This window comes from Streptomyces sp. NPDC029296 (assembly GCF_055569255.1).
On the sequence record NZ_JBVHXT010000039.1, the window covers coordinates 1 to 57,671 of the forward strand.

Below are 57,671 nucleotides of genomic sequence, written 5' to 3' on the forward strand. Positions count from 1 at the left end.
CCCACCCGCACGATTACCCGGCCCGAGAGGCTCTTCCCGCTTGTCCGGGCGACGGGCTCCTCGCGCTGCAGGGCCCCTTCGCGGGCCTGCCGCCGCGAGATCCGGCTCGTCGCCGGCCGCGCCGTGTCGCCGACGACGCAGGACCGTGTCAGCCTGGGGAGGAGGGCACCTTCTGCTGCGCCCCGACCGCAGAGGGCAGGAGCGGCGTCATGACGAAGTTGGCCGATGACCTGCGGACTCTGAGCCGTGAAGCCTCCGCCCTCCGCGTCCCGCGTCCGGGCGGCCTCCCGGCTCCAGACGGAGCTCCCGGCCCTGCCACCGGCGTCGCAGCCAGCGGTCGTGGCTGGCGACGACGATGGCACCGGGGCCGGAGCCCAGGGCCTCCTCCAGTTCGTCGCACAGCCTCGGGGAGAGATGGTTGGTGGGCTCGTCGAGCAACAGCAGCTGGGGCGGGCGGGCCACCAGCAGTGCCAGCGCGAGCCGCCGCCGCTGCCCGACGGACAGCCGTCCGACGGGCTTGTCCATGTCCGCCTCGTGCAGCAGCCCGAGCGTGGCGAGCGGCACCTGCTCGGCCCGCGCCGGGCCCAGTGACGTCTCGTAGGTGTCGCGGACCGTGCGTTCGGGCCGGTCGAAGACGGTGTCCTGGGTGAGCAGTCCCACCGTCAGCCCGGGCCGCCTGCGCACCTCGCCCCCGGCCGCCGTCCGTCCGGCGAGCACGGCGAGCAGCGTGGACTTGCCGGCCCCGTTGCCGCCGGTGACCAGCAGCCGGTCGCCGGCCGGGATCTCCAGCGTGTCCAGCGCGAGCCGGCCGGGCACCCGGACGTCCCGCAGGGCCACCAGCGGCTGCGGCCCCTCCTCGACCCGTGTGGCCAGTTCCCCGGCCGCGAACCGCAGCGGGCGCGGCGGCTCGGCGACCTGGGCGCGCTCCAGCTCCTCCAGCCGCCGGGTGGCGTCGCGCACCCGGCGGGAGATCTGGTTCTGCACCCGGCCCGCCCGGTGGCCGTATCCCATCTTCTCGTTGTCGGTGCGGCCCCGGTCCGGGGCGACCCGGTGCGCGGTCACGCCCGCCGCCTTGCGCAGCTCCGCCAGTTCCTGCTGCTCCTCGGCGTACCGCCGCTCCCAGCGCTCCCGCTCGGCGCGCTTCTCGCGCAGGTAGGCGGAGTAGTTGCCGCCGTAGCGGACCGGGCCGTCCACCGCCGGGTCGAGGTCGACGAGGTCCGTGCAGACGGCGTCGAGGAACGCCCGGTCGTGACTGGCGACCACGACCGCTCCGGGCAGGGTGCGGATCTGCTCCTCCAGGAAGGCGGCGGCGCCGTCGTCGAGGTGGTTGGTCGGCTCGTCGAGCAGCAGCGTGGACGGGCGTCGTACGAGCAGCGCGGCCAGGGCGAGCCGGCCGCGCTGCCCGCCGGACAGTGAGCCCAGCGCGCGGTCGCGGCCGACCGTGCCGAGGCCCAGCCCGTCCAGCACCAGGGCGGCGCGGCGGTCGGCGTCCCACGACTCCCGGTCCTGGGTCTGCTCCAGCCGCCTGCCGTAGGCGTCGAGGAGTTCCTGGTGGCCGGGGTCTTCCTGCGGGGCGCGGGCGAGTTCCTCGCCGAGCCGTTCCAGTTCGGCGAGGTCCTCGCGGGCCTCGCGCAGCGCCTCGTCCAGCACCGCGGCGACGGTGGTGTCGGCGTCGTAGGGCATCTCCTGGTGGAGGAAGCCCGGCTCGGCGGGGCGGGAGACGCTTCCCGCGTCGGGTGCGTCGACGCCGGCGAGCACCCGCAGCAGGGTGGACTTGCCGACGCCGTTCTCTCCGATCAGGCCGACGCGGTGGCCGGGGGAGGCGGTCAGGGAGATGCCGTCGAGGACGCGCCGGCCGTCCAGGGTGCGGACGAGGTCGCGGGCGAGCAGAGCGGGCTGGGGCATGGGGAACCGTCCAACGTGTTCGGTGGTCGGCCCGCCGGGCGCGGAGCCTCGGACGCGGGCCACGTGACACGCCGGGGTTCACCCCACGGGGGCTCCCGTCTCCCTCAGCGTGCCGTCGGCCAGCCGCAGCCAGCGGTTCACGCCGATCTCGGCGAGGAACCGCTCGTCGTGGCTGACCACCACGAAGGCACCCTGGTAGGAGTTGAGCGCGCTCTCCAGCTGGCCCGCGCTGACCAGGTCGAGGTTGTTGGTCGGCTCGTCGAGGAGCAGCAGATGGGGTGCCGGTTCGGCGCACAGGACGCAGGCCAGGGTGGCGCGCAGCCGTTCGCCGCCGGAGAGGACGCCGACGGGCAGGTGGGCGCGGGCCCCCCGGAAGAGGAAACGGGCGAGCAGGTTCATCCGCTCCGCCTCGGGCCGCTCGGGGGCGTACGCGGCGAAGTTCTCCGCCACGGTGCGGTCCAGGTCGAGCAGGTCCAGGCGCTGCGAGAGATAGGCGATCCGGCCGTCGCTGCGCCTGATCTCCCCGCTGTCCGGCGCGAGTTCCCCGGTGATCAGCCGCAGCAGAGTGGACTTGCCGGCGCCGTTGGGCCCGGTGAGCGCGATGCGCTCGGGGCCGCGGACGGTCAGGTCGATGCCGCCGTCGGCGAAGACGGCGCGGCCGGCGTGGTGGACCTGCATGCCCTCGCCGAGGAAGAGGTTGCGGCCGGCGGGCACGTTGGTTTCGGGCAGTTCCAGGGTGAGGCGCAGTTCATCGCGCAGCGCGCGTCCGGCCTCGTCGAGGCGGGCCTTGGCCTCGCTGACGCGGGAGGCGTGCGTCTGACCGGACTTGCCGGCTGCCTCCTGGGCGCCGCGCTTCATGGTGCCGGCGAAGATCTTGGGCAGGCCGGCGTTCTTGAGGTTCTTGGAGGCGTTGCTCATGCGGCGCTCGGCGCGTTCGCGGGCCTGCTGCATCTCCCGCTTCTCCCGCTTGAGTTCCTGCTCGGCGTTGCGGACGTTCTTCTCCGCGACCTCCTGCTCCGCGCGTACGGCTTCCTCGTAGTCGGTGAAGTTGCCGCCGTAGAAGCGTAGTTCGCCGCTGCCGAGTTCGGCGATGCGATCCATGCGGTCGAGCAGGGCGCGGTCGTGACTGACCAGCAGCAGGCAGCCGGCGAAGTCCGAGAGGACGTCGTAGAGCTTGTGGCGGGCCTCGGCGTCGAGGTTGTTGGTCGGCTCGTCGAGAAGGAGGACGTCGGGGCGCTTGAGCAGCTGGGCGGCGAGGCCGAGGGAGACGACCTGGCCGCCGCTGAGGGTGCTCAGACTGCGGTCGAGGGCGAGACCGGCCAGTCCGAGGCGGTCGAGCTGGGCGCGGGTTCGCTCCTCGATGTCCCAGTCGTCGCCGATGGTGCTGAAGTGCTCCTCGCCGACGTCGCCGGACTCGACGGCGTCCAGGGCGCGGATCACCTCGGCCACCCCGAGGACCTCGGCGACGGTGAGGTCGCCGGTCAGGGGAAGGGTCTGCGGGAGGTAGCCGAGGGTGCCGCCGACGGACACCGAGCCGGTGGCCGGCTGGAGTTCACCGGCGATCAGCTTGAGCAGGGTGCTCTTGCCGGCTCCGTTGGGGGCGACCAGTCCGGCGCGGCCGGTGGTCACGGTGAAGGACAGGTCGTGGAAGACGGGGGTGTCGTCGGGCCAGGCGAAGGAGAGGCCAGAGCAGATGATGGCGGCGTCGGACATGAAAGGACCTCGAAGGCACGGAGGGCAGAACAGAGACCTCTGCCCTGGGCAGACATGGGGAAAGGGGTACGACGAGTCGGGCCACGTCGGCGTCGGCGCTCCTGCGCGCCGGCCGGTGGCCGTCAGATCCGGGTCTCACCCGGAGATGTCGTCTTCACCCACCATGTCTGCGTCTCCTCGATCACTCGGTTCAGGTCAGTGACAGTTTACCAGGTGTCGTTCCCGCGCCTGTCCGGCCGGTCCGCCGTTCACACGTGTGCGGGCGTTCGGCGTTCGGTGTCTTGCCCCCTCGCGTTGACGCTTCGGTAATCCCATGTCTCCGGCATCGCCGACTGACTGAAGGAGGCCGCCCTGAAGGCGGGTGATCCGCAGGCGGCGCCCGACCTCTGTCGGCGGGGGCGGACCCACCACCTCCCCGTGCCTGCCGGACCCACTGCCCCGGGTGCCGCGCGGGCGGGGACCGGCGCATCCGGCCCGGGGCGACCGGGCCGGGGCGGCTCGCAGAAGCCGTCAGCAGGCGCCAGGCCGCACTGAACTGATCTTGTCGTTCCAGTAGGGGTTCGGGACCCTCATGTCGACGATCGAGGTGTGGGCGTAGACCGTGAACTTGTCGCCCGAGTAGTTGTTGTCGACGTACAGGCAGAAGGCCGAGTCGGTGAGGTTCTGTACCGACGAGGTCTTGTCCTGCATGCTGCCGCTGGGAAGCGCCGAGACCTTGCCCAGGTCGCTCTCCGATTCCCAGTAACCGAAGCAGATGTGGGTGCCGTTGTAGTTGACGTTGTCCCAGAGCACGAGGGCGCCGTCGCAGCTCGCGGCCGGCGCCGCCGAGGCGGGGGAGACACCGAGAGCCAAGGTCGCGACAGCGCCGCAGGCCAGAGCCGTGAGGGAACGAACGAGCATGGCAGTCCTTCCGGTCAGAGGTGTGACACGACGGCCCGCCGCGAACGAGGAGGACCTTCCGTGTCACCGGGCCAGTCAGTACACGGCTGCGGCAGGGCTCCGGGTTCACGCGAACACGTCACACGTGTGTCGGACCGTAACACGTGGCGCGAGGCGGCGCGGGAACAACCGGGCGTACCCGGGTAACCGGGCGTACCCGCGTGCCGCGGCCCTCGGCTCCGTCCACCGCGGTGCCCTGGCCGGACGGGGCGGCCCCCGCCGGTTCAGCCTGGATGTCCTCCTCGGCGCGACGCCCGCACGAACACCCGGAACGCGCCGCCTGCACCGATCCGCGCCGACCCCGGAGCGGCATCACCACACATCCCGCCCGCTCACCGGGCCGTCACCAGGCAGCGAGTCGTTCGCCGGGGACGTGCGTCACTGGCAGGCAGGCAGGCAGGCAGGCTCAGGCGCAAGCGGCGCGGCAGGGCCCGGACGGCTCAGGGCGCCTCGGACCGCAAGGCGGCCCGCAGCTTGCGCAGGGCGTTGTGCTGACGGCTCTTGACGGTGCCGACCGGGACTCCGAGGATGCCGGCGGTCTCCTGGAGGGTGCGGTCGCACAGGTAGATGTGCACCAGCACGGCGCGGTGTTCGGCGGACAGCTTGCGCAGGAGCGGTCGGACCACCAGACGGTCGTGCACCGCCTCCGCGCCGTCGCCACCCGGCACCGGGTCGTTGTAGGCGTCCCCGACGACCTCCCTCCGGGCCTGGGGTTTGCGCACCCAGTCGACGACCAGGCGCCGGGTCACGGTGAAGAGCCAGCCCCGCACGGACCCCTCCGTCCCGAGCAGGCGGTCGATGTTCCGCCAGGCGCGGATGAGGGCCTCCTGCGCGATGTCCTCGGCGAGTCCGCGGTCACCCAGCATCTTCTCCGCGTACGAGACGAGACCCTCGCGGTGTTCCGTCATGATGACGGCGAGCAGATCGGATCGGGAGACGGCGGTGAGGGAGATAACCATGGCGTTCCGAACCATCCTGGTTCCGAGTCGTGCGGCGAGCCGGAGGCCGGATGCGGCCTCCGCGACTGCACTGTAGGCCGGGGCGAGTGCCGGAGAACTGACACGTGTGTGGTCGCCGTGTCGCGCCAGGCCATCGAGAGGCAGGTGTGCATGGGCGATCCTCCGTGCACCCGGGGAAGTGAAAATCCCTGCCACCAGGTGGTTTTCCCGATTCCCGCAGGCGTTTGTCTATCTCTACCCTCTTCAAACGTGTGCGTCTGTGAGGCATATCTCACGTACGGCGTGCTCCCTTGACCGGCGTGACGGGCCGCTCCACGTAGTCGACGATGCCGGGCGTGCCGCTGTACCCCTACAGGAAGTCGGAAGCCGTCGGGCCGTATCCCGACAGCGCCGCGCCCGCCGACCAGGCCCACAGCTGCACGGCACCCGGCCACGTGGGTTCCTGCGGCACTCGCGCAGTCGCCGTTCGTCGTTCGCCGGAGCCGGCAGCGGCCCGGTCACGGACGCCGTCTGCCCTGTCGCGAACGGCGGTCGCCCGGGCAGCCGGTGGCCGATCGACGCTCTTGGTCACCCCTTCGGGAAGTGATGTCGAGTGCACGGGGGCGGAGCGGCGGTGTCCGGTCCTCAGGACGAATGAGTGTGTATGGGAGGCCATGTCCTGCCCTCGCTCTTCGGTCGGCGGTGCGGGTGCGGCGGGAGGAGAAGGGAGCGGGCCCCGTGCCGGGGGAAGTGGCACGGGACCCGCCGTCAAGGGGGGTCAGGCGGCAGTCGTGGCGTTGAGGGCGACGGGAATGTTGCCGCGCATGGCCTTGGAGTAGGGGCAGATCTGGTGGGCGGCCCGGGCCAGTTCCCCGGCCGTGGCCTGGTCGACGCCGCCGAGGACCGGGCTGAGGACCGCGGAGAGCGAGAACTCGCCGTCGTCACCGTGGGTGAGGGTGATCTCGGCGGTGATGCTGGTACTGGTCAGCCGTATCTTGCGGGTCGTGGCGGCCCGGCGCAGGGCGCCCAGGAAGCAGGCGGCCCAGCCGGCGGCCAGAAGCTGTTCGGGGTTGGTCGCGGTGCCGGTGCCACCCAGCTCTTCGGGGAGGGCGAGTCCCGTCTCCAGGAGGCCGTCGGAGGAGCGGACGTGACCGCCGTCGCGGCCCTCCCCTTCGACGATGACGGCGGCTGTGTAGCTGACTGCCATGACTGGGCTCCCCATCTGTGCGAACAGGCCTGCGTCCACCTCTCTCCGAGGACACTACATACGTCACCGGTTGAAGTGGTGACGTTATCGTGGCAGTTTCCTTCATCACCCGTCAAGGCGGTGACTCGTATGTGCTTCCAGCCGCCGGCGATCTGATCTCCACGCGCTGCCCGGCCTCGCCGTCTGCGCGTCGCCCCCCGACGCACACCCGGTCGGCGGACGGTGGTGCCGCCATTTGCGGCGCCCGCACCACCTGCCTCCTTGTGTCAGCGCTGTCGTGCCGTCGGCGGTGCCGCGCCGTTCCGCCACGGCCGGTCCCCACGACGGTCACGGGCAGAAGTGGCCGTTGGGTTCGACGAGGCGGCCCACCTGCCGGTCGGACCACGTACCGTTGGTGTAGCGAGCCCGGAACCATGTGTTCCCGTCCGCTCCGAGGACCGAGATGAAGATGAGGGAGTCGCTGGTTTCTTGCCGAGGGTCGGCCTCGACGCGGCTCTGGACCAGCCGCCCACGGAGACCCATCCGTTCCAGGCGCCGTCTGGGTAGGTCCAGTTCGTCCACACCGCGTGATCGCTGCCGACGACGCGTGCTCCTTCGTCAACTGATCGGTCCTGACGGCGAAGGGAGGGATCCGGCACTCCCCGGCGCCTCCGGTCAGTCGATCATGGGCGGACGAGGGCAGACCATGGGAACCACCCGCAGAAGTAGTGCCCCAACGGCGCAGGCGGCGGTGGTCGTGGCGGCAGTCCTCGCCAGGGCATCGCATCCGTGGGTGGCGCTTCGGCTCGCGGGGGCGCGGGCCCTCTCGTGCGGTGTCCGGTGGCCGCGGTGGGAGAAGGCCCCGCCACCGGGGACGGCCGCCGGTCAGGTGCCTGGCGGGGTGGGACGCAGGGCCAGGAGGGCGATGTCGTCGGTGCTGCCGGCGCCAAGACTGAGGATCAGTTCATCGCAGAAGATGTCGAGAGTGGCCTGGGCGAGGGCGGCGGTGTGCCGGCGCAGGCGGTCCAAGGCGTCGCTGAGGGATTCCCCCGGGCGTTCGATCAGGCCGTCGGTGAACATGAGCAGGGTGGAGTGGGCCGGCAGCAGGTCGCGTGCGGTGGTCCTGGGCAGGGTGCTGTCCACACCGATGAGGAGGCCGGAGGCGGAGTCCAGGTAGTGGGTGTCGCCGTTGGGACAAGTCAGCAGCAGAGGGAGGTGTCCGGCGGACGAGTGGTGCACTTCCCATGGGCCGTTGTGAGGGTCTTTGACGACGGCGTAGGCGCAGGTCGCGGTGGAGTGCGGATACAGCGTGAGGGTCGCTAGGTCGAGACGGCGCAATACCTCCGAAGGCCGGTCCTGGCAGTCGACGGCGATGCCGCGGAGCATGTTGCGCAGTTGGCTCATTGTTACGGCGGCGTTCAGGTCGTGCCCGGCCACGTCTCCGATGACCAATGCCGTGTCCCCGTCGGGCAGGGTGAAGGCGTCGAACCAGTCGCCGCCGACCTGGGCGGTGGTACTGGACGGGGCGTAGCGGGCGGCGATCTCCATGGACGGGATGTGCGGGAGGCGGGGGAGCAGGGAGCGCTGAAGGCGCTCGGCCGCGGTACGGGTGTGCTGGTGCAGACGGGCGTTGTCGACGCTCAGCGAAATGCCTTGCACGAGGTCGGCGACGAGGAGCGCGTCCTGTTCGGTGAAGGGGGCGTCGTGTCCGGTGCGTACGACGATGAGGGCGCCCAGCACCTCGCGTCGGGCCCGCAGCGGGGCCATGATCGTGCTGGTGGCGCCCAACCGCTCGAACAGCCTCAGCTGCCGGGCGTCCAGGGCGCTTTCCGCCTGGTCCGGTGAGGGGATGTCGGTGATCAGCAGGGGTCCCGCGCCATTCAGTACCCGGGCCAGTGGTCCTCGCGCGTTCTCGGACACCGGGGGCAGTCTGCCGAGGTCCACCCCGACGCTCAGTGCCCGAGGCTCGCGGTGGACGACGCAGACCCGTTCGGCGTCCCCGTGCTCGTCGAGCAGGTCGACCACGCACCAGGCGGCCATCTGCCGGGTGAGCACTTGGCACACTCGGCGCAGTCCCTCGCGCAAGTCGAGCGTGCTCGACAGCGCACTGGTGGTGTCGGCCAGCAGGGTCAAGCGTTCCCAAGCCCGTGCCGCCGTCTCATCGCCGGCCCGCGGCGCCGCGGCCGCGCCGGTGTGCGGCCGCACCGAGGGCCCGGGATCGGGACGTGATACCGGCCGGTCCTCGCCCGGAGCCGTCGCTCTGGGCATGAAGTGACCGACCCGTACCGTGCGGCCGTCCACCGCCTCCTGACTACGGACGTGCAGACGTACATGGACCAGGCTGCCGTCCCGGTGCAACGCCGGCAGGGGAATGGACCGGCCCATGATGCGGGACCGGCCGGTCAGCCGGAGCGCGGTGAACCCGGCCCGATGCCGCTCGCGCAGATGCCCGGGAATCAGCACGGTCAACGGTCGGCCGATCAACTCGTCGGTCTGCCATCCCAGCAGGTCGGCCAAGGCCGCGTTGGCCGCGATGATCCGGCCGTCGTCGTCGGCCGCGACCGTCGGGACACCGCTGTCCTCCACGTCGCCGGCGTCCCAGGGGGCCAGCTCGACGGAGGTCGCGTCCGGCACGCCGGGCAGCAGCGTCCACGCGGTGGGCGGACCCCCGGAGAGTTGAGTGACCAGCTGGTCGAGCACCCACTGGTAGTGGTTCCGCACGTGCGGCGGGGCCGGCAGGGTGAGCAGGGTTCCCAGCTGCGCCGCCGCGTCGCCTTGTTCGCACACGTGCCGCAACGTGTCGACGGCGGGCGCGGCGTCCAGCGGAAACGCGATCTCCAGGGTCACCGTGGCGCCGCTGGTGACCGTCTCCTCCAGCGCGGATGTCATACACGCGTTGATCACGTTGGCTACATCGCCGGCGACGAGCAGCTCCGAGTCCGACACTCCGGTGCGCTCCTCGACGCGTGTGGTCAGCATCAGCTCCCGCAGCAACTCGTCACCGTGCTGCTGCGCCGCGCGGAACACGATGTAAGGCATGTCGATCAGCGTCACGGTCGCGGTTCGCCCGCACAGCGCCACGGACTCCCACCCGGACGTCGGCGGCACCGGGGCCTTGGGCCATAGCTCGAACCAGACCGTCTTGCGCCCCTCCCCGGCGTGGGCTCCATGACTGGAAGCCAGTTCCTCGACCACGGCAAGGCCCCGTCCGGCACCGGCATACGGCCTGGTCTCCCGCGGCACGAGCGGGCGGTCCGGCCGGCCGTCGCCGACTCGCACGCGCACTTGCCCTTCGCGGGACCAGACCCTCACCTCCACCTCGGTACGCGCGTGCAGCACCGCGTTGGTCACCAGCTCACTGGTCAGCAGCTCGGCGATGTCCACCACCTCCGGCGCGACACCACGCAACGCCGACCGCACGAACCGCCGGGCCAGCGGCACACTGCGCGTCTCCGGAGGAAAGAGCCGGAAGAGGGCTCCGGACGGATGAGAGCTGTCCATAGCACTATCAATCCCTATAAGGACTGAAGTCTAACTTGCCCGTGCGACGTGATCCACGGTGCGGGGGAGGCTTCCCGCCCTGCCACCGCAACGCTGCTGCCGTGCAGGGCGGCCTCACCTTCCACGGCGGGACGAACGGCTTCGCGATCTCCCACAGCGCAAAGGACGAAGTCACCCGTCCGGGCGTCCCGCCAGCCGGCCGGGGCCCGGCGGAGGACCCGCACACCGACTCTTTCGGCCAGCGACCGTAACCGCTCGTTCCTGCCGCCGGACATCGGCGCGGCATCTCGGCCACCCGTACCGGGGTGTGCTTCCACGCCCGTGCGGCCGGCTCCTCGAAGCCGACCGCACGGACCGCCGGCGCCGGGCCTCAGCGCCAGATGTCGTTGAGCGTCACACTGCCGGTCGACGTGGTGAAGACGGTGCGGTTGTCGCCGTTCTCCCAGGTGACGGTGCCGTCCGGGTTCTTCTTCAGGTACTTGTACTGGATGGTGGTGCTGGGCGGCAGCTGGTGGCCGCCGGACCACAGCGGATAGGTGGCGGAGTCGGTGGTCAGGGGGAGGGCCTTGGCCGGGTCCCAGGCGCCGAGGTCGGCGACGTTGCCGGAGACGTAGAGGTTCTGGCCCCAGGCGGTGGTGGCGCTGGCCTGGAACGTGGCCGTCACGGGGGTCACGTTCCAACGGTCGTCGTTGCCCGGCCCGTCCTGGGAGACGGTCAGGGTGCGGTTGGGAATGCTTTCCCAGGTCAGGGTGCCGGTGGGCGAGCGTTTGATGTACTTGTACTGCACCGTGAGGCCCGGGGGTAGCCGGACGTCGGCTGACCAGTGCGGGTATGCGCTCGCCGTGGTGCCCAGAGGAACGGCCCTGGCCGGGTCCCAGGCACCCAGCTGCGGGGCGCTGCCGGACACCAGGAGGGTCTCGCCGTCGGTGGTGGCCTGCACGCCGAAGGAGACGGAGACGTCCTGTGCCGTGACTGCCCGGGCGCGGGGAGCCGTGACGGTGAGCAAGCAGGCGAGGAACAAGCCGAACGTGAGCACTGACCGTCGGGTGGACGGAACCCGATTACGTATCAACAACACGTCACCCCTTGTGTGGTGGAAGCGGTCGCGGACGGGACCGCGTCGGCGCACATCTCAACACAAGTTGAAGTCGTCCAGTGACCGAGAGTGTTACTCATGGTCGACAGGCCCGGTGATCCGGCCACACTGTGTGGATTAATCCAGGCAGTTCATTAAAAGGTTGAACGGAAGGACGAACGTCCGGGAGAGGGAGTTCTTCCTGCTGGTCGTCCGCGTACGGGCGCTTTCGAGAGTCTCTTCGGGTTCGCGGCCCAGGCCCCTCCCGGCTGTGACCCCGCTCCCCGGGGCGTCATCCGCCTCTTGCGCAAGTTGACGCAAAATCCTTCAGCCGTCGCTCCGCGATGGCGGCGCACGGCAGCCGGCTCATCACATAGGTAGGCACCGCGCCGGGCGCCACCGAACACGGCGAACGCGAGCACCGGCACCAGTGCCGGGACGTAGCCGAGCCGTCCGGCGATGCGTGCCGTGAGCGAAGAGGCGTACGGGAGCCGCCTTGCGGCTGGCCGGGCGTCTACACGGTAGCGGGCAGTACGTGGCCGCCGGCCTTGTCCGTGCTGAGGCACAGGGAGCAGATCACGGCGTCGTGGGCGGCACAGGCGGCCAGGTCCGGGCGCTCGTAGGGCTGGTGGCAGACGTGGCAGTCGAGGGTGAGGGCGCTGGGGTTGCCGTCCCGGTCGAGCATGGGCGCGTCGATGCCGTCGTCCGTGCGGCGTAGGTAGTACTTGCCCTTGGTGGCGATCGCCATGAGCGGGGTGAGGACGAAGGCGATGACGGCGGCGGCGACGGGGGAGTAGGGCTGGAGGGTGTCGCCGAGGGCGTGGAAGTACATGGCGATGGACAGGCCGGACGCGGCGACGAAGGCCGTGACACCGACCGGGTTGACGGCATAGAGCATGCCTCGGCGGAACTCGGGGGCGTGGGGGGAGAGTTTGAGCAGGTACTTGTTGATGCCGATGTCGGTGGCCACGGTGACGACCCAGGCGATGGCGCAGTTGGAGTAGAAGCCCAGGATGCTGTTGAGGAAGCTGAACATGTCGGCCTCCATCAGGGCGAGCGCGAAACCGAGGTTGACCAGGACGAAGACCATGCGGCCGGGGTAGTGCTTGGTGAGGCGGGTGAAGGAGTTGGTCCAGGCGAGGGAGCCCGAGTAGGCGTTGGTCACGTTGATTTTGATCTGGCTGATGACGACCAGGACCACGGCCAGCGGGAGCACCAGCCAGGACGGCATCATCGCGTCGAAGGCGCCTTTGAACTGCTGGATCGGCTCGGGGGCGACGTCCGGCCCGACCTCGGCGAGGATGTACACCGCGAGGAAGACGCCGATGGCCTGTTTGAGCGCGCCGAGCACCACCCAGCCGGGACCGGCCATGATGACCGCGGTCCACCAGGTGCGCTTGTTCGCCTCGGTCTTGGGAGGCATGAAGCGCAGATAGTCGATCTGCTCGCCGATCTGTGCGATGAGGGACAGGCACACGCCCGCGCCGAGCAGCACGGAGGCGGTATCGACGCCGCCGTCGCCGTCGGTGCCGGCGTAGGCGAGGAAGCGGTCGACCGTGCCCGGGTCGGTGGCGATCAGGTAGACCAGCGGGCCGACCATCAGCAGCAGCCAGATCGGGGTCGTCCACACCTGGAGCTTGCTGAGCGCCTTCATGCCGTAGACCACCAGGGGGATGACCATCAGGGTGGAGACCAGATAGCCGAGCCAGAGCGGGAGTCCGAGGCCGAGCTTCAGACCCTGCGCCATGATCGAGCCTTCGAGGGCGAAGAAGATGAAGGTGAAGCTGGCGAAGATGACGCTGGTGAGGACCGAGCCGTAGTAGCCGAAGCCGGAGCCACGGGTGATCAGGTCCAGGTCGATGTTGTAACGCGCGCCGTAGTACGCCAGGGGGAAGCCGGTGACGAAGATGACGACGGCGGCGACCGCGATCGCCATGAGCGCGTTGCCGGTGCCGTGCGCCAGGCCGATACCGGCGCCGATGGAGAAGTCGGCCATGTAGGCGATGCCGCCCAGCGCCGTCGTGGCGACGACCATCGGGGTCCAGCGGCGGTAACTGCGAGGCGCGAAACGGAGGGTGTAGTCCTCCAGTGTCTCGTTGGCCGCCTGGTCGGCGGCGCTCTTCGCCGGTTCCGGCGTCGTCTGTCGTGACTCGGTTGTACTCATGCCACGTCTCCCGGTGGGGCTGGGTGCGGGTGCGGTGAAGCGGTGGAGAGCCCCGAGCGGCGTCATCGGCGAAACGGGGGAGCCGTGCGGGCCGTCGTGAGTCGTTCCGGCGGCCCTGTATACGACTCTGATCCCACGGCCGGTCACACTAGAAAGCGGGTGTTACCGGCGATTCCTCTTGACGTGAACACGATGTTTCCGCGGGTTCGGAAGGCCGGACGCGGCAGGCGGGCAGGGTGATCGTCCCGACGATGGCCTTCTTCGACGGCCTGGGCGACCCGCTCGCCACCGCGGCAACGGCGCGACGAGCGGCGCATGCGTTTCACCAACGGCCAGTGGGAATACCGCACCGACGCCCCGCCGGCCCTCGAGTGGCCCTTCCCCGAACCGGTCGATCTCCCGGCCCGTGATCCGGGAGTCCGCCACGGCCGACGTGGTCACCGCGCCCAGCCGCCGGTCCATCCCGGACGTGACCACCCACATCAGGGCGAAGCCGTCCGTGGCCTCGCGTCCCCCGGCACCCCGGCCCGGACCGCGGCCGACGCGACCGGACGGTCCGACCAGCCCCTTCCTCATCGACGCGGTCGGACGATCGGGGGACACCGAACGCCGCGCGGTGGCCGGGGTTCGGACGTGGCCTCACCGAGCGGAGCGCACCCGCGCTCGCCGGTGAGGCCGCTTTCGTCGGTCCGGGCCCGGCAGGGTCGCCGATCAGCGCAGCAGGGTGTCGAGGAACGGGCTGGACATCACATGGTGGGGGTCGAGCCGGTCCAGGACCGCGACGGCCGTGTCCCAACCCGGCCCGCCTCCGGCACGCAGGCCGGCGGGGACGGCGCGGGAGAGGACGTCCGGGTCGGACCACGCGGCGGTGTCGGTGTAAGCCCAGCCCTTGGACCACTCCGCCCGGACCGTCGCCCTGTCCCCGTCCAGGGCGAACAGGAACTGCTCGACTTCCCGGTAGAAGCGGTGGAGGGCGGGTGTGGTCGGCAGGGAGAGGATGTCGATCCACACCGCGGTGTCGGCGTCCGGCCGGTCGGGGCGCGGTCGCAGCGCGGACAGCAGGGGAGGCCGCGCGCCGGGTACGCCGCAGACGGACGGGTCCTCCAGGCCGGTCACGCGGATCTCCACCTGGCCGTTGACCGGGTACTCGCCGCGTGCCGCGTATGCGGCGAGCAGCGTGCGGTAGAAGTCGGCGAACCGGCTGACCACCCATTGCAGATCGGCGCGACGGACGAGGACGGCATAGCCGTTGGCCGTCTCGCGCAGTGTGGTGGGCCGGATGTACTCCAACAGGTTGCGGGAGGCGCCCCACAGGTCCGACCGCAATCCGCCCGCCAGCAGCTGGGTCAGGATGTCACCGGTCAGCACCTCCCGCACGAGGTCGTCGGAGAGCAGGACGTCGGTGATGTCGTTGGTCAACGCCACCTTGGCCAGCAGGTACTGCACCCTGCCGAAGAGTGGCGCGCTCGCCCAGGCCCCCGAGACCAGGGATCCGGCCAGCCGGGCCACGGGCTCGGGGAGGGAGTCGGAGAACGGATAGTTGTACGGCTCGTCGACCGCGCGGGAGCCCAGCGGGCGTCGCGGAGTGACGCTCCAGACCTTCAGCCACGGCTTGTCGGTGAAGGCGAACCAGATCGCCTCCACGCGGCCGGTCCGGTCCACGAAGTCGGCCAGGGTCCGCTTCCCGGCCGCGGTGCCCGGGGCGGCGAACAGTTCGGTGGCCGGGATGTCCAGGATGGACTGGCAGCGCAGGTTCTGGTCGGCGCCCACACGCAGGACGGCCTCGGTGACGAGTGAACGGCCCAGGTGGGTGAGGAGCGCGTCGCAGTCGGGTTCCGCCCGGCCGACGGTCCGCAGGACGTAGCGGCCGGCGCCCTCGTCCCAGACGACGGCGGTCAGTTCGGTGACCAGGTTGCTCAGCGAGCCGTAGCCGTGGCCGGGCGGTGGGTTCTCGCCGACGGCGGGGACGGCCGTACCGTGCGCGCCGATGGCGAGCGCGCCGCCGACCGACAGCTGTCCGGGTGCCGGAGCGGCGGTGACGCCGTGACCGGCGGCGCCGGCGAACGCGAGCAGGTCCTCCAGGGTGGCCCCGGTCTGGACCCGGACCTCGGCCGAGCCGTCGGCGGACCGCCGCTCCATCGACATGGCGGTGAGGTGTGCGGTGGTGTCCAGCAGGACGACCTGGGTCGCGGCGGGTGTGCCGTCGGCCACCGTGAGCGGGGCCCAGCCGTGCCGTTTGCCTTGCGCACGCACCGTCCAGCCCGCGCCGTGCGCCCAGTTGACGATGTCGAGCACATCTTGGGGGTGGCGCGGAGCGCACGTCCACAGCTGGTCGGTGTGGATTTCACCGGCCCAGTTCTCGTAGACGCGTCGGTAGATGTCGGGTCCGGCCGGGAAACCCGGCGGTGCCGGGGCCGCGTCGGCGGCGTGCGCGCCGTCCGGGCGGACCAGCCCGCGCAACAGCCACATCGCGCCACCCGCGGCGGCCGACGACGCGAGCAGTTCGCGTCGCGACAGCCCACCGCCGTGAACCGAAGAGTCGCCCGCCATCCGTGAGACCTCCCCTGTCCCGCCTAACTCAGCCGTGCCGAGCCGGTCACGTGCACACGCTACCCGGTAACAGGCTTTCGACTCCCGGGTGTTCGGCGGTTTCCCCACGTGGAACCGCTGCCTCCGGTGAGGCGGCGGTCACCGGCGTCGCGTGCCCAGAGGCAGCGCCATCTCCTCGTCGGCACAACGGGATGGCCGAGGGCCGCCAGGGCCGTGGGGAGGACACGGTGGCTACGGCAACGCCGCCAGCTCGTCGGCCCCGTCCAGAAGGGCACCGAACGCGTTGAGCCATGTCTCGCGTGCGGCAAGAACTCGCTGGGCTCGGTCGTACCCGCGTCGGAGGGCCGCGTGCGAAGGTTCACGCCTGGCACGTGCATGGGCTCGCCATGACTCCGGATCGAGATCGAGGGGACTCGTGATGGTCCCGCTCCGCAGCCCCACCCACAGCCTGCGCATCTCCACCGTGCGGGCGGGAGTGAGCCATGCTTGGTCCGCCTCGGCCATTTGAAACCTCAGTCCCTGGTCGAGCTCCTCCCAGTGGGCCTGGAGATCGTCCAGCCAGAGCGCCTGCGGACCAACGGTCTGGGAAGTCATGCCGGTAAGCACCCGCTGGTACGCCGCTTCGAGCGGCCGAATCCGATCAAGCCAGGTGTCGACTGCCTGACCTGTCTCATAAGACCCCTGCGCCGAGGCGATCGAGGTCGGCCGGACTCGGCGGAGCGCTGTCAGCGCTCCGTCCAGGCTGGTCTTCTGAGCCCGCAAGGATCGCAGGTCCGCGGCGGAGAAGGGACGCAGCAGCACCTGCTGGAAGGCATCGATGTCCCGCCGGGCGCGGCGTCGGATCTGCTGCTTCTGCAGGGCTTCCGCTTGGGCATTGCCGAGGTACCCGAGGACGAGCAGCGCGGTGGGAATGCCGAACATGACGCTGGTGAGGCTGGAGATCAGATTGGTCAGGAAACTTCGGTGCTCCCACCAGCCGTGGCCGTCACCGTAGACGCCGGCGACTATGCCGAGAACGCCCAGCGGTACACACATGTACACCACGAAACGGATCGCCCTCGGTCGTGAAGACCAACCCCGCCGCGCTCGCGCCAGCCAGTTCCTCGGCACGTCCCCCACCCCCAGCAAGTCCCGAGATCACAGCCGAGAGTAGCGGTTGGCGGCCACGACCTCGAACGTACGCGTCGCGGCCGGAGCATCGCCGCACCGGACCGCATCCGAGCCGGTCGCGGCGGCCCACGAGAAGGTGCGCGGGAACCCGCCGGCCGTTGCGGCGCCGCCGCACCCGGGCGGGGACCGTTCGTGGAAGAACGCGGCGGCCAGGGGCATCGCGTCCTTTCCGGGGTAGACGGCGATCACAACCGGGGAACCGATCGCGGAAGGAGACGAGCCATGCGGAAGGGCGAACAGATCACCGGGGTGGCCCGTGAGGAGCTCGCGCGGGAGATGAAGGAGCAGTACGAGGGCGGCAGGTCCATACGGGCCATCGCCGAGGCATACGGCCGGTCGTACGGGTTCGTGCACCGCGTCCTGACCGAGACGGACGTCTCCCTGCGGGGCCGGGGTGGGGATCAGCCGCGGCGGCGCCTCGGCACGCCCGCCCACTCGGGCCGGTAGCCGTCCTCCGCCGGGCTGCGGCGAGTCGTCCGCGACGGGCGGCCCGCCGCGCCGGTGCGGCGGTGGACCCCGCCGGACGGCTGCCGCCGTGCCATCCGGGAAACCCGGCGAACCGAGCGGCGCGGTCAGCAGGCTGATGCAGTCGCGGTACGAGTGCGCGGGCCGGAGCAGGGCAGGGTCAGCGGCCATATCGGCCAGTGGTTCACCTTCGGCAGGCGGCATTCCGGCGATCTCGGTGCGTCGGGGCGCCGGTCCGCACGCGGACCCCCCGTGACTCGGGAGGGACCCGCGGGCGATCGCCCAGGTGTCCACCGTGGCCGATCGCCCGCGGAGGAACCTTCTGAGAACCGTGGATCCGGCTCCGGGCAGGAGGCGGTGCCCCACCTGCTCAGTTCGAGGAGCCGTTCGGAGCAGCGGCGGGGTGGGGCTGCCGGGTCAAGAAAGCAGGTGGTCTCGTCGGCCATGCCGGTCCTGCGGCTCGTACTCGCGCGACGGGGAAGAGCGAGGGGCGGGCGGTGGGGCCGGCGGTCACCAGGTGACCGGGAGTGCCTCCACGCCGTAGACCGTCGAGCCCTGGCGGAAGCGGAGGGCCGTTTCGGGGACGGCGAGTCGGAGGGTGGGAAAGCGGCGGAGCAGGGTCGGCAGGGCGATCTTCATTTCCAGCCGGGCCAGTTGCTGGCCGAGGCACTGGTGGATACCGAAGCCGAAGGACAACTGGGCGACCGGGCGGCGGCGGAGGTCGAGGTCATCGGGGCGCTCGGGGACGAGGCCGGGGTCACGGTTGGCGGTCAGCGGAGAGAGCAGCACGTGCTCGCCCGCGTTGATCCTGTTCCCGCCGAGGTCGATGTCGGCCACGGCCGTGCGCAGAAGTGGCGCCGGGATGGCGAGATGGCGCAGGAGTTCCTCCACGGCTGTCCCCACCACCGCGGGATCGTCGCGGAGGGAGGCGAGTTGGTCGGGATCACGGAGCAGGGCCAGCACGCTCAGGGCAAGCATGGTCGCCGTGGTCTCGTGTCCCCCGACGAGGAGGGTGGTTCCGAATCCGATCAGTTCGTCGTCGGTGAGCTCCGCGCCGTGCTCCCGCACCACCGTGCCGAGCACTCCGCTCCCGGGGGTGGCCCGGTCGCGGGTGACGATGTGCGCCATGGCCGCGTTCAGTTCGGCCGAGGCGGCCACCAGGCGGTCGGCGTCGGCCGTCCCGTCCATGATCACTTGGGAGCAGCGCTGGAACATGGACCGTGTCTCGTACGGGACGTCGAGCAGTTCGCAGATCGCCAGCGAAGCGATGGGCAGGGCGAACGTCTCGACCAGGTCGACGACGGGGCCGTGGTCCACCATGGCGTCGAGGTGGCCGGAGACGATCGTCTCGATCGCGGGCCGCAGCCGCTCGATCCGGCGGACGGTGAAGCTGCCGGTGAGCATGCGGCGGAGGCGGGCGTGATCCGGACCGCTGTACGCGGGCAGGAAGCCCGGATGATTGAACAGGGTGCGTGGCAGCGAAGGGTCGATGCCGTTGCCCGTCACCAGGCGCTCGTCCGCGAAGGCGGCCCGGACGTCGCTGTACCGGGTGAGGACTACGGCTTCGATCTCGCCGCGCACCGGGTGGAAGACGCGCAGCCGCCGCGGGCCGCCCTCGTCGCGCATGCGGAGGAGGTCCGGTGACGGGTCGAACGGGCAGGTCCGGTCCCGTTCGGAGGCTACGAAGGACGCTGAACGCCGATTGGGCATGCTGCATGCTCCTCAAGTGTGTCGATCCGGGGAACGCGATCTTGTGGTGATGGCCCGTGTTGGCCTATACGCGGTACCGGGTGGAGGCGTGGTGCCAGTCGTAGGCGCCGCGGATGGTGGTCTGCAATGCCTCGGTGCAGTAGCGCCGCAGCAGGTCGCGTTCGGCCGGGTCGAGGTCGCTCGTGGCCGGGGCACCGAGAAGGGCGCGGTGGGCGCCGGTGAACAGTTCCAGGGCTTCGTCCTGGCGGCGAAGGGTCTTCTCGATCGCTTCCGGCCGGGAGATCCCGTACTCCCGTTCCAGGCAGAGCACGAGGTTGTTCGGTTCTCCCAGAGCCGCGTCCTTGTCCAGGGAAACGATGTCGTTGTCGCAGATGATGAACGTCTTCGTCATCTCGCGCATGATCGACAGGTGCGGCAGCACGTACAGGTGGTCCGGGAGGACGCACGAGGACAGGCGCTCGGCGAGATCGATGACCGGTGCCACGCCGATGGTGTGGCGCCGCACGCGCAGATACGCGTTCAGGGGCATGGGGGTGCCGGTCTGCCGGCTGAGCGCCTCGTGGACATGGTGGTCGAGGTAGGAGGACCAGTGGGCCGCGGACCGCTGGATCCAGTCCCCGGGCATGTCCCGGCAGCTGCGCCGTCGCATGTCCGCGAAAGCGCCGGCCAGGGGCAGCGGGGACGCCTCGCCGCCGATGCCCTCCTTGACGAGCTCGACGATATGGCGGGCCCGCTCGGGCGACCGTCCCCACTGCTCGTCGAGTGCGTCGTCGAACAGGAAGTACCAACTCTGCTGGTCGACCCCGAGATCCAGTTCGTCTCCGGTCGCGTTCGGATAGAACATGGCCGCTATCAGCGGGAACTGGCCCTTGAGGTGATGGGTCTCCTCCTCTCCCGAGGACAGGAAGCCGAAGGACTTCGGCCAGGCGAGGTGGCGCTCGTGGGCGCGCCGGAAGTCCGTACTGATCCGGCGGGGAAAAGGGACGCGAACCGGGGCCGGGGGCCCGGAATCGTCCTCGCTCACGGACCCGGTCGCGGGCACGGTCGCCTCTGCCGTCGATGTCATGATGGGGCGCACCTCCAGAATCGGGTTCAGCGGGCCGGCCAGGGTGAGACGCGCATGGGCAGTGCGTTGGGCCGGATCAGCGCCTGGACGACCGGCCGGACCCGGCGTCCCGCGACCGGCTGCGGTCGCCACCGCGAGACGACGGAGCGGAGGACGACCAGCATCTCGGTCATCGCGAAGTGGTCCCCGATGCACTTCCGGTTGCCCAGGGCGAACGGAACGTAGGCGCCTGGTGGAAGATCCTTCTCGGTACGGCCGAGCCACCGGTCCGGATCGAAGCGCAGGGGATCCGGGAAGTACGCCGGGTCCCGGTGCATCGTCACCGCGCTGTAGATCAGCTCGGCCCCCTGCGGGAGCCCGACGCCGCGGACCCGCACCGGCTCCGACGCGCGCCGCATGAGCAGCCAGTTGGGCTGGTGCAGGCGGAGCACCTCCCGGAGGAACCGGTCGGTGAAGGGAAGCGCCGCCGCGCTGGGCAGGACGCCGGCGGGCAGCGCGTCGCACTCGGCTTTGATCCGCTCGGTGATCTCCGGGCGCCTGCCGAGTTCGTGGAGCGCCCACGACAGCGTGGTCGACGTGGTCTCGGCACCGGCCATGAGCAGGGACAGCAGTTCGTCGCGGGCCTCCGCGTCGGTCATTCCCCGCGGATTGCCGGGGGTGCCGGCGAACATGATCGACAACAGGCCGCCGCGGTCGGCGGGGTCCTGCCGGGCCTGCCGGACAGCGGTGTCGGCGAGTTCGCGCAGCGCCGCGGCCGCGGACAGGTACTTGCGGTGCCCCAGCACAGGCGAGGACGCGATCGGCGCGGGCAGGACGGTACCCACGAAAACCCCGCGCATCACCGTGGTCAGGTGCTCCGCGACCCGCTCACCCAACTCGGCCACGCCCGCGGCGCCGTCCGGGTGTTCCGTGCTGAACAGGGTCGCGACGAGCATGCCCGTCATCATCCGGCGCATCACCAGGTCCATGGCGATCACCTCGCCCGGTTTCCACGCCGACACCTGTCCCTCCGCGATGCCGGTCATCGTGCCGACGCACGCGGCGATGCTGTCACGGTGGAAAGCGGGCTGGAGCGCCCGCCGTTGACGCCGGTGGACATCACGCTCGGAGGTGATGATGCCGTTCCCGATGAAGGGCCGCGCGACATCGAAGAGCAGCCCTTTGCCGAACTTCCTGCTCTGCGTGACGAGAACGTCGTGTACGGCCTCCGGGGAGTTCAAAACGAACACCGGCCGGCTCCCGAGGAATATCCTCACGATGTCGCCCCGCGCCCTGACCGATTGCAGGAAGTCCACCCGTCTGGCGACCAATTGCGGCAGATGGCCGAGCAGGGGAAAGCGGCCCGGCACAACGGGTGCCGTCGCTGGAGCGGTGGTAGAGCGCATGAGCATGGACCCTTCCGAAGTGAACGGGGAACCTACGTTCGCCACCGGTATTCCGTTCCGGTAGGCCGTACGGTGACGACGTCGGCCCAACTGTGTTCCGCGGCCACCCGTCGGTGCATCCGTCATGTGACTGCGGGAGCGGGCCGGCCGAGCACACCGGAGTGAGTCGAGCAGTAGGTCATGGGCCCGGTGATCGAGGTCGCCGGTGTGTCCGGGCAGGTGCCGTCCGCGGATTTCGCGCCCGGAGCCGGCCGTTGTCGCGTCCCGGGATGGCAGCAGCTGAAGCCCAGCGGCGGCACAGCGAGCCGGAGTCCGTGTGCGCTCGGGTGGCGGGCCGGATCGCCCGGGCGGATCTGCGCCGACGGATGCCGGACCACACGCGTGGTTTGCCGGCGCCGGTCGGCGGAGGAACGGTCGGCGGGCGGCCAGGTGGCCGGCCACCGCGACACGGCGGGCGCGCGGCACCTGCTGAATGGCGCCCGGTCGGACGCCGACGTGGTCCGGGACGATGTCCGCGACCACGTCACCGAACGGCCCGGCCCAGGCGGGGCGCTGATCAACGAGGACACCGGCTTCGCCAAGAAGGGCAGCGCGCCGGCCGGGCCCTGGCCGAGCGGGAGTTCTACTGCCCCCGGGTCCTGGACCGTCGACGGCGAGCGGTGCCGGGCGGCCGAGATCCACGGCGAGCGGGATTCGTGTCCAGGGGGCAGCCGGCCCGGGGCATCGTCCGCCGCTGCCCGCCGGCCCGATCTTCGATCCGGGCCTGCCGCACATCACCGCTGGGTGGCGTTCCGCCGTAGCCTGTCCGGCCCTGGCGAGGCCGTCTGCCACCTCGCCCACGCACCGCTCGGCAACCAGGACGCCGGCCTGGTCCGGTTCGCCGGCAGCCGCCGGGCGACCGAGGAGTGCTTCCAGGCCGCGGAGAACGGCTGGGGCCTGGGCGAGCGCGTGGCTCGCCGCTCCATCGACGGGTACGGGTACCTCGCCCCAACCGTGCTCGCCCATGCCTTCCTGGCTGCCCTCGCCCCGCTCACCGTGGCAGGGACCCGGCGCCTACCGGATCCTCTCCTGCCCCGACAGGACAGACCCCTGCATGTCCCTGGACCGCTTCCACTGGCGCAGACGCCCTGCCCCGCTGGACGCCGGCGGGGCTGCGCCGCAGGCGTGTGCGGAGGCCGCCGCGGTCCTCGACGAGGAGTCGCGGGCCGACCCCGTCCCGGGACACAGGCCGTCAGCCGGCGCTCAGCGTGGTCCACTTCTGGTTGGAGCCGCCGGTGCAGTCCCACAGCTGGAGCTGTGTGCCGTCGGCCGTCGAGAAGCCCGGATCGTCGAGGCAGCGGCCGGAGGCGGGGTTGCGGTAGCCGCCGTTGTAGGGCTGCCAGACCTGGTTGGAGCCGCCGTGGCAGGACCAGATCTGCACCTTGGTGCCGTTGGCCGTGCCCCTGCCGGCGGCGTCGAGACACTTGCCCAGGGAGCGCAGGGTGCCGTCGGTGTAGGCGGACCAGACCTGGTTGGCACCGCCGCCGCAGCCCCAGATCTGGACGGCGGTCCCGTCGGCACCGCTGGCGCCGTTGACGTCCAGGCACTTGCCGGTGATCCCGGACTGCACGTGTGCGGGAGCGGGGGCGGGGTTCCTCAGCCACCCGGCGCTGTCCGCGGACTGGATGCCGCGGTGGAAGGCGTCGGCCATCTTCTGGTAGCCCGAGTCGTTGGGATGCAGGGCGTCGGCTAGATCGGCCGTGGTCAGGCTGCTCATGTCGACGTAGGCGACATGCTTGCCCGCGGCCTGTTCGTCCCTGACGAGTTGGGGGATGGCCTGGTTGTACGCGGCACGGTACCGCTCCTCCGAGCCGCTGGTGGACACGACCAGGGAGGCCACGAGGACAGTCGAGTCGGGGGCGGCGGCGGTGACCTGGTCGACCAGCGACCTCAGGCGGGCGGTGGCGGTGGAGACCTGGTAACTCTCGTTGAGGTCGTTGGTGCCGATATGCAGCGTTACGACGTTGGGCCGGTAACGGGTCAGTGAGGCGTCGGCGAGTGCGGCGATCTGGTGGATCTTGTATCCGGAATGGCCTTCGTTGTCGGGGTCGGCCATCGGACCGTTCCGCAACGTGCCCACGAAGTCCAGCGGATGGCCGTCCGCCGAGAGCTTGTTCCCTAACGGCCCCCGGTAGCCGTTGCCCGTACTGCTCCCCACGCCCCAGGTTATGGAGTCGCCCAACGGCATCACGCGCAAGGGTGTGTTCGAGGCGGCGGAGGCACGGCTCACGCCTCCCGCCATGACCCCGAGCGCGGTAGCGACGAGTGTGACCAGGGTGAGGATCCAGGACTTTCTCATATAGACGTCCTCTTCTGCGAGTGGTGGTCGAGCCGGTGTGGCTGCCCGCTGTCCGTACCCGCGACTCGGCCGCAGCGTCTTTCCGCCGGCGCCGACGGCCGCCTGACGCCGGACGGAGCGGCGTGAAGGAGAATCTTCTTGCGCTGTGTACGTTGACAGGTCTCAGAAGCGCGCGGAGATACCGCGTTCCGGTCTCGGATCGTGGGGTGCGGAGCGGTCCGGTCGACTCGCGAGTTCGACATATCGAATGTGGATTGGTATATCGAGCAACCTGGATGATAGAGGGTGGGTGGGTTGCGTCAAGCCTTCTTGCGCGCTTCACAACGTGCTTCGAAATTTTCGCAGCGCCACGGTTGGTGCTCTCGTAGTCATTGGCGCGGTGTTGACATGTCCGGAGGTCTCTCTAGTATCCGTGAGGTTCCCACTTTCCGAATGCTGTTCGAAATTGCGAACCCCTGACATTGCCATGTCGTGAGCCTGGCATCTTGATCCGCGTCCCCCGCACATCACCCGCTCACGGCGTGACGTTCTCCGGGAAAGGAGCCCTGGTGTTCAGACGATCAGGGTCCGCGACGGCGGCGGCACCGAGGTGTTCGCCAAGGCCCGGTCGGACCGTTCGGTCGCGGTGGGCCTGTTCAACCGGGGAGCGGGAGCCGCCACGGTCACCGCGACGGCCGCGCAAGTCGGCCTGCCCGGCCGGCCGTTCTCTCCCACGGACCTGTGAACCGGCGCGACTTCGGCCACGTCGGGGCAGATCTCGGCGAGAGTGCCCGCGCATGGTGTGGCCGTGTTCCGGGTGAGCGGTGGCAGCCCGCTGGCCACCACCATCTCGCGGCTGCGAGGCGGCGCGTTGGCCGCTGCGCGGACGTGGACAACGCCTCCACCGCCGCCGGGGCCGCGGTACTGCTCCGGGGCTGCCACACGGCCGCTAACCAGCTGCGGACCACCTGGGCCGGCGGTGAGATCCGTGTCTGCGGCGACACGTGCCTGGACGCCTACGACCAGGCCACCACCAACGGCACCCGGGGCGTCACCTGCCCCTGCAACGGCCGAACAACCAGAAGCGGAATCGTCCATGAAGGACATCGCTCACCGGCCGGCGCCCGGCCGTCCGGAAACGCCCTGAGGAGGCGATGATGTCATTCCCGGTTCGACGGTCGTCCGCCGTCGGCACGCGGCTCGGCCGGGCAGTTGCCTGGACCGCAGCCTTTCTGTTGGCGTTCGCCGTCGTCCCCGCCGCGGTGGGGCCCACGGCGGCCAGGGCCGACAACCCGATCGTGCAGCACATCTACACCGCGGATCCGGCCCCGCTGGTCCATGACGGAAGGGTCTACCTCTACACCGGGCACGACGAGGACGGCTCCACCTACTTCACCATGAAGGACTGGCGTGTGTGGTCCTCCGCCGACATGGTCAACTGGACCGATCACGGCTCACCTCTCAGCCTGGCCACCTTCAGCTGGGCGTCCGCCGACGCCTGGGCGGGCCAGACCGTGCAGCGCAACGGTCGCTTCTACTGGTACGTGCCGGTGAAGAACCGGGCCACCGGCCGGATGGCCATCGGCGTGGCGGTGTCGGACAGCCCCACCGGCCCGTTCCGGGACGCCCTCGGCCATCCGCTGGTGGAGAACGGCGAGATCGACCCGACCGTCTTCGTCGACGACGACGGCCAGGCCTATCTGTACTGGGGCAACCCGAACCTGTGGTACGTCAGGCTGAACGCCGACATGACCTCCTATTCGGGCAGCCCCACCAGGATCCCGCTCACCACCGCGGGGTTCGGCACCCGTACCGGCGATCCCGACCGTCCCACGCTGTACGAGGAGGGACCCTGGGTCTACAAGCGGAACGGCCTGTACTACCTGGTGTTCGCGGCCAAGTGCTGCTCGGAGTTCATCGCCTACTCCACGGCGCCCGGTCCGACCGGGCCCTGGACCTACCGCGGGACGGTCATGCCGACCCAGGGTGGCAGCTTCACCAACCACCCCGGGATCGTGGACTTCAAGGGCAACTCGTACTTCTTCTACCACAACGGCGCACTGCCGGGCGGCGGCGGCTTCACCCGCTCGGTCGCGGTGGAGCGGTTCTCCTACAACGCCGACGGCACGATCCCGACGATCGGCATGACGAACGTCGGCGCACCGCAGATCGGCACGCTCAACCCGTACGTGCGCCAGGAGGCCGAGACGATCGCCTGGGGATCCGGCATCGAGACGGAACCGGCCGGCGACGGGGGAATGGATGTGGGCTGGATCGACAACGGCGACTACATCAAGGTCAAGGGCGTGGCCTTCGGGCCGGGCGCTTCCTCCTTCACCGCGCGCGTGGCCTCGGGCAGCGGCGGCGGCACCGTCGAACTGCGGCTGGGCTCCCCGAGCGGAACGCTCGTGGGCCGGTGCGGCGTGCCCCCCACCGGGGGCTGGCAGGCCTGGACATCGGTGACGTGCCCGGTCAGCGGCGCCACGGGAACGCAGGACCTCTACCTGCGGTTCACCGGTGGCAGCGGCTATCTGCTGAACGTCAACTGGTGGCAGTTCACTCCTGCCACGTCCTGACCTGGCACCGGGCGATGCCCGAACCGCGAGGGTGGCGTGAGGGCGAGGACGAGGTCCCTCTTCACTCGGCCGGTGGCCGGCGGTGGTTCCTGATGGCGCTGTCGAATTCGCCGTCCGGGCCATCGCCGTCCAGGCACTGGCCGCCCGTGGAGAATCCGGGTTCCTGCTGCCGCTGTACCGCAACGTCCGCAGGGACCGGATCCCCACGATGCGGGCCCGTTCGGAGGTGACTGGGGGAGGGGAGACCGAAGCCGATCGCTTCGCCTACGACCCGCTCTTCAGGAGCGCAAAAGCTGCCGGCGCGGCGTCTGGCCGGCGAAGAAGGCACCTGCGCGGGCACCGGACCACCACGCCAGACCCTGATTCACCTCTTCGTTCGATCCGCCGGCCTGTCGAGCACCGACATCGACCTGGGCCGCGCCGCCGAGGCGGCGGCCGCCGGACACGGTGTCCCGGTGTCCGTGGTGTTCGCCGCCGCGTACGGTTCCGCACTCTGCGACCTCACCGGGGAAACCGTCGCCGGGCTGCAGGCCCACGTGGCGAACCGGCACGGCGCCGCCCAGCGCCGGGCCGTAGCGTGCCTGTTCCCGCGCGCCCCGATGCTCGTCCATCGCGACGACGCGCCCACCGTGCTCGTGCCCCGGCTGCTGCGCGGCGCGGTGACCGCCAACGCCGACCGGCTGCGCGTGGAACACCTGCGGGAGGAACTGCTGCCCGCCCACCCCAACCCGGTCACCACCACCGCCTGGTTCAACTACCAGGAACGGCTGACCCCGCCGAACCACCGCCCCTGCTGCCCGCACCACTCACGGCACCGCCCGACGGGACCATCCACCCCGGCCGCGACCGGCGGCGGGGCCGGCCGTTCGTCCTCAAGGTCTACCGCTACCACGACCGCGCGCTCCTGCACCTGCTCGGGCAGGACGGGATCGCCACCCGGGCCTTCGCCCACGACCTGCTGCACACACTCACCGACCGTGTCTCCCACCTCGCCGCCGCGGCGGCGTCCCCCACCGGAGGATGACCATGGCAGACCTCTTCGATTTCGCTTAGCACCTGATCGACCTGTCCGCCGCCGAGCAGAAGCAGGTGATCGACGACATCGGCATACCCGTGCGCGGCATCACCGGGGCCTCCGGTGCTGCCGCGACCAGCGCGTTCGGTACCAGCATGGGACTGGACCTGCTGGAACTCCGATCGGGCAGTTCCTTCCCCCTGCACGTGCACGAGGGCGACCACCTGCTCTACGTCCTGGAGGGCACCGGTGCCCTCCACATCGACGGCGTGGACTACCGCCTGCGGCGCGGCCAGTCCATCTCCGTGCCCGCCGTCTACCCGCACGGACTGCGCGGCCCCGACGACGGGGAGCGGTTGCGCGTCCTGTCGTTCAGCACCCCGCACCACCCCATCGACTCGGCGGAGCGCATGACCGTCGTGCGCGAGGAGGCTCTCCGCCCCGCATGACAGGCTGGGACGAGGAGTTCGAGGCACTGGTGCGCGGCGCGGCTTCCCGGCTGCCCGCCGACATCCCCCTGGACACCGACACCGACCTGTCCGCCCACGGTCTGGACTCCGTCGAAGTCGTCGCGCTCATCATGCGCATCGAGACCGCCTACGGCATCGTCATGCCGGACGAACTGCTCCAGTACGCCAACTTCGCCACGCCCGGGGCCCTGTGGGCGGTGCTGGAGAAGGTGCGCGGAGGAGGGGCCCGATGACGACGAGCACCGCCCTGCCCGCCCTCGACGAGATCGTGGAGACCCTGCGGGCCAACGCCGACCGCGCCGACCGTGACGCCGTGCTGCCCGAGGAGAACCTGTCCGTGCTGCGGGAAAGCGGGCTCCTTTCCCTGCTCGTCCCCACCCGACACGGCGGGCTCGGCGGAGACCTGTCCGATGTCGCCGCGACCGCCCGGACGCTGGCCGGCTCCTGCCCGTCCACGGCGCTGGTGTGGGCCATGCACATATCCCAGACCGACGCACTGCTGCGTTTCGCCGCACCCGGTCTGCGCACGGACCTGCTGCCACGCCTCACGTCCGGACGGCTCTACCTGGCCTCGGTCACCACCGAGACCGGACGCGGCTCCGACCTGTTCACCGCGCTGACCCCGCTGACCACCCACGACGGCCTGGTCCGTTTCACCGACCGGCACGCCCCGGTCGTCACCGGCGGCCGGCACGCCGACGGATTCCTGATCACCCTCCGGTCGGCTCCCGACGCCGCACCCGGATCGGTCTCCCTGGTCTACGCCGACCGTGCGGACCTGCGCCTCTCCACGGCCGGCGAATGGGACCCACTGGGCATGCGCGGCACCGAGAGCCGGGGCCTGCTGCTCTCCGGCGCGGTGCCCGCGCACAACATTGTCGGGGACCCCGGCAGGTTCGGCGACATCGCGCGCGAGAGCATGGTGCCCACCGCGCACATCGGCTGGGCGGCGTGCTGGCTGGGTGCCGCGCACGCGGGGTTCGCCGCCCTGCTCCGCCACCTGCGCGGGGCCGGGACGCCACCGGGGGAGGTGGCACGCGAGCGGCTCGCCCGGATACGCGTGGACCTCGACCTCGCGAGCACCTACCTGAACCGGGTGGTCGAGTTCGCCGAAGACGCGCGGCGGCACGGTGCGTCCTTGAGCACGCCGCTCGCCCAGGTACGGCTCAACTCGCTGAAACTGGCGGTGTCGGAGACCGCGGCGCGCGTCGCGGAGGCACTGCTGCGAGCCACGGGCATGACCGGTTACGCGAACCGCCCCCGGGTCACCCGCCTGCACCGGGACCTGTCCTCGGCGCCGCTGAACCACTCCAACGACCGCATGTGGCCGGCCACCGGCGCCCTCACCCTGCTCGACCCCACCGTCCGACTGCTGTGACGCGTCCTTGCGACCGGCCGCTCCGAGGGGATTGCGAATGCCCACGTACACGGTGCCACTGACCACTCCGGTGCCCGCCGCTCTGGCCGGGGAGCTGGCGAGCCGGCTCTACCACGCCGACGAGCGCATCACCGGGTTCACCCTGCCCGACGAGGGCACCGACGTCGCGGAAGTGGTGCTCACCACCGATCTCCCGGTCGCCGCCGCGGAGTTGCACCGCAGGGTCGGGGATCTCGTCCGGTCCGACGTCCTGCCCCAGCGGGTGGTCGCCCCCCGGCTCCTGTGGCGCTCCCCGCACCGTCCCGCTCGCCGCGCGAACGTCTACCAGGACCTGCTGGACAGCGGGGCCGTGCACGAGAGCACGCCCGGACAGGTCACGGTTGCGGAACCCCTGCTGGGCCTCATGCGAGGTCTCGACCAGGCACTGCTGGAACTGGCCCGGGACCACTTCGGCGCCGAGGAACACGAGTACCCCCAGCTCATCCCCACCGCCACCCTGGCCCGCGCCGGCTATCTGGGGTCGTTCCCCCAGCACGTCCTGCTGACCTCACGGGTCCATGCCCACCTCGACGGCTATCGCGCGTTCACCCGCGCGATCGGCCGCGAGACACCGCCCTCCGACGTGGTCGACGCACACACCACACACGCGGGACTCGCGGTCCCGCCCGCGGTCTGCTACCACACCTACGCCCGCCACAGCGACCGCGCGCTGACCGCCCCCCCCTGACCGCGGTGACCGCCCGCGCCCGCTGCTTCCGCCACGAGTCCCGCTACTGTCATTCCCTGGAACGCCTCTGGGACTTCACCATGCGCGAGACCGTTCTCCTCGGTGAACAGGACAAGGTCCTCGCCGCCCGCTCGCGAGGCGTATCTGACCGCGCTGCGGGCCATCGTGACGGACTGGGGTCTGGCGGGGCACCTCGAATCCGCCAACGACCCGTTCTTCGCCACCCCCGACACCGCCCGCCAGGTCTGGTCCCAACGTCTGATGGAGCTCAAGTACGAGTTGCGGCTGCCCGTCGCGGAGGGACGTACCGTCGCGGCCGCCTCGGTGAATGTCCACGGCACCCATCTGGCCGAGGCATTCGGCATCACCACGTCGAACGGGCCTTCGGCTTTCACCGGCTGCGTGGCCGTGGGCCTGGAACGGCTCGCCTATGCCTTCGTGCACCAGCACGGCACCGATCCCCGCGACTGGCCCGAGGTGCGCCGGCCCGGGAGCGCCTGACATTCCGGGACGTCCCGGTTGGTGCGACACCGCGGCCGTCGGCCGCGGATCCCTCTCATCCCCGGGCTCGATGCCCATGTTCAGGGTTGACCTTCGAGTTGGTTGAAGCTCGATGATGGCGAGGTGCCAGATTCCGAGCTGATGCCGATCGGCGTCTTTGCCCAGCGCAGCGGGCTGACCTCCAGCGCGTTACGCTTCTACGCCGACTCCGGGCTGCTGCCCCCTGCCCAAGTAGACCCGGTCACGGGCTACCGCTATTACGGCGCTGACCAGGTGGCACGGGCGACCGCGCTGCGTCAGCTCCGCGAGATCGCCATGCCCCTCGCCACGGTGGAGGCGCTGCTCGACGCCGGGCCCGACGAGGCGGCGGAGCTGCTCGACGACCATGTCGCCAGGATGGAAGGGGACGCTGCGGCGGCACGGCAGAAGGCCGCGGTCATCAAGTCCGCGCTCGGTGGCGGCCTGCCTGGTCCGCAGCTTGCCGAGCGAATCCTCGTACTCATCGAACAGCCGCGCCGGACCCACAAGTGGTCCGCGTCCCGGATTGCGCAGAGCAGTTGGCGACAAGACGGGCAGTTCCTGTGCGTCGAGCGGTGTTCACCCTGCGGTGAGCCGACGGGTCCTCCACTCGGAGGCGGTGGTGTACCTGCTGCCCGTGGTCATCGCCCGGGTCTGGTGCCGGTCAGGGTGGCGGGGCGGCCAGGACGGCCTTGGCGGCCAGCCGGAGGTTCCCGATCATCGGATTCGGGTCGCCCTTGCGGCTGACCAGGACGATCTGGCTGGGGGGAGCGCCTTCGATCGGGACGGTGACGAGGTCGGGACGCAGTGAGCTGCGCCGATCGCCGACCGGTAGGACGGCGATCGCCATGCCGCTCGCGACGAGTTCGAGCTTGTCCTCGTAGCTCTCGATCGGCGGCACGCCGGCCCCGAGGACCCGGTAGGAAGCCCAGTCCGAGGTCTCGAACGCGCACGGCGCGGTTTCTTCGTCGGCCAGTTCTTCCGCGGTCACCGACGCGCGGCCGGCCAGGGGATGGCCGCGGGGGACCACGAGCATCCGGGGCTCTTCGTACAGCGGGGTGGTGCACACGTCGTCGGCGGCGAGCGGCAGCGGGGCCCGCGCGATCAGGGCGTCGACGCGCTGGTCGGCCAGTGCGCCGATGTCGCTGCAGCTCAGATGCCGGGTGGCGATCTCGGCGTCCGGGTGACGGTGGCGCAGCTCCCGTACGGTGGCGGTGATCACCAGGTCTTCGACGTAGCCGATGGCGATTCGTTCGGTCCGGGCTTGTTGCCGCACGGCCAGCTCGGCCTGGCGGGCGGCCTGCAGCAGGGCTTGGGCTCGGGGGAGGAACGTCTGGCCGGCCGGAGTGAGCCGGGTGCCCCGGGGGGTGCGGTCCAGCAGTCGTGTGCCGAGATATTTCTCGAGCCGTTGGATCTGGCGGCTCAGCGCCGGCTGGGCGACGTGCAGGTCGGCGGCGGCCCGGCCGAAGTGCTGGTGCGCCGCCACCACGGTGAAGTAGCGCACGAGCCGCAGTTCCAGGTCCTGTCCGAGATCGTTCACCCTTGCAGCGTACGCGTCATGCCGTTTCGGAATGAGCAGGTTGCCGAACCGGTCTTGGACGGCCACGCCCTCCCAGGCTTTGACTGAAGGAGCAACGTTTCCTTGAGAAAGCGACAGGCACGATGAAGGCGATCCAGTTCCACGAGGCGGGCGCCCCGGAAGTTCTGCGGTACGACGAGGTGCCGGTTCCCGAGATCGGCCCGGGCGAGGTGCTCGTCCGGGTGCACACGGCGGGCATCAACCCGCCGGACTGGTACCTGCGTGAGGGGATGAAGGTCATGCCGGCCGAGATGAGGCCGGCGCTGGAGTTCCCCCTGATCCCCGGAACGGACATGTCGGGCGTGGTCGAGGCGGTCGCTCCGGACGTGTCCGGGTTCGCCGTGGGTGACGAGGTCTTCGGCATGCTGCGGTTCCCGGGATTCGACGGTCGGACGTACGCCGAGTACGTGGCCGCGCCGGCTTCGGACCTGGCTCACAAGCCGGCCGGTATCGATCACGTTGAGGCGGCCGGGGCGCCGATGGCCGTGCTGACGGCCTGGCAGTACCTGGTTGATCTCGGCCACGACGTGCCGTCTCCGTTCACCGGCCGGGTGCACCAGCCGGTGCCGATCACGCCAGGGATGACCGTGCTGGTCAACGGGGCCGCTGGTGGAGTGGGTCACTTCGCGGTGCAGCTGGCGAAGTGGAAGGGGGCACACGTCATCGCGGTGGCCTCAAGCCGGCACGGGCAGTTCCTGCGCCAGCTCGGCGCCGATGAGCTCATCGACTACACCACGACGAGGGCCGCGGACGTGGTCAGTGACGTCGACCTGGTGATCGACACCGTCGGCGGCCCGGACAGCTCACGCTTCCTGACCGTGCTCAAGCGCGGAGGCACCATGCTTCCGGTGTTCTTCGCCCAGTACGACCCGGAAGAGACGGCGCGTCTGGACATCACCGTCTCGAACATCCAGGTACGTTCCAACGGCCCCCAGCTCGCCGAGATCGGGCGCCTGTTCGACGAGGGCAGTCTCCAGGTCGGGGTGGACAGCACCTACCCGCTGTCCGAAGCGGTCAGCGCACACACGCGAGCCGCGCGGGGCCACATCCAAGGCAAGATCGTGCTGACGGTGGCCTCGTGACCGCCGGACCCTTGGCCAGCGCGTCTCCGAGCCCGGGCACGAGACGGCCCAGGCCGAGCCCGGCCGCCATCGCGAGGAGAATCCACGCGGCGAGGAACCGGCCGAGGAACGACAGGCGCCCGGCGACCGGTGCTGTCGCCTCCGCCGCAGTGGTGGGCTGAACCGTGACGAGGCGACCCCGGCGGGGGGTCGCGGGCAGCGGCTGTCCGGCGGGTCGAATCCACCCGGACGGTCAGCGCGGCCACCGACCGCCTCAAGGAGGCCGGGCTCGCCACGTTCGAGGAGAACGACACCTCCTGCTGCTACGCCCTCCAGGACAAGGTCTGGGTCCACGGCCCGGGCGGGGAGCCGTGGGAGGTCTACGTCGTCAAGGGCGACGTGGACCAGATGGACAAGGGCCCGGCCCCCGAAGGCGGAGACGCCTGCTGCGCCGGCCGGCCGGCGGCCGAAGCCGCGCCGGCGGCCACGAGCCACGCGTGCGGCAGTTGAGCCACCGCGCACGCAACACCGACCGCGGGGCCTGAACGGGCACGCCGGTCCACGGCTCATCCACTGCTGCCCAGCGCCCTGGCGGCGCGATCAAACTTCGGCGCCACGACCTGGTGCCCGTCACAGTTCCATGGCACACGACCAGGGTTCGGCGACACGGGACGGCTCGCCTGCTCATCCCGGTCCTCGCGCCGGCTCGTCCCTCGTGGTGTCCATAGTGGACAGGCTTGGCCGTGTCGGTCAGCGGCCCTCGATATCGTCGAACTCATGGTCTCAAGCGATCACCTGCTCGGTCTGATCCACAGCATGCCGGACATCCGCGCACTGCTGCGGACGTCCTTCGAGTTCGATGTGGGGCGAAGAGAGTGCGGTGACGGCCTGAGGCTTGCCTCGGGTGCGTCGCTGGAGCCGATCGCGGGGGATTTCACCGGCGGAGCGTACTTCCTCGGCGCCGAGGAAGACGGTCGCCGCCCGGTGGTGTTCGCCAGCTCCGAAGGGGCTGGCGGACTGCTCGCCGACGACCTGGCCGACGCCCTTGAAATCATCATCGGGTTGCAGTGGCGGGACTGTCTGGGCTTCTCCGGCGACGGCGACCTGGAGGTCATGCTGGCTTCCGCCCAGCATCTTGAAAGGTGTGCGGCCAGGGACAATCCGGAGATCGCAGAGGAACGCGCTCAAGTGGCTGCGGCGCTGTCGCTGCGTGTCGTTCCCGTCCCGGACCTCGTCGCCCGCCTGCAGGAGGCTGCCTCAAGGACCGAACCTCACTACCTGATCGCCACCAACGATGGAGACGTCTACGACCTGCTGCTCGGCGAACACTCGGAACCTCGACACGGTGGCTGGCGCTAAGCACGGCGGAGGCGGTCCACGAAATCGGAGGCCAATACCCTCACCGCCCGCGCGACATCGAGGACCAGGCCGTCCTGCGCCCACTGACCCGCAGCCGGGCCGCCCCGTCTGAGCGGGCCCGGCTCGCCGCCGACGCGCTGGCCGCCCGGGTCAACGCAGCGCGGCGTGCGGAGCGCCTGGGCTCCCGCTCCCGGCCGTATCCCGACTCCGTGCCCGCCGCATCGAGGTCGCACCCGCGGCCGTCCGCACCGGCCCGAAGGGCGGGCGCCTCCTGGAGTCGGAGACCGGGGTCGACACGGTGGAGCAGACCCGCCGGACTTTCGAAGCCGCCGCCCGGTGTGGGCTGGGGGCCGGGCGGCTGGGCGTGCGGGGCCGTCGCCGGGACGTGCTGTGGCCGGGGACCGTGGACGACGGCGCGCTGCCGTTTGACGTCCTGGAGCTTGCCGGCCGGGCCGGACCACAGGAGTCGCATGAGTACTCCGGATGAACGCCCCAATCCCGACGCAGCCCTCGCCCACGCCCGCGCGGCCCGCGCGAAGATGGCCGCCGCGCTCAACGGGGACCAGGAGCCCGAGCCCGATGACCCCCTGGGATGGCAGCCGGTCTGGGAGCGGCCCTGGAAGCCGAACTCCAAGGCGGCGAAGAAGCAGGGCTGCGTGACTGTGGCACTCCACCGCCTGACTGTGGTGACGATGCCGGCACCGTCCACTCGGTGGAGCCCACTCGATGGGCCGACCGAGTGGCGAATCTGTCGGGAATGCGGCACCGGCGCCCACGGTGGCCGTCCGTGAACTCCTCGATGCTGCCCTCGGCCCCCGTGCGCAGCGCGTAGAGCCGGTGCCGGTCGACCATTTCCATAAATTGTGAATATAAAAAGGCTATGCTTCTGGCATGAGACGTCAAGACACCGCCCCCGGCGCGCCCGCGGCCATCGGGGCAGCCCTCTACGGCCTGGCCACCAGAGCCGCGAGACGCCTGCCCCGGGACATGAGCCTGACGTCCGCCGCCACCCTGGCCACCCTGGACCGGACCGGCCCGCGGCGCATCACCGATCTGGCGGCGGTCGAGGGTGTCACCCAGCCCGCGATGACCGCCCTGGTCCGGGTGATGGAGGAGTCCGGCCTGGTCGAGCGGCGGGGTGACCCGTCCGACAAGCGGGTCACGCTGGTGCGCCTGACCGAGGCCGGCGCCTCCTATGTCCGGACGCGGCGCCAGGCGGGCGTCCACGCGTTCGAGCGGTTGATCGGCAAGCTCACCGGCGACGAGGTCGAGGCGCTGGTGGCGGCCCTTCCGGCGCTGGAGCATCTGGCGGAGCTCGAAAGCCAGGACCGCGAATGGCCGAAGCGGTGACCGGGCAGCCGGTCGGCGGGGGCGCGGTGAAGACGTTACCCGTCGTGCGTCCCGAGGCGCGGCCGCTGGTCCCCGCCCTGTTGTTCATCGCTCTGGTCGTGGCGGCGGTCGGCAGCCTCGGAACGCCGCTCATCAGCAGCGTGGCGACCTCGTTCCACGTCCCGCTCGGCAGCGCGCAGTGGACGCTGACCGGCGCGCTGCTCAGCGGCGCCGTCGCCACGCCGGTCCTGGGCCGGCTCGGAGCCGGCCCGCACCGGCGGGCCACGATCCTCGCCACGCTGGCGGTCGTCGTCGCCGGCAGCGTGCTCACCGTGCTGCCGCTGCCGTTCGCGTGGCTGCTGGCAGGCAGGGCGGCCCAGGGCGTCGGGCTCGGGCTGACGGCGCTGATGATGGGCGTGGCTCGGGACCACCTCCCCGAGGAGCGCAGCGCGTCCGTGATCGCCCTGATCTCGGTGGTCTCGGTCATCGGGGCCGGCGTCGGCTACCCGCTGGCCGCGCTGCTCGCCGAGCTCGGCGGGGTGCGGGCCGCCTACGGTCTCGGCCTGATCGTCACCGCCGCCGCCCTGCTGACCGCGTGGCGCTCCATGCCCGAAGCCCCCGAAGGCCGTTCCGCCCACGTGGACGTGACAGGCGCGGTCGTCCTGGCCGCTGCGCTGGTCCTGGTGCTGTTCCTCGCCGGCGAACGGAATCTGTGGAGTCGGCACCTCGCCGTGGCGGCGGGCCTCGCCGTCGTCGCGGTGGTGCTGCTCGGCGTCTGGGCCGTCATCGAGCTGCGCGGCAAGACGCCCCTGGTCGGTGTGCGGGCGGTGCGGCACCCGGCGGTCGCCGGGGCGAACCTCGCCATGTTCGTCGGCGGGATCGGCATGTACCTCCTGCTCACGCTCATCACCCGGTACGCGCAGACGCCGCACGGCGCCGACTACGGCTTCGGGCTGACGACCTTCGTCGCCGGGCTGGTCCTCATCCCGTTCTCGGTGCTGGGGTTCGCCGCCGGCAAGCTCACGCCGCGGGTCCGGGCGCGGATCGCCGACCCCTTGCTCCTGGCCGGCAGCGCCGTCGTGGTCGGCGGCGGGTTCGCCCTGTTCGCGGCGGCCCGGTCGGACCTGGCCGAACTGTTCGCGGTGATGGGCGTGCTCGGCTTCGGTGTCGGCGGCTTCTCGGCCGCGATGCCCGGCGTCATCCTGGCCGTCACCCCGAAGAGCGAGACGTCGAGCGCCATGGGCTTCAACTACGTCGTCCGCAGCGTCGGGTACTCCCTGGGCAGCGCCATCGGCGGCCTGATCCTCGCCGCGGGCACCGGCCCCGGCCGCTTCTTCCCCGACGACAGCGCCTACACCACCGCGGCGCTGGCCGGCATCGGCGCCATGGCGATCACGACGCTGACAAGCCTCGCTCTCACCCGCCGACGCCTCCCCGAGACCAACCCGTAAGTCAGATCCACTCCCCACACTGGAGGTTTCATGCCCAAGGGCTACTGGGTCAGCGTCTACCGCACCATTTCAGACCCTGAGAAGCTGGCTGCTTACAACAAGCTGGCCGCTCCGGCCGTCGCGGCCGGGGGCGGTCGGACCTTCGTCCGTGGCGGTCGGGTCGTTGCGCATGACGCCGGAATAGCCGAGCGCACCGTCCTGGTCGAGTTCGACAGCTTCGAGCAGGCCGTCGCGGCGTACGAGAGTGCGGCCTATCAGGAGGCGCTGGTCGCCCTCTCCGACGGTGCCGAGCCCGACTTCCGCATCGTCGAAGGCAGCGACTGACCGAGGTCCGGTCGGATCTGCACTGAGGCTCAGAGTGGACTCCACTCTGATGCGCACCACGGTGGACGCCACCGTGTGCGCATCGCGAGGTCCACCGCACCCGGCGCGCACCACCTGATGATGTCCGCACTATGGCGTACAGCGGCGCCCCTTCTTCAGGTGCGTCCGGGTTCGCGTGTGACCCCTTGTCCACCCTCTGGCATCTGGCCACGCCCGCTTGTCCACTTCTGCTACCCGGCCCCTTTGTCCTTGCACGCGCCTCCCGGCCGTGGCCAAGGGGTGCGTGAGCCCGCCGCCCGTGGCGTGCGCCTGGTGCGGTGCGGCGGCACCGATGGCGCGCACCGCGATCGACAGCGCGGCGCGTGCACTACACGACAGTGAGGCGCACCGGGTGCGCACCGGCCGGTGCGGGGTGCGCATCGAGCGCGTGGCCCACGCCGACGGCCTCCCAGGGACCCAGGGTGTCGACGGCGTTCTCGTGGTCCTCGGTGAGGAACTGCTGCGCGAAGCCGATGACCGCGCGGGCGGTACCCTCCGCCGTTTCCGGCCCGGCCTGCGCCCAGATTCGCAGCGATGTCGATCTCCTCTTCGGGCTGCGGCGCTGCCGGCGGAGGAGCTGGAGGCCGAGACTTCTGCGCGGGGACTGGGCCGGGCGGCGAGCGCGGTGAGGGCCGCCAAGCGGTTCGGGCCCGGGTTCCGGGAAGAGACGAGGAGGATGGAGACAGCCCATGGCGGGCATTGACGAGCCGGTGGTGCTGCCGGGCGTCGTGCGAGCCCGGACGCCGGAGACGACGTGGGAGGCGGTGGCCGGCCGCCTTGAGGAGTTCGGTATCACCCGTATCGCGGACCTGACGGGCCTGGACGTGATCGGGCTGCCGGTGTGAACGGCGATCCGGCCCGCGTCCAGGACCTTACCCGCGGCACAGGGAAAGGGCGCCACCGCGCTGTTGGCGAAGCTGTCTGCGGTGATGGAGGCGATCGAGCTGTGGCACGTCGAGCAGCGCCCCGTGACCGTCCTGCCGACTACCGCCCCGTACCCCGCAGACTCAGGATGGTGTGCGAGTGGACGCACGGTGCCGGCCTGGTGAGCGAGACAAAGGTGCTGCTGCCGGTCGACCTGGTCCGCCGTCGCGGCCGGCGCCCTCCGTGCACTGCGGATGAGTCGAGATCCAACAGGCACGCAGTCAGCTGGCCAACTAGCATGAATAGGGAGGTTAGTCCGCCTGGTGCAAGGCCTTCGAGAGTCACATACCGTGGATCTCGAAAGGTGTGCTGTGCAAGTCGATGCCGTGGGCAGGGCCGCCCTGGGATCCGTCCGGACGATCGCTGTTTGCTCGGGGGCACCCGGTCACGGGGTGGGGGAACGTTCTCCAGCGACCGTACGACCGCGCCACGAGGAGGCCGGAGTGAGGCGTTTTCGGAGTACCGCACCGACGCTCAGTACGTTCCTTGCCGTAGTCCTTCCACTGTCCGTGCCGGGCGCCCTCTCCGCCACGGACGCACGGGCGGCCGACCGACCGGCACCGGCGACCAGGACCGTGGACCAGGAACCGGGCCATCCCCTCATCCTGTACCCCGACAGGGTAGGAACGGCGGCGGCGTACTGCCCGCAGGGGATGAAACCCACCGGGGGAGGCGCGACGGTCCAGAGCGACCTCCGGAGCGCGGTCTACTTCCGGAAATCGACCCCGGACGCGGACGCCAACCGCTGGGTGGTACAGGCCTACAACGCCAGCGACGAGGTGCAGACGGTCCACCCCCGAGTGATCTGCACGACAGACAGCAGCATCACCCAACACGCCGAGGCGGACGTGCCCCTCCAGCCGGGCGAGAGCGTGTACAGCCCCGCAAGCTGTGGCAATACCCGCTACGCGGTCGGCGGCGGGTTCCAGGCCGGCAACCGCACGTTCGTCAGCAGCTCGCACTCCCCCGACATCAGATCATGGTCGGCGATGGCGAAGTACACGGACTACAGCCCGGATGCCCCTCCCTCGTACCTGCGGACGCTCGTCGTCTGCTCCGATACGGAACCCGTCTGGAAGGTCGGCACCACCGCCAAACTGGCACCCGGAGAGGTGGGAACGGCCACCGCGGAGTGCCCGGCCGGGCAGGTGCCGCTCAGCGGCGGCGGAACCGGCAGCCTCGATGTCCTCCTGACCACCTCGGCCCCGACGGCGACTGGCTGGACGGTGTGGGCCAAGAACACGGGCTTCGACCCGCACACCCTCTTCGCCTCGGTGATGTGCACCGTCCCGTGACCGCCGGGGGGACTGCACCAGTTCGAACCGGTACTTGAGAAGCTCCGTGTCCCGCAGACCAGCAGGCAAGTCCCCTCAAGAGGCGCTAGCAGGGTCGGCTGCTGAGCGCACCCGCACGCGGTGCACAGCCGCGTTCCCGGGTTCTCGGCAACGGTCAGAACATCTGACTGCAAGCCAGCTCCTCCCCGGACCACCTCTGGGCATCTCTCTCTGAGGCCGGGTAGGGATGTCCATTTTCAGCCATCCCTCAGGGACCGGGAGGCGTGGGACGGGCAGGGGGTAGGCGCATAGGTATGGATGGCACACGATTGCGGCAGGAGAAGCGGAGCCCCCGGGAAGCGCGTGCCCGGGGAACGATGGGAATCTGGCGGTGGGCCAGGTGGGTGGCGCTTGTCCTTGCGGTCAGCTGGGCGGTGAACTGGGTCGTCAATCTCGCCCGAGGTGAGGGGGGACGGGACCTGTGGTGGCCTCTGGTCAGTACCGTCATCTGGGCAGGACTGACCGCGTACGGCTTCAGGACCTACCGCCGGATCAGGACAACGACTTTGCCGACGATCACCGGCCGTCCGCCTGCCTGACTGCCCCTCGCCCGGCGCCGCCCTCGGCCGGCCCGCCTCCTGTCTCCCGCCGCTGGAGTCGGTCGCCCCGATCCGGATCGCCGGGGGCAGGCCGGAGCCAAGCCGGGGTGCGGCGGCGGTAGTGGCAGCGGCGGGCGGTGGCCTGATTGCGGCGCCAGTGGGACCAGTTCAGTGCGTGGTCGGTGCAGCCAGCCCGGTGATGCGTACCAGTGAGCCTCTGCCGACTGCAAGCCTCGGGTGACTCCGGCGGTGCCCCTTGGACAGGTGCTGCGGGATCGCCTTCAGTACCCCCGAACACCTCCAGGGCATCCGACACATCCAGTACCGCAGCCACCTCAGAGACTGTTGCCTCGCCGAAACAGGGCTGACCATCAATCCCTGATCACCGAAGACGACATCACAAGCTCCGTGATGCTGGCGGCGGTCTTGGATCGTCCGCAACGGCGATGGCGTCAAGTGGCGGGGTCGGAGTCATGGACGGGGTACGGACGGTTCCGCAGCCACGCTCCGGTCGTAGTCCATACGGGCGGTCTGGACTTCCTCGATATGGCACTCGGCCCATGCCTTGATCGAGGCCATCACCGGCAGCAGGCTGCGGCCGAGTGGAGTGAGCTGGTAGTCCACCCGGACGGGTACCGACGGGGTCACCGTGCGGGTGAGCAGGCCGTCACGTTCCAGGGCACGCAGCGTCTGGGTGAGCATCTTCTGGCTGACCCCGGCGATGATCCGGTTCAGGTCGCGGTACCGCAGCGGCCCGTCGGCCAGCGCGTTCAGCACCAGGCTCACCCACTTGTCGCTGATCCGGTCCAGCAGCTGCCGGGCCGGGCAGGTGGCGAGGTAGGCGTCGTAGGCGGCGCGCTCATCGGCGCGGCGCTGGGCGGCGTTGCGGGTGGCCATGGCACTCCCGGGTCGGGTAGGCACTCCGAAGTGCGTACTTCCCGATGGAGAGTAACACCCCATAGGTTCGTGCACATGAAAGCTGTGATCATTCGTTCCTTCGGTGGCCCGGAAGTCCTTGAGATAGCGGAGGTTCCGGTGCCGCAACCGGGTTCCGGCGAGGTCCGGATCCGGGTCGCCGCGGCGGCTGTCAACCCGGTGGACGTCCAGACCCGTTCCGGCGCGCTCACGGCGGGCGGTCTGCTTCCCGAGCGGGATGTCATCGGCATCGGCTGGGATGTCGCCGGCATCGTCGAGGCGCTCGGGCCCGAGGTCGTCGGCTTCCGACTCGGCGACGCGGTGATCGGGTTGTCCGACCGGCTGGCGCTGTCGCTCAAGACGCAGGCCGAGCACGTGGTGCTGGATGCGGACGCGGTCGCTGCGATGCCGGCCGGCACCGACCTGGTGGCTGCGGCGACCCTGCCCTTGGGCGGACTCACCGCTGCTCAGGCACTCGATACCACTGGGGTCAAGCCCGGCGACACACTGCTGGTCACCGGAGCGGCGGGGGCGGTGGGCGGCTACACGGTGCAGCTCGCCGCGCTGGCCGGTGTGCGGGTGGTCGCAGTCGCGGGCGCCGGCGACGAGGAGTCGGTGCGCGCTCTCGGCGCGGATTTCTTCGTGCCGCGGACCGCGGACCTGCCCGCCGCGGTGCGCGACCTGGTGCCCGGTGGCGTGCACGCCGCGGTCGACGCGGCGTCCGTGGGCATGCCGGCGCTGGACTCGGTGCGCGGCGGGGGTTCGCTGGTCAGCGTGCTGGGCAATGCGCCGACGCCGCTGCGCGGCATCCGGGTGGGTAACGTGTGGATCCGTGCGGACGGCCCCCGCCTCGCCAAGCTGGCCGCCGCCGGGCTGCGTGCGCGGGTCGCCGACGTCCTGCCGCTGGACAAGGTCGCCGAGGCGCATCGCAGACTGGCGGCGGGCGGGCTGCGCGGTCGCCTGGTACTGGTGCCTTGATACGAAAAGAACATCGACTGGCCGGTGGTCCACGCCGCGGCGATCGCCTGGCCGGCCCTGAAGGCCGGCGAGCCACTGACCGTCCTGCCACTGGAACTCGGCCTGTACGCGGGCACCGGCATCACCCCGCTGAACCCGCGCTGACATGCGGCTTGGCGAGCCCCCAGCCCCTGGGCGGCCGCCGTCCTCCGGCGGCATGGGGAGCCGGCCGCTCACCCGCGCGGCGGGTGGCTTGCTACTTCCCGCGTCAGTGCACCCCGACCTCTGTGAGGGGTGCACAGCGGAACGCCAGGGGTGCCCACGGCCGGCCGGACTCCTGCCCGGCCGCGCCGAATCTGGTCCGACGCCGGATGCCGTCGGCGCCACGGCCTTTCATGTTTTCCGTGCCGACTCTCGCCAGCTCCACTTCCTGTCGAGATCGCACTGGTTGACGGGGTCGGTGGACAGGAAGCGCCCGGTGGTGGGGTTGCAGAGGCGTACGCCCTGCTGTCGGCGCCGTCCAGCGGGGGCTGTCGCTGTCGGAGTCGTAGTGGTTGAGCTTGGAGGCGGTCTGCGTCCCGGTGCCGGAGGCGTTGGACTCGGTGGTGAAGCCGCGTCGGCGCAGAGCCGAGCCCAGGGTCCAGGTCTGGCGCTGGGTGCCGGCGGTCGGCATCTCTCGAAGTCCGCGGCCGGCCGCACCATCGACTGCCAGGGTTTCCGTTCGTGCCGCAGATGCGCGCCGGGGCCGTGCTGATCTGGACGCAGGCCCGCCCTCACCGGACGCCTGTCGGAGGAAGGCCGTGCGCTGCGCAGCCGCGGTGGCGGGCGGAGCGCAGGCAGGCTCCGGCCGTGACGGTGAGAGCGGCGACGCCGTAGGCCCACGCCTGGAGGGGGAAGCCGGGCAGGAGCCGGCCGGCGAGGTAGAGGACGGTGCCGGCGAGGGTGACGGTGAGCCACTCCCAACGGCCGTCCAGGGCCACGAGGGCGATGACGAGCAGGGAGTACCAGGGGTAGCTGGGCGAGAACAGGAGCAGCGCGGTGCCGGTCAGCAGCAGGGCGCCGCGCCAGGGGCGGGCCGGATCTCCGCGCCGCCACACGTACAGGGCGGTCAGGGCCAGCAGTACGGCGGCGGTCACGCCGGCCGCGGCGTCCGGCAGCAGGAGGCGCGGCAGGGCGAAGCGACGTATGTGGCCCGGTTCGTAGCCTTCCTCGTGGAGGTAGCCCGGCAGGTATCCGAGGACGTCCGTGCCGGAGGCGAGTACGTAGGGCAGGTAGGCGAGCGCGGCCGCCGCGACGGCGGACGCCGCGACGCGCAGCACACGCGCCGGACGGTGTTGTCCTGACAAGGCACCGGGCAGTGCGAGGACGGGAAGGATCTTCACGGCGATCGCGGCGCCGAGCAGCGCGCCGCTGCGGGCTCCGGCCGTGGCGGTACCGAGTGCGAGGACGGTGAGCAGCACACCGAGCGTGTCGATGTGCGCGTTGTTCACGGCTTCGAAGGTGACGGCCGGGCACCAGGCCCACAGCGCCGCCCGGGCCGGGGCCCGCCGCGGGTCACCGCGTCGGCGCAGCACCGCCAGCAGGGCCAGGGTCGTGCCGAAGGCCAGGACGGCGCCGCCCGCTTGCAGCGGCTTGTGGCGGCTGCCCGGAGGGGAAACGGCGTGGACGGCCAGGTACCAGCCCTCGGCGACGGGAGGGTAGATGGTCGGGACGGTGGGCCGGTTGATGCGGACGCACAGTCCACCGCCGGTACGGGTCACCCCCCATGCCTCGCAGGATCCTTTCGTGGGGAACAGCCAGTCGTCACGCAGCCGGGCCAGTTCCGGGGCGGCGGGCGGATGGGCGTAGGGGGAGATGCCCGCCGCTTGGACGCGGCCGTCCCAGGCGTAGCGGTACATGTCGTTGCTGGTGCGGGGCGGTGCGGCCAGCCCGGCCGACAGGACTGCGGCCGCGCCGAGCAGGACCAGGACGGTGGCGGGGCGTGCCGGAAGCCTTCGCACGGTCCACGCGGCGACGGCGAACAGCGCCCAGGCGAGGGTGTATCCGGCCAGCAGGCGGCCGGGAGCGCTCTCGTTGTCGCCGGCGTGGAGGGTGGCGAAGACGGCGCCGGTGAGCGCGGCGAGCAGGACCGCTGTCGCCATGACGGCCGGCCAGGTCCTTCGCGCCTTCACCGGCGGGGCGGGGCGGTGTGCGGGCGGCGGCTCGGCGGGAGCCGCCGCCGGCCGGGGGGAAGCGGTGCTGTCGGTCATCGGCGGGCAGGCCCCCCAACGGCTGAGGGATGCTCGTCGTCTGCGGAGAACTCGTCGCGCTCCCGGTCCGGGCGGCGCAGTTCCACGAAGGGACGGCCGTTGCCCGTCCAGCAGCCGGTGAGCACCCAGCCGGCCGCCTCGGCCGTGTGCAGCAGGGCGGTCGTACCGACGCGGGCCCAGGGGAAGGGACGTCCGTGGCGTCCGTGGGCGTCCTCGACACGGACGGTGAGGCGTTCGTCCGCGTCGTTGCCGGCCGCCTCGGCCAGCAGACGGCCACCGGGGCGGACCAGGTCCCGGAGCCGGGCGAACAGGACGTCCGGATCGCCGCCGATCCCCACGTTGCCGTCCATCAGCAGGACGGTCTGCCAGCGGCCCTCGCTGGGCAGGCGGTCGAAGACGGAGCGTCGCAGGGCCGCTCCTCCGTGGCGCCGGGTGCGGACGACGGCGTCCGGACTGACGTCCACGCCGAGGGCCGGTATCCCGAGGGCGGCCAGGGCGGTCACCAGACGGCCCGGTCCGCAGCCGACATCCAGGACGGGGCCGGTGCAGCGGCGCAGCACGCCGGTGTCCGCGGCGTCGGGCGCTGCGCACCAGCGCTCCACGTCCAGCGGGAGCAGTTCCGCCGGGCCGAGGGGGTGTGGTGCCAGGCGGCGCAGGTACAGCGGACCGCGGCCGGTGCGCAGGGCCTGGGCGTAGGGGTCGGTGGTCCAGGGTGTGCCGGGCGCCGCGGACGCGGATCGGGCGGGCGGCGCGGGGACGGTCCGCTGATGTGTTCGGGGGGCCGTCGGCCGGGCCCGCTCGGCGACAGGCGAGCCCGTATCGATCGCCGTGGCGTTCATCGGGCGGCCTCGGCGAGTGACGCCAGCACCGCGGCGAAGCGGGAGCCGGGCGGGCACAGGCCGGCGACCGCGGCAGCGTCGGCGGCCGTGTCGACGTCCCGCAGAGTCGGTAGACAACGCGTCGTCAGTCTCGCCTCACTGAGCCGGAGTCGCTGTGCGGCTCCGGTACGGTCGGTGGACATCGGCACGCCTCGCACGAGGGCTCCGGCGTGTGTGGGGTCGGCGAGGCCCAGGGCCCAGAAGCCGCCGTCGGCGGCCGGGCCGAACCAGGCGTCGTGACCCTCTTGTCCAACGGCGGACAGCAGTTCGGCCGTCAGCTGCGGGGTGTCCATGCCGACCAGCAGCGCGGGGCCGCGGTCGCAGCACGCGAAGGCGCCGGCGATCCGCTCGTCGAGTCCTCCGGTGACCTGGGGCACCACCTCGAAGCCGGGCGGCAGCCAGGGTCCGGGATCGCCGTCCAGGACCAGGAGTCTGCGCCGGGCAGGAGAGCGGAGCACCGTGCGGAGGGTGTCGGTGAGAGAGGCTTCGGCCAGCGCGGCGGCCTCCTGCGGGGTGTACGGCGGGGTGAGCCGGGTCTTGACCCGCCCGGGCACGGGTTCCTTGGCGATCACCAGCAGTGTGGCGGGCCCCGTGGGCGCCGCGCTCATCGGGCGACCTCCGGAACCGTGGCGGTCGAGCCGGTGGCGCGGGGCCCGGCGAGGACGGCACGCATGTCCCGTACCGCCCGCCACGTGCCCAGCCAGGTGCCGGTGACCTTCGAACGGCCCGTGCGCGGGTGGTACGGCACATCGGTCTCGTGCACGCGCCAGCCGGCGTCGGCGGCGTGGACCACCATCTGGAGCGGGTAGCCGGAACGCCGGTCGGTCAGCCCGAGGGCCAGCAGCGGCTCGCGCCGCGCCGCACGCATGGGACCCAGGTCGCGCAGGGGCAGGCCGGTACGGCGGCGAACCAGACGGGCCAGTTCCAGGTTCGCCAGCCGGGCGTGCGGCGGCCAGGCTCCGAGGGTCGTCGGCCGGCGGCGGCCCAGGACCAGGTCGGCGGAGCCGTCGAGGACGGGACCGGCGACCCGGGGCAGCAGGCGGGGGTCGAGGGAGGCGTCGCAGTCGCAGAAGCAGACGATGTCGGCCGTGGCGGCGGTCAGGCCCGTGTGGCAGGCGGCGCCGAAGCCGCGGCGCGGCTCGTGGACGACGTGCGCGCCGCGGGAGCGGGCGATGTCCGCCGAGCCGTCGGTGGAGCCGTTGTCGACGACGATCGCGCGCCAGCCGGACGGAATCCCGTCCAGCACCCACGGCAGGGCCTCGGCTTCGTCGAGGCAGGGCAGTACGACGTCCACGGAGGGAGTGGTTGTCTCGATCACGCCGCTCACCCTACGAACTCAAAGCGGACATAAGGGGTTTGCTGTTCTTACGGATCGCTGACGTCACCCCTCGCGACGGTCCCTTCGCCCGCCCACGCCGCCGCCCGGTGCCAGACTCCGGAGGGTGAAACGCGTACTCGTGGTGGACGACGATCCCACCGTCTCCGAGGTCGTCGCCGGGTATCTGCACCGGGCCGGCTTCGCCGTCGACGTGGCCGTCGACGGCCCCGCCGCCGTGGCCCGGGCCGCCGCCCGGCCGCCCGACCTGGTGGTCCTGGACCTGATGCTGCCCGGCATGGACGGGCTGGAGGTGTGCCGCCGGGTCCGCGAGGACGGGCCCCTGCCCGTGATCATGCTGACCGCGCGGGGCGACGAGGAGGACCGCATCCTCGGCCTGGAGGTGGGCGCGGACGACTACGTCACCAAGCCCTTCAGCCCGCGCGAGCTGGTGCTGCGCGTGGAGTCCGTGCTGCGCCGCGCAGGGACACCGGCCGCCACCGGGACCGGGCCCGCGGAGCCCTGGCTGCGCGACGGCCCACTCGCCCTCGACCCCGCCGCCCGGCGCGCCACCCGCGACGACACGGAACTCGCCCTCACCACCCGGGAGTTCGACCTGCTGGAGTTCTTCCTGCGCAATCCGGGCCGGGCGACGAGCCGCGAGGAGCTCATGCGCCGCGTCTGGGGCTGGGAGTTCGGCGACCTCTCGACCGTCACCGTTCATGTGCGGCGGCTGCGCGAGAAGGTCGAGGACGACCCGGCCCGTCCCCGTCTGATCAGCACTGTCTGGGGCGTCGGCTACCGATTCGACTCTCCCCGGCCGGACGGCCCGGACGAGAACGGAGCCGACGGTGGTCGGTGACACACTGCTCATCGCCCTGTACGCGGCCCTCGGCGCCGCAGCCGCCGGGCTCGCCGGCGCGGCGGCACTGCGGTTGCTGCGCAACCGGTCGGTCACACTCTCGCTGGCCGTGGTCGCGGCCGTCACGGTCGCCGCGATGCTCGCCGGAACGATGCTGGTGTCCTGGGCCATGCTCCTGTCGGAACACGACCTGCGGGTGGTGACGATGGTGTGCGCCATGGCCGCGGTCGTCTCCTTCGCCGTGGCCCTGCTGCTGGGACGCAGCGTCGTCAAGGGCAGTCGGGCACTCGCCGAGGCCACCCGCGCCCTCGGCGACGACGGCAGCTTCGTCCCGCCCGCCACCGTGCTCACCGCCGAACTCGCCCAGCTGAGTGCCCAGTTGGCCGCGACCAGCGCCAAGCTGGCCGCCTCCCGGGAGCGGGAGAGGGCGCTGGAAGCCTCCCGCCGGGAACTGGTGGCCTGGATCTCCCACGACCTGCGTACACCGCTGGCGGGTCTGCAGGCGATGGCCGAGGCGCTGGAGGACGGCGTGGTCGACGACCCGTGCGTCTACCACACCCGCATCCGCACCGAGGTCGGGCGCATGAGCGACATGGTCGGCGACCTCTTCGAACTCTCCCGGATCCAGGCCGGAGTCCTCGCCCTGACCACGACCCGCGTGTCGGTCTACGACCTGGTCGGCGACGCCCTCGCGGGTGCCGACGCCCTGGCCAGGGAGCACGGCGTTCGGCTGGTGGGCGACCGGGTGGAGCGGGTGCCGGTCGAGGTCGACGGCCGGGAGATGTCCCGCGTCCTGGCCAACCTGCTCGTCAACGCCATCCGCCGCACTCCGGCCGACGGCACCGTCGCGGTGTCCGCCCGCCGGGAGGCCGACCGTGTCGTCCTGGCGGTGACCGACGGCTGCGGCGGCATCGCCCCGGAGGACCTGCCACGCGTCTTCGACACCGGATGGCGCGGCACCGACGCCCGCACCCCGCCCGCCGGGGCCGGACTGGGCCTGGCCATCGTGCGCGGCATCGTGGAGGCCCACCGGGGCCGCGCGGCCGTCCGCAACGTCCCGGGCGGCTGCCGCTTCGAGGTCCACCTGCCCGCGGCGATCTGAGGCTCGTGCGGTACGAGGCCCGGCCGGGCTTCCGGCACCCCGGCCGGCCGTTCTCAACCGGCGCGCAGGGGAGCCGCCGCGAACTCTGCCATGCCCTCCGCGAAGGCGACCTGTGCCTTCCAGCCCAGTTCGTCGCGGAGCCGGCGCGACGAGGCGGTGATGTGGCGGACATCGCCGAGCCGGAACTCTCCGGTGACGACGGGGGCCGGGCCGCCGTGCGAGGCGGCCAGGGCGGCGGCCATCTCACCCACGGTGTGCGGCTCCCCGCTGCCGACGTTGTAGGCCCGCAGACCGCCCTGTGCCAAGCCGTCCACGGCGTCCAGCGCGGCGAGGTTCGCTCCCGCGACATCGCGCACGTGCACGAAGTCCCGCCGCTGCCCGCCGTCCTCGAACACGCGCGGAGCCTCACCGCGCGCGAGCGCGGACCGGAACAGGGACGCGACACCCGCGTACGGGGTGTCGCGCGGCATACGGGGGCCGTAGACGTTGTGGTACCGCAACGCCGCCACCCGGCCGCCCGTCGCCCGGGCCCACGCGGCGGCGAGATGCTCCTGGGCCAGTTTGGTGGCGGCGTACACGTTCCGCGGGTCGGCGGGCGCGTCCTCCTCGACCAGTGCCGGCACGAGCGGCTCACCGCAGCGCGGGCAAGGTGGTTCGAAGCGGCCCGCCCCGAGGTCGGCCGGCTCACGCGGCCCCGGCCGGACGACACCGTGACGGGAGCACTCGTAGCGCCCCTCGCCGTACACCACCATCGAGCCGGCCAGCACCAGACGGCGTATCTTCGCCTCGGCCATGCCGGCCAGCAGTACCGCCGTACCGAGGTCGTTGCAGCCGACGTAGTCGGGGGCGTCGGCGAAGTCCTTGCCGAGTCCGACCATCGCGGCCTGGTGGCAGACGGCGTCCACGTCGAGCAGGGCGTCGGCCACCGCTGCCGCGTCGCGGACGTCCGCGTGCCGCCAGTCGACGCCATCGGGAATCGGCGGGGCACCGCGGTGGGCGGCGGGCAGCAGGGCGTCGAGGACGCGCACCGCATGCCCGGCGCCGGTGAGGGTGGTGACGATGTGTGAGCCGATGAAGCCCACACCTCCGGTGACCAGGATCAACATGCCCCGACCGTACGGCTGCGGACCGGACCGCGGACCGGTCGGCACCGGGACGTCAGGGGTTCGTAAGCCTTCCCGGCGTCGCGGCCCCCCTCCCCGGTACTCGACGCCAGGTGTGTCTGTCCCGGAACGACCAGTAGGCGGCCGGCAGGACCAGGTCACCTGGCAGTACCCGTATCCCGTGCCGGCGTCGGAGCACCGCGCACGTGGAGAGCGCGGCCACGGCCGGCCCGTCACGCCGACGCGGCGCCCGGCGGCGGCAGGCGCTCGCAGGAGCGCGTGAGACACCCGTGAGACGGCGGACCCGAACGGATGCCGGGCTCACGGCGGTGGCCGCCTGCGGGCACGCCTCCGCAAGGCCACCCAGAGCACCGTCACCGTCCCCACGGCCGCCATGGCGATCAGCCAGTTGCGCGGATAATCCAGCGGCAGCACCGAGGAGTTGGCCTGCGGCCCCGGGCGCAGCAGCACCGGCAGCGCCACCACCGTCAGCGCGCCCGCGACGATCAACGCCCCACGGACCGGCCCGCGCACGTCACCGCGGACCAGCAGCCCGGCCAGCAGCACCAGCGGCGCGATCACCGCGTCGTGCAGGACGACCGCGCCGCCCAGCCAGACCAGCACGCCCGCCAAGTCCCGGACGCCGAGCAACAGGGACACACCGACGCCCATGACCGCCACACCGGCCGCGCCCACGAGGAAGCGCGCCACCTTCATGACAGCACCTCCAGCCGCCCCACCCACTTGGTCTGCAGCACGCCGGGCCGGTTGGGAGCGATGAGCCGCGCCGGGTAGCCGTGGTCGGGGTCGAGTTCCTCGCCGTTCAGGCGCAGCGCGAGCAGGGTCAGCGGGTCGCGGGCGTGTTCGGAGCCCAGCTCCGACACCCGGTAGCCGCCGCGCAGCTGCAGCGAGACCACCCGCACCCGCGCCTGCGGTGAGGCGCCCGCCCGCACCAGCAGGTCCGCGATCCGCACGCCGGTCCAGCGCGCCGACCTGCTCCAGCCCTCCACGCAGGCGATCGGCAGCTCCACCTGGTGTTGGGGCAGGGCGCGCAGTTCCTTCAGGGTCAGGGTGTACGGCCGCGGGCCGTGCACGGCCAGGCGGTACTCCTCGTCGGCGATCCGGCCGACTCCGGCCGCCGCGGCGGTCCGGTTGACAGGCAGGGACTGCGGTCCGTGGTCCGGGTCACGGGGCGCGAACAGGACGAGGTCCTTCAGCGGGGTGAAGGACTGGCCCACCGTGGTGACGGTGACGGCCCCGACTGCCGCGCCCACTGCGGCGAGCAGCGACCGCCGGTCGGCGCCGTCCCGCGCGGGCAGGGCGAGCGTCCCCGCCGACCGTCGGCTCCAGTGCGCGCCGATCTCGGGCGCCTTTACCGCGAGGTGCAGGACCACCGCCCCGGCCACCAGCCACGCGACCGCGTAGTGCACCGGTACGAACGGGAACGGCCACGGATACCACTGCGCCGTGTTCAACAGCCCGCTCACCGGCTCGAAGACCGCCCCGGCCACGAGCACCGCCACTGACAGGCGCTCCAGCGCGTGCCGGACCGGCCGCGGAGCGGGCCACTCGAACAGCCTCGGGTACACGGTCCACAGCTTGGCCAGGAGCAGCGGAATCGCCGCGATGCCGGAGGCGACGTGGAGACCCTGGGTGAGCCGGTAACCCCACGCCGGGCGGCTCGGCAGACCGTTGGCCGGCCAGCCCGCCGGGTGTTGCATGACATGGCTGACCAGACCGCTGGCGAAGCACACGAGGAAGGCCAGCCCCAGCCATCGGCCGATCAAGGTCGCCGTGCGGGCGTCATGCAGACGACCGCCGAACGCCGGCGGGAAGACACGGAGTTTCATGCCTCCATCCCACCCGGCGTGAGCGCGCATCGGAACGGACGAACCCTTACGGTCCGCGGACGTCTTCCGGCCGCCGGACACGCGCCCCCTACCACGGGGGAAGCCTCTCCGCCGCCGCCCGCACCGAGCTGGTCCGCCTCGCAACCGCGCCGCCAGCACCGCATCAACGCGCCCCGGTGCGTCACGATGGTCCGTGACCTGGAGCCAGCACTGACCTCCTACGCGCACATCAAGGGCATCGACGAACTCCTCGCACGGATGCGAGCCGTCGGTCGACCCGGATGCGCGGAGCTGCCTCCCGCGGCGCCGCCAGGCCGCGCACCCGAGGCCGTCGCCTCGCGCAGGGCCCGCACCGTAATGACGCGGGCACCGATACGATGCCGCGCCCGACCAATACGGCCACAACGGCCAGGGAGCTTCCTACGTCACGGCTCCACCGTGTCCCGATCCAGGCCCGCTCGGAAAAGCTCATCGCGCAGGGCTTGGACGGTCTGTGCGGTTTTGTCGTCACCGATCTGCCGGTAGATCGACAGGGCGCGGTTCATGTCGGCCAACGCGCCTTCGGCCTCGCCCAGTTCATGGCGTGCCCGGCCGAGCGCGGCGTACATCTGTGCCTGCCATTGCGGGATGTTCGATGCCGGCTCCCAGGCGACGGCCGGCTCGAGTGCGCCGACCACCTCCCGCCACCGTCCCCGCGCGAGGTGCAGCAGGCCGATGTCGCGTGCCGCTGATACCCGCGTCATTCCCGCGATCACGGGTGACGGAGCAGTGACTGGGTCGGATGCCAGTGCGAGCCTTTGCTCGTAGGCCCGCAAAGCCTGGTCGGGCTGCCCGGTGCGCTCAAGTGCCCTGCCCAGGGTGGACAGCGCGTGCATCACCATGCCTTCGCGGTCGTTCACCCTGCGGAACCCCCGCATCGCCCGGGCGGCAAGCGGCAGCGCGCCATGGGCGTCCCCGGCCTTCAACAGTGCCACCGCCAGGTACGAGTCCGCCCAGGCCTGAAGCCGCGGGTCCCCGGCCATGACCGCTTCCGCGTGGGCTCTGCGGGCGCATTCGCTCGCGCCCGCGGTGTCACCGAGGCAGGTGTTGTGCGCCCAGGAGAGGTAGTTCAGATGGGTCGCGGCGGCGGCGTGGTCGGCCAGCTCGGCGGCGGCGTTGCTGGAGAGGGTGAACACCCGGGGCCAGTAACCCCAGTGGATCCAGCGGTCGGAGAACCAGTGCATGGCTTCGGCCACGTCGACCACCCGTCGCCACTGTCCGGTGGCGGCAGCCAGTTCCAGCGCGGCGAGCCAGTTGTCGGCCTCGGTCGTCAGCCATTGCTGTGCTGCCTCGGGGGTGTCCAGCCGCACGCGGTCGTCCCCTTGCCCGGGCAGAGCCGTGCAGGCCGGATCGAACCGTCGGCCGGCCACGATCGCGGTATCCAGCAGCCAGTTCACCGCCCGTGCTTCGGCGGCGGCGCGCTCGTCTTCGGGCTCTTCCCGCTCCAGTCGTCGCCGGGCGAAGATCCGGATGAGGTCGTGCAGCCGGTAGCGCGCGGTGAAACCCGACTGGACCAGGCCGAGCTCGACCAACTCGTCCAAGGCGTCCTCCGTACCGGCGTCCGGCAGCCCTGCCAGCACCGCGGCCAGTGGAAGGCCGCAGTGCGGGCCGGGCATCAGGGACAGCCGCCGGAAGAGGCGCTGCGCGGCATCGGACAGCCGCGTGTAGGACAGCTCGAAGGCCACGGTGACCTCCAGGTCGCCCGCGGTCAGGGCGTCCAGGCGGCGCTCCTCGTCCTCGAGCCGGTCCGCGAGCCGGTCGGGTGACCAGTCCGGGCGGCTGGCCAGGCGGTTGCCGACGATCCGCAGGGCCAGCGGGAGGTTGCCGCAGGAGTGGGCCAGCCGCGACACCGCGTCGGCGGTACGGCCGGCGTCGGGCAGGCCGGCGGTCAGGCGTTCCAGCAGATCGCGGGCTTCCGCGTCGGGCAGTGGTGACAGGGGGAGCCGGGCCACTCCCTCCAGACCGGTGAGCATCCGGCGGCTGGTGACCACGGTCATGACCGCGCCGGCCGCCGGCAGCAGTGGACGTACCTGGGCCTCGTCCGCCGCGTTGTCCAGTACCACGGCGATGCGGCGCCCGGCCGCAACGGATCGGTACTGGGCCGCCCGGTCGCCCAGGTCCAGCGGCAGCCGGCCATAGGTCGGCTCCAGGGCGCGGATCAGCCGCTCCAGAACGATGCCGGGGTCCAGCGGACGTGCGTCCAGGCCACGCAGGTCGACGAAGAAGCACCCGTCCGGGAAACGGTGCGACAGCTCGGTGACGGCGTGTACGGCCAAGCTGGTCTTGCCGACCCCCGGCTGGCCCGAGATCACGACGACGGGCGCCGGCCCGTCCGGTGAACCGTCCGCGAGTGAGGCCAGCCAGCCCGTCTCATGGTCTCGGCCGGTGAAGTCGGGCACCGCGCGTGGCATCGCCATCACTCCCGGGACCGGCAGCGGGCTGCGCTGCCGGCCGATACGGGCGACCCGCAGCAGCTCGTTACGATCCTCGCCGGTCAGCCGCAGCGCGTCCGCGAGCGCGGTCATCGTGGCCCGCTGCGGCCCGCGGCTCTCACCGCGCTCCAGATTGCCGATCGCTCGCACACTCACCCCGGACGCGTTCGACAACTCCTCGATCGTCATGCCGGCGGCATGCCGAAGCCGCCGCACGAGCACCCCTAACGAGCTGTCCAACCTTCGCTTCTCCGCCGGGAACGCGCGTGGGCACCTTCCACCCGCGCTACTTGTGCCTGCCGTTCTGCCTGGGCATTGATCTGGACGCGCAGTCTACTTGTCCCGTCACCCAGACGAGTGGCCGACGCCCGCTGCCCCTGCGCGCCGGGGCTACCTGCCAGGACCACGAGCGATACACCCCCGCTCCTCGCCCGCCGTCCCTCGAAACCCGGGGTCGGCGGACTGGCCGAGCCACGGACAACCGTCGGCCGCCCTGTGGTCGACGCCGCACTGCTGCTCCCGGAATGGCGGTTCCAGCATCGAGAACCGTCCAGCCCGCACCTTGCGTGCGGGACGGCCGTACCGAGGGTCGTAACGGCGATCGCTGCCGTCTGCGGCCACCGGCCGCTCCGCCGGGATCGTCGAGTCCCCGAGTCACCGAACCGATGCCCCGTTCGGCGGCTGATGTCGTGACGCCACCGTCACGGCCGGCTGCGTCGTCCGTTGGGCCAGGACCATTCATGCGACACCGAGAGGAAAGAAGGGCGGGACATGTCCGAATCGCTCAAAGCCCAACTCGCACTGGTGGCCGGGAAGCTGCTGCTGCAGGCCGAGGACTTGGTTACCGCGCAGTTGGAGGTGACTGCCGCGATCGCCTCGTATCGCGTGGTCCCCCCGTCGGAGCTCCGGCCGTCCGTGCGCCGCAATGTCGTCCGCGTGGTCGCCGCCCTTCGAGGCGAGGCGCACCTCGGCAACGATGTGGCGGAGGACGAGTGGAAGACTGAGTGGCGTCGGGCACTGCAGGAAGTCCCCATCACCGACGTCCTGGTCGCCCACCGCCGAGGCATCGCACTACTGCGCGACAAGTTCCTCCGAATCGCCCGGGCCCAGGGCATCTCTGCCGACGCGATGTTACTCGGCATCCAACGGATCTGGCAGCTCGGCGACCACTGCAGCGACGAGTTCCTCGCCGGTCACCGGGAAGTCGGCCTGGACCTCATCCGTCGCGAGGAGCAGCAGCGGATGACCCTGCTCGCCCATTTGCTGGAGGGCACGATGACGACCGACCAGATGGTCGCGGCAGGGGCCAGGTTCGGGCTCGCCGCAGACCATCGGTACTGGGTGCTGCGGGCCAGGTCCGAGAGCACCGACCCGTTCGCGCTCACCGGCATGCTGGAACGGGCGGCCGGTCCTCAGAAGACGGTCCTGGTCAGCACCTACGGCGATGATGCCGCAGCAGTGCTGTCCCGCCCCGTCACCAGCGAGCTGACCGGCGACGTCACAGTCGGGCTGGCCGGCCCGATCGGCCTGTCCCGTTTGAACGACGGTTTCGCCGAGGCCACGCAACTGCTCGAGGCGGCCACCCGGTTCGGCCACCGCGGGATCGTGGACCGCTACCGCATGGCGCTGCGGCTGCCCGTGATGAACGATCCGGAGCTGGGAGAGTACCTCCACGCCCGCTACATCGAACCGGTGGAGGCGGAAAGCGCCATCGGCGATACCTTACTCACCAGCGTTGAGGTCTATCTGTCCCGACGCCGATCGATCCCCGGGGCCGCCGCCGCGCTGTCCGTCCACGTCAACACGCTGCGCTACCGTTTGGGCCGCTTCGCCGCACTGACCGAAGCAGACCTCGAGAACACGGAAACCACGTTCGAGATCTGGTGGGCCCTCCAGTACCGCAGCCTGCGCGCATCACCGAATTGACGGTTTCGTCGTCGCCCGTCCTGGGACAACTTCGGCCTACAGCCGCCGATGGTCAACGGAAAACCTCATTGTGATTGACTGCGACTCAACGTCAAGCACAATGAGGTCGGTAATGCGGATGGCTCAGAGGATTCGAATCGCCTCTATTCTCACCCCACCCGGGTGATTCGGCCAGTACATGGCGGTGTACTTCTCGATCGGCTGCTCGGGCTGCCACCGCCCGTCTCCGAACCACTGGACACGATTGTTCCCGGTCCAGATCTTGTCAGCCCAGAAGGCCCGTGCCGCAGCTGGGTCAAATAGATTAATCGTGCCAGCATTCGCGAGACACATGATATATTCATTCCCGATAGGATCGGGGCTGAGGTGGAAGTCGAGGCTCGCGAATTCGCTGGGGCCACACGGAACGGTATTGATCGCCGATGCAGTGCCGCAGTTCGTCCCGACGATCACCCCCGCAGTGGCCAGTGCAACCAACGCGATTTTTCTGAACCTGCCAGTCAACTGAACCCTCCACAGGGATTTAACGAACGCGACTCGATGACGTGTGCCACCAGAAAATTAGCACCCCCTCGATAGGCGAGCAATGTGCAACGGTACAACGTCGGTGACGTCGAATTGGAGATCCGTATAAATCGCGATAGTGAACCGTTTTTATTCTGTCTCGCAAGGCGATTTCGCAGGTCAGGGCGAGAAGGTGATGAGATGGGGCTTCCGTGCACTCTCACATCGACCTGGAGAGGGAGCCGCATGCGCTCGGTGAACCGCACCTGCGCGTTCACCACGCTCACCCGCACTCCCTCGCTTCGTCGCACCCGGACCGCAAGCTGGACGGCCGCGGCCGTGCCCGCGTATCCCGCCCCCAGGATCACCACCCGGTGCGGGGACGCCATGCCGGTCTCCTGCTCTGCGCTCATCGTTGCATCCTCCTCGGCTCGCCTGCTGACGCCCACCAGATGGAAGCAGGCGGCCTGGAAGTGACATGGGCTGGATGTGATGCGCGGCACAGTCGAATCAGGGGCCGTCACAAGGCGGCCGAAGGGAACGAAGGAGACCGCAATGAAGCCCACACTTACCTGGTACGACACCGTTTCACCCCCCTCCTGCGCGGGGACCGGTCCACCTCCATGTCCTCAGCCCGCGCCGGAAGCCCGGTCACCCTGTCCGAGGCGGCCGGGGAGGCGGGGGAGAGGAGCTTGGCGGTGTGCCGGTCGTAGGGGCCCAGCTCCTGGCGAGCGTGACGCCTCCTCGGACGCCGGTGCACCAGCGGCGGCAGGGTAATTCCGGCAGGGTTCCGGCTCTTGCGCCAATACCACGCCGGCTGACAGGCTCACG

Annotated in this window: 45 protein-coding genes and 5 pseudogenes; 24 read left to right on the forward strand and 26 right to left on the reverse strand. The window is 71.1% G+C overall.

The window, feature by feature from the left end:
• Positions 1-207: 207 nt before the first annotated feature.
• The 10 genes from ACZ4W9_RS29925 to ACZ4W9_RS29970 form a co-directional block, all read right to left on the reverse strand.
• Positions 208-1,905, reverse strand: coding sequence for an ABC-F family ATP-binding cassette domain-containing protein (locus ACZ4W9_RS29925; RefSeq protein WP_467941035.1), 1,698 nt, complete (start codon positions 1,903-1,905; stop codon positions 208-210).
• Between the two features lie 78 nt (positions 1,906-1,983).
• Positions 1,984-3,618, reverse strand: a complete 1,635-nt coding sequence (gene abc-f, locus ACZ4W9_RS29930; protein ID WP_467941036.1) for a ribosomal protection-like ABC-F family protein — start codon at positions 3,616-3,618, stop codon at positions 1,984-1,986.
• 510 nt (positions 3,619-4,128) lie between these two features.
• Entirely contained in the window at positions 4,129-4,518 is a 390-nt protein-coding gene (locus ACZ4W9_RS29935) for a peptidase inhibitor family I36 protein (protein ID WP_467941038.1), read from the reverse strand.
• A 479-nt stretch (positions 4,519-4,997) separates the two neighbouring features.
• Entirely contained in the window at positions 4,998-5,516 is a 519-nt protein-coding gene (locus tag ACZ4W9_RS29940; protein ID WP_467941039.1) for a sigma-70 family RNA polymerase sigma factor, read from the reverse strand.
• Positions 5,517-6,273: 757 nt separating this feature from the next.
• A complete protein-coding gene (locus tag ACZ4W9_RS29945) occupies positions 6,274-6,702 on the reverse strand; it encodes an Ohr family peroxiredoxin (RefSeq protein ID WP_467941040.1) in 429 nt (142 codons plus the stop codon).
• A gap of 864 nt (positions 6,703-7,566) precedes the next feature.
• Entirely contained in the window at positions 7,567-10,182 is a 2,616-nt protein-coding gene (locus ACZ4W9_RS29950) for a SpoIIE family protein phosphatase (RefSeq protein ID WP_467941042.1), read from the reverse strand.
• A gap of 370 nt (positions 10,183-10,552) precedes the next feature.
• Entirely contained in the window at positions 10,553-11,218 is a 666-nt protein-coding gene (locus ACZ4W9_RS29955; RefSeq protein ID WP_467941044.1) for a CBM20 domain-containing protein, read from the reverse strand.
• A 553-nt stretch (positions 11,219-11,771) separates the two neighbouring features.
• Positions 11,772-13,421 carry a purine-cytosine permease family protein gene (locus ACZ4W9_RS29960; protein ID WP_467941045.1) on the reverse strand — a complete coding sequence of 550 codons (1,650 nt, stop codon included), beginning with the start codon at positions 13,419-13,421 and terminating at the stop codon, positions 11,772-11,774.
• Positions 13,422-14,132: 711 nt separating this feature from the next.
• Positions 14,133-15,971 (reverse strand): cholesterol oxidase substrate-binding domain-containing protein, encoded by a 1,839-nt coding sequence (locus ACZ4W9_RS29965; RefSeq protein WP_467941046.1) that lies wholly within the window; start codon positions 15,969-15,971, stop codon positions 14,133-14,135.
• A 231-nt stretch (positions 15,972-16,202) separates the two neighbouring features.
• Positions 16,203-17,006, reverse strand: coding sequence for a hypothetical protein (locus tag ACZ4W9_RS29970; RefSeq protein ID WP_467941048.1), 804 nt, complete (start codon positions 17,004-17,006; stop codon positions 16,203-16,205).
• 357 nt (positions 17,007-17,363) lie between these two features.
• On the opposite strand from ACZ4W9_RS29970, the gene ACZ4W9_RS29975 reads away from it, so the two are divergent.
• Complete coding sequence (locus ACZ4W9_RS29975) at positions 17,364-17,588, forward strand: helix-turn-helix domain-containing protein (protein WP_467941049.1); 225 nt, start codon at positions 17,364-17,366, stop codon at positions 17,586-17,588.
• A gap of 528 nt (positions 17,589-18,116) precedes the next feature.
• On the opposite strand, the gene ACZ4W9_RS29980 is transcribed toward ACZ4W9_RS29975, so the two are convergent.
• The 4 genes from ACZ4W9_RS29980 to ACZ4W9_RS29995 all read right to left on the reverse strand — a co-directional run bounded on the left by ACZ4W9_RS29980 (position 18,117) and on the right by ACZ4W9_RS29995 (position 24,105).
• Entirely contained in the window at positions 18,117-19,316 is a 1,200-nt protein-coding gene (locus ACZ4W9_RS29980) for a cytochrome P450 (protein WP_467941050.1), read from the reverse strand.
• 64 nt (positions 19,317-19,380) lie between these two features.
• Positions 19,381-20,382 carry a terpene synthase family protein gene (locus tag ACZ4W9_RS29985; RefSeq protein WP_467941052.1) on the reverse strand — a complete coding sequence of 334 codons (1,002 nt, stop codon included), beginning with the start codon at positions 20,380-20,382 and terminating at the stop codon, positions 19,381-19,383.
• 26 nt (positions 20,383-20,408) lie between these two features.
• Complete coding sequence (locus ACZ4W9_RS29990) at positions 20,409-22,772, reverse strand: cytochrome P450 (RefSeq protein ID WP_467941054.1); 2,364 nt, start codon at positions 22,770-22,772, stop codon at positions 20,409-20,411.
• Between the two features lie 226 nt (positions 22,773-22,998).
• On the reverse strand, positions 22,999-24,105 hold the full coding sequence (locus tag ACZ4W9_RS29995) for a ricin-type beta-trefoil lectin domain protein (RefSeq protein WP_467941055.1): 1,107 nt from the start codon (positions 24,103-24,105) through the stop codon (positions 22,999-23,001).
• 556 nt (positions 24,106-24,661) lie between these two features.
• Here ACZ4W9_RS29995 and ACZ4W9_RS30000 point away from each other — a divergent pair.
• Both ACZ4W9_RS30000 and ACZ4W9_RS30005 read left to right on the forward strand, forming a co-directional pair.
• Positions 24,662-25,167 (forward strand): annotated as a pseudogene (locus ACZ4W9_RS30000) (ricin-type beta-trefoil lectin domain protein); the annotation flags it as partial.
• A gap of 215 nt (positions 25,168-25,382) precedes the next feature.
• Positions 25,383-26,660, forward strand: coding sequence for a glycoside hydrolase family 43 protein (locus ACZ4W9_RS30005; protein ID WP_467941056.1), 1,278 nt, complete (start codon positions 25,383-25,385; stop codon positions 26,658-26,660).
• Positions 26,661-26,938: 278 nt separating this feature from the next.
• Here ACZ4W9_RS30005 and ACZ4W9_RS30010 read toward each other — a convergent pair whose 3' ends face one another.
• A complete protein-coding gene (locus ACZ4W9_RS30010) occupies positions 26,939-27,382 on the reverse strand; it encodes a hypothetical protein (protein ID WP_467941058.1) in 444 nt (147 codons plus the stop codon).
• A gap of 367 nt (positions 27,383-27,749) precedes the next feature.
• On the opposite strand from ACZ4W9_RS30010, the gene ACZ4W9_RS30015 reads away from it, so the two are divergent.
• The 6 genes and pseudogenes from ACZ4W9_RS30015 to ACZ4W9_RS30040 form a co-directional block, all read left to right on the forward strand.
• Positions 27,750-28,124, forward strand: a complete 375-nt coding sequence (locus ACZ4W9_RS30015; RefSeq protein ID WP_467941059.1) for a cupin domain-containing protein — start codon at positions 27,750-27,752, stop codon at positions 28,122-28,124.
• Positions 28,121-28,378 (forward strand): phosphopantetheine-binding protein, encoded by a 258-nt coding sequence (locus tag ACZ4W9_RS30020; RefSeq protein ID WP_467941060.1) that lies wholly within the window; start codon positions 28,121-28,123, stop codon positions 28,376-28,378. The genes ACZ4W9_RS30015 and ACZ4W9_RS30020 overlap by 4 nt, the downstream gene beginning before the upstream one ends.
• The gene (locus ACZ4W9_RS30025) at positions 28,375-29,523 is read left to right on the forward strand and encodes an acyl-CoA dehydrogenase family protein (RefSeq protein WP_467941062.1); all 1,149 of its coding nucleotides are present in this window, start codon (positions 28,375-28,377) and stop codon (positions 29,521-29,523) included. Before ACZ4W9_RS30020 ends, ACZ4W9_RS30025 begins: the two co-directional genes overlap by 4 nt.
• A gap of 37 nt (positions 29,524-29,560) precedes the next feature.
• Positions 29,561-30,250: a hypothetical protein gene (locus ACZ4W9_RS30030; RefSeq protein WP_467941063.1), complete on the forward strand. Its 690-nt coding sequence runs from the start codon at positions 29,561-29,563 to the stop codon at positions 30,248-30,250.
• A gap of 102 nt (positions 30,251-30,352) precedes the next feature.
• Entirely contained in the window at positions 30,353-30,751 is a 399-nt protein-coding gene (locus ACZ4W9_RS30035; protein ID WP_467941064.1) for a class-II aminoacyl-tRNA synthetase family protein, read from the forward strand.
• 123 nt (positions 30,752-30,874) lie between these two features.
• Positions 30,875-31,234: pseudogene (locus ACZ4W9_RS30040) on the forward strand (MerR family transcriptional regulator); the annotation flags it as partial.
• Positions 31,235-31,433: 199 nt separating this feature from the next.
• Here the strand turns inward: ACZ4W9_RS30040 and ACZ4W9_RS30045 are convergent.
• A complete protein-coding gene (locus tag ACZ4W9_RS30045; RefSeq protein ID WP_467941066.1) occupies positions 31,434-32,309 on the reverse strand; it encodes a LysR family transcriptional regulator in 876 nt (291 codons plus the stop codon).
• A gap of 122 nt (positions 32,310-32,431) precedes the next feature.
• Between ACZ4W9_RS30045 and ACZ4W9_RS30050 the strand changes: the two genes are divergently transcribed.
• The 11 genes and pseudogenes from ACZ4W9_RS30050 to ACZ4W9_RS30100 form a co-directional block, all read left to right on the forward strand.
• Complete coding sequence (locus ACZ4W9_RS30050; RefSeq protein WP_467941067.1) at positions 32,432-33,430, forward strand: NADP-dependent oxidoreductase; 999 nt, start codon at positions 32,432-32,434, stop codon at positions 33,428-33,430.
• Positions 33,431-33,601: 171 nt separating this feature from the next.
• Positions 33,602-33,919, forward strand: a pseudogene (locus ACZ4W9_RS30055) (glyoxalase/bleomycin resistance/dioxygenase family protein); the annotation flags it as partial.
• Between the two features lie 267 nt (positions 33,920-34,186).
• On the forward strand, positions 34,187-34,768 hold the full coding sequence (locus ACZ4W9_RS30060) for a hypothetical protein (RefSeq protein WP_467941068.1): 582 nt from the start codon (positions 34,187-34,189) through the stop codon (positions 34,766-34,768).
• Between the two features lie 47 nt (positions 34,769-34,815).
• A pseudogene (locus tag ACZ4W9_RS30065) lies at positions 34,816-35,102 on the forward strand (MobF family relaxase); the annotation flags it as partial.
• A gap of 653 nt (positions 35,103-35,755) precedes the next feature.
• Positions 35,756-36,118: a MarR family winged helix-turn-helix transcriptional regulator gene (locus ACZ4W9_RS30070; protein ID WP_467941119.1), complete on the forward strand. Its 363-nt coding sequence runs from the start codon at positions 35,756-35,758 to the stop codon at positions 36,116-36,118.
• Entirely contained in the window at positions 36,115-37,548 is a 1,434-nt protein-coding gene (locus ACZ4W9_RS30075) for an MFS transporter (RefSeq protein ID WP_467941121.1), read from the forward strand. Before ACZ4W9_RS30070 ends, ACZ4W9_RS30075 begins: the two co-directional genes overlap by 4 nt.
• A gap of 30 nt (positions 37,549-37,578) precedes the next feature.
• Positions 37,579-37,872, forward strand: a complete 294-nt coding sequence (locus ACZ4W9_RS30080) for a DUF1330 domain-containing protein (RefSeq protein WP_467941070.1) — start codon at positions 37,579-37,581, stop codon at positions 37,870-37,872.
• A 728-nt stretch (positions 37,873-38,600) separates the two neighbouring features.
• Positions 38,601-38,756: a hypothetical protein gene (locus tag ACZ4W9_RS30085; RefSeq protein WP_467941071.1), complete on the forward strand. Its 156-nt coding sequence runs from the start codon at positions 38,601-38,603 to the stop codon at positions 38,754-38,756.
• Positions 38,757-38,819: 63 nt separating this feature from the next.
• Positions 38,820-38,960: a hypothetical protein gene (locus ACZ4W9_RS30090; protein ID WP_467941072.1), complete on the forward strand. Its 141-nt coding sequence runs from the start codon at positions 38,820-38,822 to the stop codon at positions 38,958-38,960.
• Positions 38,961-39,488: 528 nt separating this feature from the next.
• The gene (locus tag ACZ4W9_RS30095; protein ID WP_467941074.1) at positions 39,489-40,130 is read left to right on the forward strand and encodes a hypothetical protein; all 642 of its coding nucleotides are present in this window, start codon (positions 39,489-39,491) and stop codon (positions 40,128-40,130) included.
• A gap of 852 nt (positions 40,131-40,982) precedes the next feature.
• Positions 40,983-41,090: pseudogene (locus ACZ4W9_RS30100) on the forward strand (transposase); the annotation flags it as partial.
• A gap of 89 nt (positions 41,091-41,179) precedes the next feature.
• Here the strand turns inward: ACZ4W9_RS30100 and ACZ4W9_RS30105 are convergent.
• Entirely contained in the window at positions 41,180-41,605 is a 426-nt protein-coding gene (locus ACZ4W9_RS30105) for a winged helix-turn-helix transcriptional regulator (RefSeq protein ID WP_467941075.1), read from the reverse strand.
• 75 nt (positions 41,606-41,680) lie between these two features.
• Between ACZ4W9_RS30105 and ACZ4W9_RS30110 the strand changes: the two genes are divergently transcribed.
• A complete protein-coding gene (locus ACZ4W9_RS30110; protein WP_467941076.1) occupies positions 41,681-42,601 on the forward strand; it encodes an NADP-dependent oxidoreductase in 921 nt (306 codons plus the stop codon).
• Positions 42,602-43,353: 752 nt separating this feature from the next.
• Here ACZ4W9_RS30110 and ACZ4W9_RS30115 read toward each other — a convergent pair.
• From ACZ4W9_RS30115 to ACZ4W9_RS30130, 4 genes are read right to left on the reverse strand one after another with little or no spacing between them, the layout of a single operon-like run.
• A complete protein-coding gene (locus tag ACZ4W9_RS30115) occupies positions 43,354-44,829 on the reverse strand; it encodes a glycosyltransferase 87 family protein (RefSeq protein WP_467941078.1) in 1,476 nt (491 codons plus the stop codon).
• Positions 44,826-45,668: a methyltransferase domain-containing protein gene (locus ACZ4W9_RS30120; RefSeq protein WP_467941079.1), complete on the reverse strand. Its 843-nt coding sequence runs from the start codon at positions 45,666-45,668 to the stop codon at positions 44,826-44,828. Before ACZ4W9_RS30120 ends, ACZ4W9_RS30115 begins: the two co-directional genes overlap by 4 nt.
• Positions 45,665-46,315, reverse strand: a complete 651-nt coding sequence (locus tag ACZ4W9_RS30125; protein ID WP_467941080.1) for a TIGR04282 family arsenosugar biosynthesis glycosyltransferase — start codon at positions 46,313-46,315, stop codon at positions 45,665-45,667. The genes ACZ4W9_RS30120 and ACZ4W9_RS30125 overlap by 4 nt, the downstream gene beginning before the upstream one ends.
• Positions 46,312-47,025 (reverse strand): glycosyltransferase family 2 protein, encoded by a 714-nt coding sequence (locus tag ACZ4W9_RS30130; RefSeq protein ID WP_467941081.1) that lies wholly within the window; start codon positions 47,023-47,025, stop codon positions 46,312-46,314. The genes ACZ4W9_RS30125 and ACZ4W9_RS30130 overlap by 4 nt, the downstream gene beginning before the upstream one ends.
• 124 nt (positions 47,026-47,149) lie before the next feature.
• Here ACZ4W9_RS30130 and ACZ4W9_RS30135 point away from each other — a divergent pair, with 124 nt between their 5' ends.
• Together ACZ4W9_RS30135 and ACZ4W9_RS30140 are read left to right on the forward strand one after the other, a co-directional pair.
• Positions 47,150-47,884, forward strand: a complete 735-nt coding sequence (locus tag ACZ4W9_RS30135; protein ID WP_467941083.1) for a response regulator transcription factor — start codon at positions 47,150-47,152, stop codon at positions 47,882-47,884.
• Complete coding sequence (locus tag ACZ4W9_RS30140; protein WP_467941084.1) at positions 47,874-48,986, forward strand: sensor histidine kinase; 1,113 nt, start codon at positions 47,874-47,876, stop codon at positions 48,984-48,986. The genes ACZ4W9_RS30135 and ACZ4W9_RS30140 overlap by 11 nt, the downstream gene beginning before the upstream one ends.
• 53 nt (positions 48,987-49,039) lie before the next feature.
• Here ACZ4W9_RS30140 and ACZ4W9_RS30145 read toward each other — a convergent pair whose 3' ends face one another.
• The 4 genes from ACZ4W9_RS30145 to ACZ4W9_RS30160 form a co-directional block, all read right to left on the reverse strand.
• The gene (locus ACZ4W9_RS30145; protein WP_467941086.1) at positions 49,040-50,092 is read right to left on the reverse strand and encodes an NAD-dependent epimerase/dehydratase family protein; all 1,053 of its coding nucleotides are present in this window, start codon (positions 50,090-50,092) and stop codon (positions 49,040-49,042) included.
• Positions 50,093-50,410: 318 nt separating this feature from the next.
• Complete coding sequence (locus tag ACZ4W9_RS30150; RefSeq protein ID WP_467941087.1) at positions 50,411-50,806, reverse strand: hypothetical protein; 396 nt, start codon at positions 50,804-50,806, stop codon at positions 50,411-50,413.
• The gene (locus tag ACZ4W9_RS30155; protein WP_467941089.1) at positions 50,803-51,939 is read right to left on the reverse strand and encodes a molybdopterin-dependent oxidoreductase; all 1,137 of its coding nucleotides are present in this window, start codon (positions 51,937-51,939) and stop codon (positions 50,803-50,805) included. The genes ACZ4W9_RS30150 and ACZ4W9_RS30155 overlap by 4 nt, the downstream gene beginning before the upstream one ends.
• Positions 51,940-52,364: 425 nt before the next feature.
• The gene (locus tag ACZ4W9_RS30160; RefSeq protein WP_467941090.1) at positions 52,365-54,632 is read right to left on the reverse strand and encodes an ATP-binding protein; all 2,268 of its coding nucleotides are present in this window, start codon (positions 54,630-54,632) and stop codon (positions 52,365-52,367) included.
• Between the two features lie 549 nt (positions 54,633-55,181).
• Here ACZ4W9_RS30160 and ACZ4W9_RS30165 point away from each other — a divergent pair.
• Positions 55,182-56,336, forward strand: a complete 1,155-nt coding sequence (locus ACZ4W9_RS30165) for a PucR family transcriptional regulator (RefSeq protein ID WP_467941092.1) — start codon at positions 55,182-55,184, stop codon at positions 56,334-56,336.
• 123 nt (positions 56,337-56,459) lie between these two features.
• Here the strand turns inward: ACZ4W9_RS30165 and ACZ4W9_RS30170 are convergent, their stop codons facing one another.
• Entirely contained in the window at positions 56,460-56,840 is a 381-nt protein-coding gene (locus ACZ4W9_RS30170; protein WP_467941093.1) for a beta/gamma crystallin domain-containing protein, read from the reverse strand.
• Positions 56,841-57,671: the final 831 nt, after the last annotated feature.

Bases quoted from the DNA above. Each gene is read 5' to 3' on its own strand.
- ACZ4W9_RS29940 (WP_467941039.1), bottom strand. From the start codon at position 5,516: ATGGTTATCTCCCTCACCGCCGTCTCCCGATCCGATCTGCTCGCCGTC.
- ACZ4W9_RS29950 (WP_467941042.1), bottom strand. From the start codon at position 10,182: ATGGACAGCTCTCATCCGTCCGGAGCCCTCTTCCGGCTCTTTCCTCCG.
- ACZ4W9_RS30080 (WP_467941070.1), top strand. From the start codon at position 37,579: ATGCCCAAGGGCTACTGGGTCAGCGTCTACCGCACCATTTCAGACCCT.
- ACZ4W9_RS30155 (WP_467941089.1), bottom strand. From the start codon at position 51,939: ATGAAACTCCGTGTCTTCCCGCCGGCGTTCGGCGGTCGTCTGCATGAC.
- ACZ4W9_RS30025 (WP_467941062.1), top strand. From the start codon at position 28,375: ATGACGACGAGCACCGCCCTGCCCGCCCTCGACGAGATCGTGGAGACC.
- ACZ4W9_RS30105 (WP_467941075.1), bottom strand. From the start codon at position 41,605: ATGGCCACCCGCAACGCCGCCCAGCGCCGCGCCGATGAGCGCGCCGCC.
- ACZ4W9_RS29960 (WP_467941045.1), bottom strand. From the start codon at position 13,421: ATGAGTACAACCGAGTCACGACAGACGACGCCGGAACCGGCGAAGAGC.
- ACZ4W9_RS29990 (WP_467941054.1), bottom strand. From the start codon at position 22,772: ATGGGCGAGCACGGTTGGGGCGAGGTACCCGTACCCGTCGATGGAGCG.
- ACZ4W9_RS30110 (WP_467941076.1), top strand. From the start codon at position 41,681: ATGAAAGCTGTGATCATTCGTTCCTTCGGTGGCCCGGAAGTCCTTGAG.
- ACZ4W9_RS30030 (WP_467941063.1), top strand. From the start codon at position 29,561: ATGCCCACGTACACGGTGCCACTGACCACTCCGGTGCCCGCCGCTCTG.
- ACZ4W9_RS29980 (WP_467941050.1), bottom strand. From the start codon at position 19,316: ATGCCCAATCGGCGTTCAGCGTCCTTCGTAGCCTCCGAACGGGACCGG.
- ACZ4W9_RS30145 (WP_467941086.1), bottom strand. From the start codon at position 50,092: ATGTTGATCCTGGTCACCGGAGGTGTGGGCTTCATCGGCTCACACATC.
- ACZ4W9_RS29985 (WP_467941052.1), bottom strand. From the start codon at position 20,382: ATGACATCGACGGCAGAGGCGACCGTGCCCGCGACCGGGTCCGTGAGC.
- ACZ4W9_RS29965 (WP_467941046.1), bottom strand. From the start codon at position 15,971: ATGGCGGGCGACTCTTCGGTTCACGGCGGTGGGCTGTCGCGACGCGAA.
- ACZ4W9_RS30165 (WP_467941092.1), top strand. From the start codon at position 55,182: ATGTCCGAATCGCTCAAAGCCCAACTCGCACTGGTGGCCGGGAAGCTG.
- ACZ4W9_RS30060 (WP_467941068.1), top strand. From the start codon at position 34,187: ATGGTCTCAAGCGATCACCTGCTCGGTCTGATCCACAGCATGCCGGAC.
- ACZ4W9_RS30095 (WP_467941074.1), top strand. From the start codon at position 39,489: ATGAAACCCACCGGGGGAGGCGCGACGGTCCAGAGCGACCTCCGGAGC.
- ACZ4W9_RS30085 (WP_467941071.1), top strand. From the start codon at position 38,601: ATGGCGGGCATTGACGAGCCGGTGGTGCTGCCGGGCGTCGTGCGAGCC.
- ACZ4W9_RS30050 (WP_467941067.1), top strand. From the start codon at position 32,432: ATGAAGGCGATCCAGTTCCACGAGGCGGGCGCCCCGGAAGTTCTGCGG.
- ACZ4W9_RS29945 (WP_467941040.1), bottom strand. From the start codon at position 6,702: ATGGCAGTCAGCTACACAGCCGCCGTCATCGTCGAAGGGGAGGGCCGC.
- ACZ4W9_RS30120 (WP_467941079.1), bottom strand. From the start codon at position 45,668: ATGAACGCCACGGCGATCGATACGGGCTCGCCTGTCGCCGAGCGGGCC.
- ACZ4W9_RS30070 (WP_467941119.1), top strand. From the start codon at position 35,756: ATGAGCCTGACGTCCGCCGCCACCCTGGCCACCCTGGACCGGACCGGC.
- abc-f (WP_467941036.1), bottom strand. From the start codon at position 3,618: ATGTCCGACGCCGCCATCATCTGCTCTGGCCTCTCCTTCGCCTGGCCC.
- ACZ4W9_RS29995 (WP_467941055.1), bottom strand. From the start codon at position 24,105: ATGAGAAAGTCCTGGATCCTCACCCTGGTCACACTCGTCGCTACCGCG.
- ACZ4W9_RS30150 (WP_467941087.1), bottom strand. From the start codon at position 50,806: ATGAAGGTGGCGCGCTTCCTCGTGGGCGCGGCCGGTGTGGCGGTCATG.
- ACZ4W9_RS30125 (WP_467941080.1), bottom strand. From the start codon at position 46,315: ATGAGCGCGGCGCCCACGGGGCCCGCCACACTGCTGGTGATCGCCAAG.
- ACZ4W9_RS29970 (WP_467941048.1), bottom strand. From the start codon at position 17,006: ATGTGTGTACCGCTGGGCGTTCTCGGCATAGTCGCCGGCGTCTACGGT.
- ACZ4W9_RS29975 (WP_467941049.1), top strand. From the start codon at position 17,364: ATGCGGAAGGGCGAACAGATCACCGGGGTGGCCCGTGAGGAGCTCGCG.
- ACZ4W9_RS30115 (WP_467941078.1), bottom strand. From the start codon at position 44,829: ATGACCGACAGCACCGCTTCCCCCCGGCCGGCGGCGGCTCCCGCCGAG.
- ACZ4W9_RS30020 (WP_467941060.1), top strand. From the start codon at position 28,121: ATGACAGGCTGGGACGAGGAGTTCGAGGCACTGGTGCGCGGCGCGGCT.
- ACZ4W9_RS29925 (WP_467941035.1), bottom strand. From the start codon at position 1,905: ATGCCCCAGCCCGCTCTGCTCGCCCGCGACCTCGTCCGCACCCTGGAC.
- ACZ4W9_RS29935 (WP_467941038.1), bottom strand. From the start codon at position 4,518: ATGCTCGTTCGTTCCCTCACGGCTCTGGCCTGCGGCGCTGTCGCGACC.